Annotated in this window: 45 protein-coding genes, 10 tRNA genes and 6 rRNA genes (2 of these 61 cut by a window edge); 2 read left to right on the forward strand and 59 right to left on the reverse strand. The window is 40.6% G+C overall.

Translation table 11 applies throughout. The annotated features are described in order from the left end of the window. From ACZ5N5_RS04600 to spoIIE, 33 genes are all read right to left on the reverse strand, one after another. Nucleotides 1-491, reverse strand: partial view of a carbohydrate ABC transporter permease gene (locus ACZ5N5_RS04600; RefSeq protein WP_464373345.1) — the 5' portion only. Its footprint begins 400 nt before the window's first position; only the first 491 of its 891 coding nucleotides appear in the window; the start codon lies at nt 489-491; the stop codon falls past the left edge of the window. Nucleotides 492-508: 17 nt separating this feature from the next. Then, the gene (locus tag ACZ5N5_RS04605; protein ID WP_054861140.1) at nt 509-1,459 is read right to left on the reverse strand and encodes an ABC transporter permease; all 951 of its coding nucleotides are present in this window, start codon (nt 1,457-1,459) and stop codon (nt 509-511) included. A gap of 208 nt (nt 1,460-1,667) precedes the next feature. After that, nucleotides 1,668-2,780: a GntR family transcriptional regulator gene (locus tag ACZ5N5_RS04610; RefSeq protein WP_054787941.1), complete on the reverse strand. Its 1,113-nt coding sequence runs from the start codon at nt 2,778-2,780 to the stop codon at nt 1,668-1,670. 149 nt (nt 2,781-2,929) lie between these two features. Next, nucleotides 2,930-3,046 (reverse strand): 5S ribosomal RNA (gene rrf, locus ACZ5N5_RS04615). A 100-nt stretch (nt 3,047-3,146) separates the two neighbouring features. Further along, a 23S ribosomal RNA gene (locus ACZ5N5_RS04620) occupies nt 3,147-6,061 on the reverse strand. Nucleotides 6,062-6,332: 271 nt separating this feature from the next. Continuing rightward, nucleotides 6,333-7,894 (reverse strand): 16S ribosomal RNA (locus tag ACZ5N5_RS04625). Nucleotides 7,895-7,997: 103 nt separating this feature from the next. Further along, nucleotides 7,998-8,073: transfer RNA gene (locus ACZ5N5_RS04630), tRNA-Ala, on the reverse strand. A gap of 16 nt (nt 8,074-8,089) precedes the next feature. Then, nucleotides 8,090-8,166, reverse strand: a tRNA-Pro gene (locus ACZ5N5_RS04635). 4 nt (nt 8,167-8,170) lie between these two features. Next, nucleotides 8,171-8,247, reverse strand: a tRNA-Arg gene (locus ACZ5N5_RS04640). Nucleotides 8,248-8,251: 4 nt separating this feature from the next. Then, a tRNA-Leu gene (locus tag ACZ5N5_RS04645) sits at nt 8,252-8,340 on the reverse strand. A gap of 50 nt (nt 8,341-8,390) precedes the next feature. After that, nucleotides 8,391-8,465 (reverse strand) — tRNA-Gly (locus ACZ5N5_RS04650). A gap of 16 nt (nt 8,466-8,481) precedes the next feature. Next, nucleotides 8,482-8,566 (reverse strand) — tRNA-Leu (locus ACZ5N5_RS04655). 7 nt (nt 8,567-8,573) lie between these two features. Further along, a tRNA-Lys gene (locus ACZ5N5_RS04660) sits at nt 8,574-8,649 on the reverse strand. A gap of 4 nt (nt 8,650-8,653) precedes the next feature. Then, a tRNA-Thr gene (locus ACZ5N5_RS04665) sits at nt 8,654-8,729 on the reverse strand. A gap of 6 nt (nt 8,730-8,735) precedes the next feature. After that, nucleotides 8,736-8,811, reverse strand: a tRNA-Val gene (locus ACZ5N5_RS04670). A 7-nt stretch (nt 8,812-8,818) separates the two neighbouring features. Next, nucleotides 8,819-8,935 (reverse strand): 5S ribosomal RNA (rrf, locus tag ACZ5N5_RS04675). Nucleotides 8,936-9,060: 125 nt separating this feature from the next. After that, nucleotides 9,061-11,975, reverse strand: a 23S ribosomal RNA gene (locus ACZ5N5_RS04680). 486 nt (nt 11,976-12,461) lie between these two features. After that, nucleotides 12,462-14,023: ribosomal RNA gene (locus tag ACZ5N5_RS04685) — 16S ribosomal RNA — on the reverse strand. The 16S, 23S and 5S rRNA genes sit together here with 9 tRNA genes alongside, the layout of an rRNA operon. Nucleotides 14,024-14,417: 394 nt before the next feature. After that, nucleotides 14,418-15,899 (reverse strand): lysine--tRNA ligase, encoded by a 1,482-nt coding sequence (lysS, locus tag ACZ5N5_RS04690; protein WP_054789109.1) that lies wholly within the window; start codon nt 15,897-15,899, stop codon nt 14,418-14,420. A gap of 66 nt (nt 15,900-15,965) precedes the next feature. After that, entirely contained in the window at nt 15,966-16,172 is a 207-nt protein-coding gene (locus tag ACZ5N5_RS04695) for a helix-turn-helix domain-containing protein (protein WP_109984858.1), read from the reverse strand. After that, nucleotides 16,142-16,654: a 2-amino-4-hydroxy-6-hydroxymethyldihydropteridine diphosphokinase gene (folK, locus tag ACZ5N5_RS04700; protein WP_054789110.1), complete on the reverse strand. Its 513-nt coding sequence runs from the start codon at nt 16,652-16,654 to the stop codon at nt 16,142-16,144. Before folK ends, ACZ5N5_RS04695 begins: the two co-directional genes overlap by 31 nt. Then, complete coding sequence (gene folB, locus ACZ5N5_RS04705; RefSeq protein ID WP_054789111.1) at nt 16,651-17,016, reverse strand: dihydroneopterin aldolase; 366 nt, start codon at nt 17,014-17,016, stop codon at nt 16,651-16,653. Before folB ends, folK begins: the two co-directional genes overlap by 4 nt. Then, on the reverse strand, nt 17,009-17,845 hold the full coding sequence (gene folP, locus ACZ5N5_RS04710; RefSeq protein ID WP_109984860.1) for a dihydropteroate synthase: 837 nt from the start codon (nt 17,843-17,845) through the stop codon (nt 17,009-17,011). The genes folB and folP overlap by 8 nt, the downstream gene beginning before the upstream one ends. A 210-nt stretch (nt 17,846-18,055) precedes the next feature. After that, nucleotides 18,056-18,982, reverse strand: coding sequence for a cysteine synthase A (cysK, locus tag ACZ5N5_RS04715; protein ID WP_054861461.1), 927 nt, complete (start codon nt 18,980-18,982; stop codon nt 18,056-18,058). A gap of 117 nt (nt 18,983-19,099) precedes the next feature. Next, entirely contained in the window at nt 19,100-20,008 is a 909-nt protein-coding gene (locus ACZ5N5_RS04720) for a peptidylprolyl isomerase (protein WP_109984861.1), read from the reverse strand. A gap of 14 nt (nt 20,009-20,022) precedes the next feature. Further along, the gene (hslO, locus tag ACZ5N5_RS04725) at nt 20,023-20,898 is read right to left on the reverse strand and encodes an Hsp33 family molecular chaperone HslO (protein WP_054789113.1); all 876 of its coding nucleotides are present in this window, start codon (nt 20,896-20,898) and stop codon (nt 20,023-20,025) included. Nucleotides 20,899-20,911: 13 nt separating this feature from the next. Continuing rightward, nucleotides 20,912-21,691, reverse strand: coding sequence for a type III pantothenate kinase (locus ACZ5N5_RS04730; RefSeq protein ID WP_464373346.1), 780 nt, complete (start codon nt 21,689-21,691; stop codon nt 20,912-20,914). 273 nt (nt 21,692-21,964) lie between these two features. Continuing rightward, nucleotides 21,965-23,923: an ATP-dependent zinc metalloprotease FtsH gene (gene ftsH / locus ACZ5N5_RS04735; protein WP_109984863.1), complete on the reverse strand. Its 1,959-nt coding sequence runs from the start codon at nt 23,921-23,923 to the stop codon at nt 21,965-21,967. A 134-nt stretch (nt 23,924-24,057) separates the two neighbouring features. Continuing rightward, nucleotides 24,058-24,603 (reverse strand): hypoxanthine phosphoribosyltransferase, encoded by a 546-nt coding sequence (gene hpt, locus ACZ5N5_RS04740; protein WP_054789114.1) that lies wholly within the window; start codon nt 24,601-24,603, stop codon nt 24,058-24,060. Next, nucleotides 24,593-26,050, reverse strand: coding sequence for a tRNA lysidine(34) synthetase TilS (gene tilS / locus ACZ5N5_RS04745; RefSeq protein ID WP_464373347.1), 1,458 nt, complete (start codon nt 26,048-26,050; stop codon nt 24,593-24,595). Before tilS ends, hpt begins: the two co-directional genes overlap by 11 nt. 66 nt (nt 26,051-26,116) lie before the next feature. Then, a complete protein-coding gene (locus tag ACZ5N5_RS04750; protein WP_464373348.1) occupies nt 26,117-27,046 on the reverse strand; it encodes a serine/threonine protein kinase in 930 nt (309 codons plus the stop codon). Continuing rightward, on the reverse strand, nt 27,018-27,752 hold the full coding sequence (locus ACZ5N5_RS04755) for a vWA domain-containing protein (protein WP_109984866.1): 735 nt from the start codon (nt 27,750-27,752) through the stop codon (nt 27,018-27,020). Before ACZ5N5_RS04755 ends, ACZ5N5_RS04750 begins: the two co-directional genes overlap by 29 nt. A gap of 93 nt (nt 27,753-27,845) precedes the next feature. Then, complete coding sequence (gene spoIIE, locus ACZ5N5_RS04760; protein WP_464373349.1) at nt 27,846-30,305, reverse strand: stage II sporulation protein E; 2,460 nt, start codon at nt 30,303-30,305, stop codon at nt 27,846-27,848. Between the two features lie 264 nt (nt 30,306-30,569). On the opposite strand from spoIIE, the gene ACZ5N5_RS04765 reads away from it, so the two are divergent. Next, nucleotides 30,570-30,643 (forward strand) — tRNA-Met (locus ACZ5N5_RS04765). Nucleotides 30,644-30,800: 157 nt separating this feature from the next. On the opposite strand, the gene ACZ5N5_RS04770 is transcribed toward ACZ5N5_RS04765, so the two are convergent. From ACZ5N5_RS04770 to metG, 26 genes are all read right to left on the reverse strand, one after another. Continuing rightward, complete coding sequence (locus ACZ5N5_RS04770; RefSeq protein WP_054861456.1) at nt 30,801-31,205, reverse strand: S1 domain-containing RNA-binding protein; 405 nt, start codon at nt 31,203-31,205, stop codon at nt 30,801-30,803. Between the two features lie 75 nt (nt 31,206-31,280). After that, entirely contained in the window at nt 31,281-31,658 is a 378-nt protein-coding gene (locus ACZ5N5_RS04775; protein ID WP_054861455.1) for an FtsB family cell division protein, read from the reverse strand. A gap of 29 nt (nt 31,659-31,687) precedes the next feature. After that, nucleotides 31,688-32,251, reverse strand: coding sequence for a spore cortex biosynthesis protein YabQ (gene yabQ, locus ACZ5N5_RS04780; protein WP_277678492.1), 564 nt, complete (start codon nt 32,249-32,251; stop codon nt 31,688-31,690). Then, a complete protein-coding gene (gene yabP / locus ACZ5N5_RS04785) occupies nt 32,248-32,547 on the reverse strand; it encodes a sporulation protein YabP (protein WP_054789119.1) in 300 nt (99 codons plus the stop codon). Before yabP ends, yabQ begins: the two co-directional genes overlap by 4 nt. A 79-nt stretch (nt 32,548-32,626) precedes the next feature. Beyond that, on the reverse strand, nt 32,627-32,890 hold the full coding sequence (locus tag ACZ5N5_RS04790) for an RNA-binding S4 domain-containing protein (protein WP_109984869.1): 264 nt from the start codon (nt 32,888-32,890) through the stop codon (nt 32,627-32,629). A 28-nt stretch (nt 32,891-32,918) separates the two neighbouring features. Next, nucleotides 32,919-34,370 (reverse strand): bifunctional methyltransferase/pyrophosphohydrolase YabN, encoded by a 1,452-nt coding sequence (gene yabN / locus ACZ5N5_RS04795; protein ID WP_464373350.1) that lies wholly within the window; start codon nt 34,368-34,370, stop codon nt 32,919-32,921. Further along, nucleotides 34,354-35,943, reverse strand: a complete 1,590-nt coding sequence (locus tag ACZ5N5_RS04800; RefSeq protein ID WP_464373351.1) for a putative polysaccharide biosynthesis protein — start codon at nt 35,941-35,943, stop codon at nt 34,354-34,356. The genes yabN and ACZ5N5_RS04800 overlap by 17 nt, the downstream gene beginning before the upstream one ends. Before the next feature lie 178 nt (nt 35,944-36,121). After that, nucleotides 36,122-38,143 carry a glucose-specific PTS transporter subunit IIBC gene (gene ptsG, locus ACZ5N5_RS04805; RefSeq protein ID WP_464373352.1) on the reverse strand — a complete coding sequence of 674 codons (2,022 nt, stop codon included), beginning with the start codon at nt 38,141-38,143 and terminating at the stop codon, nt 36,122-36,124. Nucleotides 38,144-38,282: 139 nt separating this feature from the next. Next, the gene (gene glcT, locus ACZ5N5_RS04810) at nt 38,283-39,125 is read right to left on the reverse strand and encodes a glucose PTS transporter transcription antiterminator GlcT (protein ID WP_277678488.1); all 843 of its coding nucleotides are present in this window, start codon (nt 39,123-39,125) and stop codon (nt 38,283-38,285) included. 173 nt (nt 39,126-39,298) lie between these two features. Next, on the reverse strand, nt 39,299-39,835 hold the full coding sequence (gene spoVT / locus ACZ5N5_RS04815) for a stage V sporulation protein T (RefSeq protein WP_277678487.1): 537 nt from the start codon (nt 39,833-39,835) through the stop codon (nt 39,299-39,301). Between the two features lie 138 nt (nt 39,836-39,973). Beyond that, nucleotides 39,974-43,507, reverse strand: a complete 3,534-nt coding sequence (gene mfd / locus ACZ5N5_RS04820) for a transcription-repair coupling factor (protein WP_464373353.1) — start codon at nt 43,505-43,507, stop codon at nt 39,974-39,976. A 106-nt stretch (nt 43,508-43,613) separates the two neighbouring features. Continuing rightward, nucleotides 43,614-43,844: an anti-sigma-F factor Fin gene (locus ACZ5N5_RS04825; RefSeq protein WP_054789165.1), complete on the reverse strand. Its 231-nt coding sequence runs from the start codon at nt 43,842-43,844 to the stop codon at nt 43,614-43,616. A 99-nt stretch (nt 43,845-43,943) separates the two neighbouring features. Beyond that, a complete protein-coding gene (gene pth / locus ACZ5N5_RS04830) occupies nt 43,944-44,504 on the reverse strand; it encodes an aminoacyl-tRNA hydrolase (RefSeq protein WP_054789164.1) in 561 nt (186 codons plus the stop codon). Nucleotides 44,505-44,670: 166 nt separating this feature from the next. After that, the gene (locus tag ACZ5N5_RS04835; protein WP_054789163.1) at nt 44,671-45,297 is read right to left on the reverse strand and encodes a 50S ribosomal protein L25/general stress protein Ctc; all 627 of its coding nucleotides are present in this window, start codon (nt 45,295-45,297) and stop codon (nt 44,671-44,673) included. Nucleotides 45,298-45,589: 292 nt separating this feature from the next. After that, on the reverse strand, nt 45,590-46,540 hold the full coding sequence (locus tag ACZ5N5_RS04840; protein ID WP_109984877.1) for a ribose-phosphate diphosphokinase: 951 nt from the start codon (nt 46,538-46,540) through the stop codon (nt 45,590-45,592). 42 nt (nt 46,541-46,582) lie between these two features. Continuing rightward, entirely contained in the window at nt 46,583-47,947 is a 1,365-nt protein-coding gene (gene glmU, locus ACZ5N5_RS04845) for a bifunctional UDP-N-acetylglucosamine diphosphorylase/glucosamine-1-phosphate N-acetyltransferase GlmU (protein WP_109984878.1), read from the reverse strand. Between the two features lie 310 nt (nt 47,948-48,257). After that, complete coding sequence (spoVG, locus tag ACZ5N5_RS04850; protein ID WP_054789162.1) at nt 48,258-48,545, reverse strand: septation regulator SpoVG; 288 nt, start codon at nt 48,543-48,545, stop codon at nt 48,258-48,260. Between the two features lie 109 nt (nt 48,546-48,654). Further along, nucleotides 48,655-49,479, reverse strand: coding sequence for a pur operon repressor (gene purR / locus ACZ5N5_RS04855; protein ID WP_109984879.1), 825 nt, complete (start codon nt 49,477-49,479; stop codon nt 48,655-48,657). Between the two features lie 54 nt (nt 49,480-49,533). After that, complete coding sequence (gene ispE, locus ACZ5N5_RS04860) at nt 49,534-50,403, reverse strand: 4-(cytidine 5'-diphospho)-2-C-methyl-D-erythritol kinase (protein ID WP_109984880.1); 870 nt, start codon at nt 50,401-50,403, stop codon at nt 49,534-49,536. A gap of 92 nt (nt 50,404-50,495) precedes the next feature. Beyond that, the gene (locus tag ACZ5N5_RS04865; RefSeq protein ID WP_054789161.1) at nt 50,496-50,675 is read right to left on the reverse strand and encodes a small, acid-soluble spore protein, alpha/beta type; all 180 of its coding nucleotides are present in this window, start codon (nt 50,673-50,675) and stop codon (nt 50,496-50,498) included. Nucleotides 50,676-50,827: 152 nt separating this feature from the next. Further along, nucleotides 50,828-51,094, reverse strand: a complete 267-nt coding sequence (gene veg, locus ACZ5N5_RS04870; protein WP_054789160.1) for a biofilm formation stimulator Veg — start codon at nt 51,092-51,094, stop codon at nt 50,828-50,830. Nucleotides 51,095-51,334: 240 nt separating this feature from the next. Continuing rightward, entirely contained in the window at nt 51,335-52,210 is an 876-nt protein-coding gene (rsmA, locus tag ACZ5N5_RS04875) for a 16S rRNA (adenine(1518)-N(6)/adenine(1519)-N(6))-dimethyltransferase RsmA (protein WP_109984882.1), read from the reverse strand. Then, nucleotides 52,198-52,764, reverse strand: a complete 567-nt coding sequence (gene rnmV / locus ACZ5N5_RS04880) for a ribonuclease M5 (RefSeq protein WP_054861443.1) — start codon at nt 52,762-52,764, stop codon at nt 52,198-52,200. The genes rsmA and rnmV overlap by 13 nt, the downstream gene beginning before the upstream one ends. 123 nt (nt 52,765-52,887) lie before the next feature. Next, a complete protein-coding gene (locus ACZ5N5_RS04885; RefSeq protein ID WP_054861442.1) occupies nt 52,888-54,150 on the reverse strand; it encodes a G5 and 3D domain-containing protein in 1,263 nt (420 codons plus the stop codon). A 168-nt stretch (nt 54,151-54,318) separates the two neighbouring features. Beyond that, nucleotides 54,319-55,086 (reverse strand): TatD family hydrolase, encoded by a 768-nt coding sequence (locus tag ACZ5N5_RS04890; RefSeq protein ID WP_054861441.1) that lies wholly within the window; start codon nt 55,084-55,086, stop codon nt 54,319-54,321. Between the two features lie 108 nt (nt 55,087-55,194). Next, nucleotides 55,195-57,138: a methionine--tRNA ligase gene (metG, locus tag ACZ5N5_RS04895; protein ID WP_464367504.1), complete on the reverse strand. Its 1,944-nt coding sequence runs from the start codon at nt 57,136-57,138 to the stop codon at nt 55,195-55,197. Between the two features lie 290 nt (nt 57,139-57,428). Here metG and ACZ5N5_RS04900 point away from each other — a divergent pair, with 290 nt between their 5' ends. After that, nucleotides 57,429-57,671: the 5' portion of an AbrB/MazE/SpoVT family DNA-binding domain-containing protein gene (locus ACZ5N5_RS04900; RefSeq protein ID WP_054789157.1), read on the forward strand. It continues 33 nt past the right edge of the window; the window shows 243 of its 276 coding nt (coding positions 1-243); its start codon is at nt 57,429-57,431; its stop codon lies beyond the right edge, outside the window.

Genomic DNA, 57,671 nt, shown 5'->3' on the forward strand with positions numbered 1-57,671 from the left:
GAGCTCGGAAGCTGTTGAAAAAAGGTTCGCATAATAATGATATGGAAGAAACTAAACAAAAAGGGAAAAACAAAGACCCAAAAATTATTAATCAATCCTAATTCCCGATAAAGTATAAAGTTTGGTATCATTCCACCACTAAATATAGAAGGTATAAAAATAAAAAAGGTTAAAAAGGTTTTCCCAGGCAGATTCTTCCTTGTTAAAGCATAGGCAAATAGTGCTGATAAAACGACATGCAAGATCGTACCAATTACGGTCCGAAGTATTGTAATGACATATGCATTTAAAAATGTACTATCTTTAAATATCTGTATATAATTTTCAAATGTGAATCCTCTCGGCAGAAAATAAATAGGGTAATTCATTGCTTCAACGCCGTCACTTAAAGAATAAGCAAGGATATAAATAAACGGATATAAGGTTGTAAAAGCGAAGATGGCGAGAAACAAATAATTAAATACCGAAAAAATCGACCACTTTTTTTTCATTACGATATGAACCTCCTTTACCATAATGATGTTTCATTTACTTTCTTGCTAATGCTATTGGCTACTATAATTAGAATGACACCGATGATCCCTTGAAATAAACCTACTGCTGTGGCATAACTTAACCTCCCTTGCTCTAAGCCTGATTGGATTACATATACATCTAACACCGTTCCGATGGAAGCAGTTGATGGAGTATTTAATAGTAATAATTGTTCATATCCTACGGTCATGATACTTCCACATGCTAGCAAGAACATAATGACCATTACTGGACGTATCGAAGGGATCGTAATATGCCACATTTGTCTAAATCTATTAGCACCATCCATTTTAGCTGATTCATATAATTGTTGATCCACTCCTGAAATTGCAGCTAAATAGATAATGGCTCCAAAGCCTACTGTTTTCCAAATGTCCGAGAGTATAACGACTTGATAAAAATATTCAAGATTGCCTAGGAATTGAATTTTGTCGAAACCTAAAGAAGCTATCATTTCATTTATTGGGCCACCATATGGAGTAAGCATTCGTTGTAAAATAGTCACGACAACGACCCAAGATATAAAGTGAGGTAAATAGGAGATAGTCTGTACAGTCTTTTTAAATTTCATTAATTTTACTTCATTTAATAACAACGCAAGGATAATTGGCATTGGGAAACCTATCACTAACTTCATAACACTAATCGTTAATGTATTGCGAATAATTTCCCATGATTGATAAAAATTAAAAAATTCCTTAAAATATTTCAACCCAGCCCAAGGACTGCCTGTAATTCCGCCTATAAAATTAAAATCTTTAAAGGCTACCGTTAAACCGTACATAGGGATATACGAAAAAATAATAAACCAAATTATGCCTGGAAGCATGAACAGATAATATAAACGATGCTGCCATATTCTTCGCCATATACTTTTCTTCTTTTTTTTAGTTAGATTTGTCGTACTAATCCCGGCATTATTCATTACTCCCACTTCCCTTCCCTTTTAAATGAATAAACATGCCTTCTTTCCACAACATCATATGTATGCGCTTGCATTTAATATAATTGATAATATATTATATGTCAATATATTTTATTCGACAATTAATATAATAATATAATATATAAACGCTAATAAAAAAGCTGTTTCGATGGAATGTGTCCACAAAACAGCATGAGTTTTTCCTTTATTAAACATTCAAATGACCACTAGTCACATTGTTTTTTACTGTTGTATTTCCTTCTACCAAATGTGCTGATACACGAATATCATCTATGGAGAAGTTTCCATTATACATTTCTAACAAATTACTTAACGCTAGTTGACCAATCTCTTCTTCGTTTTGTTGTAAATGTGTGAAATTCCACTCTAAAGCATTCCTAGGTGGACTATCAAAACAGAGAATCGATATATCCTCTGGTATCTTTAAGCCCAACTGTTCCACTGCTTGTTTTGCTAATACAGCAATATTATATTCCAGTGCGAATAATGCTGTAATTTCTGGGTTGTTTTTAATATGATTTTTGATCACTTCTATATCCTTTTTCGTATCCTCATGGGTGGGGTATGGACTTTTTATCTCTGAACACCATAAATCATGATTTACAATCATTTTTCTATTTGCAATGGCTTCCACAATACCTTTAATACGATCTTCTACGGTTGTGGTACCATTATCCTTCGGTATTAAAATCCCTATATTTTCATGACCTAAATCTAATAAATGATTTATCCCCTTTTTAGCTGCTTGTTTATTATCTGTGGAAACTGAGGTTGTGGCTAATCCTTTAAAGGATCTATCAATTAAAACTAACGGAAATTGATTAACAACCATTTTAAGTATTTCAAGGCTGTAATGTTCGGCTTTTGCAGGAGATATGATAAGTCCGTCAATGCCGTATTCTAGTAATTCTTTGATGACCTTGTCTTCCCTATTTGGAATACTTAAAGAACGCCTTAAAATTATACAACAATTATCATGGGATGCTTCCTCAATGCTTGCAATTAGCTTATTTCCAAAGCTATCATCAAAAGTAGTGAGAACCAAACCAAACAAAGGTTTTTTCATTTTCACATTACCCATATCAAGCGTATTTTTTGATACGAATGTTCCTTTTCCTCGTTTACGGTAAACATAGCCCTCATTTGTTAACTTTTCCAATGCCTTTTTAGTTGTGATTGTGCTTACATTAAAATATTCCGATAACTCCTTTTCAGACGGGACCTGATCACCAACTTTATATTTTGCAGATACTATATCCTGCTTTATTGATTCGTATATTTGTTCATATAATGATTTCATATGCCACCACCTATATTTAATCAGTTAATATAACAATATATGATTTATGTTAAAAGTGCTAGTAAAAGACGTTATTTTCCTTGTTCTTGTGGTATATAAAAAAATCCAGTTATAAAGTTTTAAAAACTTTATAACTGGATTTTATAAGTGCCTGGCAGCGTCCTACTCTTGCAGGGGCGTGAGCCCCAACTACCATGGGCGCTGGAGAGCTTAACTACTGTGTTCGGTATGGGAACAGGTGTGACCTCTCCGCTATCGCCACCAGACTTGGTGGATATAAGCTAATCCTTATTAAGATGGGAGAAACTATACCATCAAAACTAGATAAGAAGTAGACAAACCATTGGTTTTTCATCCAAAGAACGTATAGATAAGTCCTCGATCGATTAGTATTCGTCAGCTCCACATGTCACCATGCTTCCACCTCGAACCTATCTACCTCATCGTCTCTGAGGGATCTTACTCACTTAAAGTGTGGGGAAGTCTCATCTTGAGGGGGGCTTCATGCTTAGATGCTTTCAGCACTTATCCCTTCCACACGTAGCTACCCAGCGATGCTCCTGGCGGAACAACTGGTGCACCAGCGGTGTGTCCATCCCGGTCCTCTCGTACTAAGGACAGCTCCTCTCAAACTTCCAGGCGCCCACGACGGATAGGGACCGAACTGTCTCACGACGTTCTGAACCCAGCTCGCGTACCGCTTTAATGGGCGAACAGCCCAACCCTTGGGACCGACTACAGCCCCAGGATGCGATGAGCCGACATCGAGGTGCCAAACCTCCCCGTCGATGTGGACTCTTGGGGGAGATAAGCCTGTTATCCCCGGGGTAGCTTTTATCCGTTGAGCGACGGCCCTTCCATTCGGTACCGCCGGATCACTAAGCCCGACTTTCGTCCCTGCTCGACTTGTAGGTCTCGCAGTCAAGCTCCCTTCTGCCTTTACACTCTTCGAATGATTTCCAACCATTCTGAGGGAACCTTTGGGCGCCTCCGTTACTCTTTAGGAGGCGACCGCCCCAGTCAAACTGCCCACCTGACACTGTCTCCGAACCGGATCACGGTTCTGGGTTAGAAGGTTCATACAGCCAGGGTGGTATCCCACCGGCGCCTCCACGTAAGCTAGCGCTCACGTTTCCAAGGCTCCCACCTATCCTGTACAAGCTGTACAAACATTCCATATCAGGCTACAGTAAAGCTCCACGGGGTCTTTCCGTCCTGTCGCGGGTAATGCGCATCTTCACGCATAGTATAATTTCACCGGGTCTCTCGTTGAGACAGTGCCCAAGTCGTTGCACCTTTCGTGCGGGTCGGAACTTACCCGACAAGGAATTTCGCTACCTTAGGACCGTTATAGTTACGGCCGCCGTTTACTGGGGCTTCAGTTCAACGCTTCGCTAATGCTAACGCATCCCCTTAACCTTCCAGCACCGGGCAGGTGTCAGCCCCTATACTTCGCCTTTCGGCTTCGCAGAGACCTGTGTTTTTGCTAAACAGTCGCTTGGGCCTTTTCACTGCGGCTTACTCGTAAGTAAGCACCCCTTCTCCCGAAGTTACGGGGTCATTTTGCCGAGTTCCTTAACGAGAGTTCTCCCGATCACCTTAGGATTCTCTCCTCGCCTACCTGTGTCGGTTTGCGGTACGGGCACCCTTTTCCTTGCTAGAGGCTTTTCTTGGCAGTGTGAAATCCGGAACTTCGGTACTCATTTTCCCTCCCGATCACAGCTTGTGATTGCCAGACGGATTTGCCTATCTGACTCACTCACTGCTTCGACGCACACGTCCAGTCGTGCGCTTTCCTTATCCTACTGCGTCCCCCCATCACTCAAACGGAATTGGGTGGTACAGGAATATCCACCTGTTGTCCATCGCCTACGCCTTTCGGCCTCGGCTTAGGCCCCGACTAACCCTGAGCGGACGAGCCTTCCTCAGGAAACCTTAGGCATTCGGTGTAGAAGATTCTCACTTCTATTTCGCTACTCATACCGGCATTCTCACTTCTAAGCGCTCCACCAGTCCTCACGGTCTGACTTCCCTGCACTTAGAACGCTCTCCTACCATTGTTCGTAGAACAATCCGTAGCTTCGGTGATACGTTTAGCCCCGGTACATTTTCGGCGCAGCGTCACTCGACCAGTGAGCTATTACGCACTCTTTAAATGATGGCTGCTTCTAAGCCAACATCCTGGTTGTCTAAGCAACGCCACATCCTTTTCCACTTAACGTATACTTGGGGACCTTAGCTGACGGTCTGGGCTGTTTCCCTTTCGACTATGAACCTTATCACCCATAGTCTGACTCCCAAGGTAATATGATTGGCATTCGGAGTTTGACTGAATTCGGTAACCCGGTGAGGGCCCCTAGTCCAATCAGTGCTCTACCTCCAACATACATCCCTTGAGGCTAGCCCTAAAGCTATTTCGGAGAGAACCAGCTATCTCCGTGTTCGATTGGCATTTCACCCCTACCCACACCTCATCCCCGCACTTTTCAACGTACGTGGGTTCGGGCCTCCAGTCAGTGTTACCTGACCTTCACCCTGGACATGGGTAGATCACACGGTTTCGGGTCTACGACCCCCTACTATCTCGCCCTATTCAGACTCGCTTTCGCTGCGGCTCCGTGTCTTCCACTTAACCTTGCAGGAGATCGTAACTCGCCGGTCCATTCTACAAAAGGTACGCCGTCACCCATAAAAGGGCTTCGACTACTTGTAGGCACACGGTTTCAGGTTCTCTTTCACTCCCCTCCCGGGGTGCTTTTCACCTTTCCCTCACGGTACTGGTTCACTATCGGTCACTAGGGAGTATTTAGCCTTGGGAGATGGTCCTCCCGGATTCCGACGGAATTTCACGTGTTCCGCCGTACTCAGGATCCACTCTGGAGGAAACACGCTTTCGACTACAGGGCTGTTACCCGCTGTGGCTGACCTTTCCAGATCGATTCGTCTAACGTATTTCTTGGTAACTCCGTATAGAGTGTCCTACAACCCCAAAAAGCAAGCTTTTTGGTTTGGGCTAATTCCGTTTCGCTCGCCGCTACTCGGGAAATCGCGTTTGCTTTCTCTTCCTCCGGGTAATGAGATGTTTCAGTTCCCCGGGTCTGCCTCCTCTATCCTATGGATTCAGATAGAGGTTCTACTCCATGACGAGTAGAGGGTTTCCCCATTCGGAAATTCTCGGATCAATGCTTACGTACAGCTCCCCGAGACATATCGGTGTTTGTCCCGTCCTTCTTCGGCTCCTAGTGCCAAGGCATCCACCGTGCGCCCTTTTTCACTTAACTATACTCATGCTTCAGATGAAAAAGTCGTTGGTTTTTATTTGATGTCTTGTCATCAGTTTCGTGTTGGCTTCTTTTGGTGCCTTCACGTCCTGATTTCTTCTTATCTAGTTTTCAAGGTACAGCTTCCACACGAGGTGGTGACTTCTGTGTTCGTCACAGGACGTGACGGGTTTTAACAGAAGATCCTCTGAGCATCAATCGCTCAAAACTGAACCAAACAACCAAGTACAATCTATGATTCACATCGTAAATCATTTCCTTATATCCTTAGAAAGGAGGTGATCCAGCCGCACCTTCCGATACGGCTACCTTGTTACGACTTCACCCCAATCATTGGCCCCACCTTCGGCGGCTGGCTCCAAAGGTTACCCCACCGACTTCGGGTGTTGCCAACTCTCGTGGTGTGACGGGCGGTGTGTACAAGGCCCGGGAACGTATTCACCGCGGCATGCTGATCCGCGATTACTAGCGATTCCGGCTTCATGTAGGCGAGTTGCAGCCTACAATCCGAACTGAGAATGGTTTTATGGGATTGGCTTCACCTCACGGCTTCGCTGCCCTTTGTACCATCCATTGTAGCACGTGTGTAGCCCAGGTCATAAGGGGCATGATGATTTGACGTCATCCCCACCTTCCTCCGGTTTGTCACCGGCAGTCACCTTAGAGTGCCCAACTCAATGCTGGCAACTAAGATCAAGGGTTGCGCTCGTTGCGGGACTTAACCCAACATCTCACGACACGAGCTGACGACAACCATGCACCACCTGTCATTCGGTCCCCGAAGGGAACTCCCTATCTCTAGGGACATCCGAAGATGTCAAGACCTGGTAAGGTTCTTCGCGTTGCTTCGAATTAAACCACATGCTCCACCGCTTGTGCGGGCCCCCGTCAATTCTTTTGAGTTTCAGCCTTGCGGCCGTACTCCCCAGGCGGAGTGCTTAATGCGTTAACTGCAGCACTAAGGGGCGGAAACCCCCTAACACCTAGCACTCATCGTTTACGGCGTGGACTACCAGGGTATCTAATCCTGTTCGCTCCCCACGCTTTCGCACCTCAGCGTCAGTTACAGACCAGAGAGCCGCCTTCGCCACTGGTGTTCCTCCACATCTCTACGCATTTCACCGCTACACGTGGAATTCCGCTCTCCTCTTCTGTACTCAAGTTCCCCAGTTTCCAATGACCGCTTGCGGTTGAGCCGCAAGATTTCACATCAGACTTAAGAAACCGCCTACGCGCGCTTTACGCCCAATAATTCCGGACAACGCTTGCCCCCTACGTATTACCGCGGCTGCTGGCACGTAGTTAGCCGGGGCTTCCTCGATAGGTACCGTCAAGGTACCGCCCTATTCGAACGGTACTTGTTCTTCCCTAACAACAGAACTTTACGATCCGAAAACCTTCTTCGTTCACGCGGCGTTGCTCCGTCAGACTTTCGTCCATTGCGGAAGATTCCCTACTGCTGCCTCCCGTAGGAGTCTGGGCCGTGTCTCAGTCCCAGTGTGGCCGATCACCCTCTCAGGTCGGCTATGCATCGTTGCCTTGGTGAGCCGTTACCTCACCAACTAGCTAATGCACCGCGGGCCCATCTGTAAGTGGTAGCTTGCGCCACCTTTCCACTTCGGTTCCTATGAACCAAAGTACTATCCGGTATTAGCCCCGGTTTCCCGGAGTTATCCCAGTCTTACAGGCAGGTTGCCCACGTGTTACTCACCCGTCCGCCGCTCGTTCCACTCACGTCCTCCCGAAGGATTCAGTCAGCTTCCCGCGCTCGACTTGCATGTATTAGGCACGCCGCCAGCGTTCGTCCTGAGCCAAGATCAAACTCTCCATAAAATAGATGCACCGAAGTGCTTGTGTTGATCAAGCTCGCTTAAAGCTAGCATGTTCTTACTTTTTGTACTGGTTGTTTTGTTCAGTTTTCAATGATCAATAAAAATGGTGGAGCCTAGCGGGATCGAACCGCTGACCTCCTGCGTGCAAAGCAGGCGCTCTCCCAGCTGAGCTAAGGCCCCACATAAAAAATGAAGATGGTCGGGAAGACAGGATTTGAACCTGCGACCCCTTGGTCCCAAACCAAGTGCTCTACCAAGCTGAGCTACTTCCCGGAAATGGCGCGCCCGAGAGGAGTCGAACCCCTAACCTTTTGATCCGTAGTCAAACGCTCTATCCAATTGAGCTACGGGCGCTAAGTGGTGCCGAGGGCCGGACTCGAACCGGCACGGTGGAAACCCACCGCAGGATTTTAAGTCCTGTGCGTCTGCCAATTCCGCCACCCCGGCATGGGATAATACCAATCTAATCATCTGGCAAACAAAATGATTAAATCTACTGGAGCGGAAGACGGGATTCGAACCCGCGACCCCCACCTTGGCAAGGTGGTGTTCTACCACTGAACTACTTCCGCAATATATTTATTAATATGGTGCGGGTGGAGGGACTTGAACCCCCACGTCGAGAGACACTAGATCCTAAGTCTAGCGCGTCTGCCAATTCCGCCACACCCGCATTAAAATGGTGAGCCATGGAGGATTCGAACCTCCGACCCTCTGATTAAAAGTCAGATGCTCTACCAACTGAGCTAATGGCTCTAAATGGTGCCGGCCAGAGGACTTGAACCCCCAACCTACTGATTACAAGTCAGTTGCTCTACCAATTGAGCTAGACCGGCATAACATGGTGGAGGATGCAGGGCTCGAACCTGCGACCCCTTGCTTGTAAGGCAAGTGCTCTCCCAGCTGAGCTAATCCTCCTATGTATGCCTGGCAGCGTCCTACTCTTGCAGGGGCGTGAGCCCCAACTACCATGGGCGCTGGAGAGCTTAACTACTGTGTTCGGTATGGGAACAGGTGTGACCTCTCCGCTATCGCCACCAGACTCGTTTTTTCAAGGACAAGATACATTATAACGCATTTCTCACAACAAATGCAAGAGTTTTTTAAAAATACCTTGAAAACTAGATAAGAAGTAGACAAACCATTGGTTTTTCATCCAAAGAACGTATAGATAAGTCCTCGATCGATTAGTATTCGTCAGCTCCACATGTCACCATGCTTCCACCTCGAACCTATCTACCTCATCGTCTCTGAGGGATCTTACTCACTTAAAGTGTGGGGAAGTCTCATCTTGAGGGGGGCTTCATGCTTAGATGCTTTCAGCACTTATCCCTTCCACACGTAGCTACCCAGCGATGCTCCTGGCGGAACAACTGGTGCACCAGCGGTGTGTCCATCCCGGTCCTCTCGTACTAAGGACAGCTCCTCTCAAACTTCCAGGCGCCCACGACGGATAGGGACCGAACTGTCTCACGACGTTCTGAACCCAGCTCGCGTACCGCTTTAATGGGCGAACAGCCCAACCCTTGGGACCGACTACAGCCCCAGGATGCGATGAGCCGACATCGAGGTGCCAAACCTCCCCGTCGATGTGGACTCTTGGGGGAGATAAGCCTGTTATCCCCGGGGTAGCTTTTATCCGTTGAGCGACGGCCCTTCCATTCGGTACCGCCGGATCACTAAGCCCGACTTTCGTCCCTGCTCGACTTGTAGGTCTCGCAGTCAAGCTCCCTTCTGCCTTTACACTCTTCGAATGATTTCCAACCATTCTGAGGGAACCTTTGGGCGCCTCCGTTACTCTTTAGGAGGCGACCGCCCCAGTCAAACTGCCCACCTGACACTGTCTCCGAACCGGATCACGGTTCTGGGTTAGAAGGTTCATACAGCCAGGGTGGTATCCCACCGGCGCCTCCACGTAAGCTAGCGCTCACGTTTCCAAGGCTCCCACCTATCCTGTACAAGCTGTACAAACATTCCATATCAGGCTACAGTAAAGCTCCACGGGGTCTTTCCGTCCTGTCGCGGGTAATGCGCATCTTCACGCATAGTATAATTTCACCGGGTCTCTCGTTGAGACAGTGCCCAAGTCGTTGCACCTTTCGTGCGGGTCGGAACTTACCCGACAAGGAATTTCGCTACCTTAGGACCGTTATAGTTACGGCCGCCGTTTACTGGGGCTTCAGTTCAACGCTTCGCTAATGCTAACGCATCCCCTTAACCTTCCAGCACCGGGCAGGTGTCAGCCCCTATACTTCGCCTTTCGGCTTCGCAGAGACCTGTGTTTTTGCTAAACAGTCGCTTGGGCCTTTTCACTGCGGCTTACTCGTAAGTAAGCACCCCTTCTCCCGAAGTTACGGGGTCATTTTGCCGAGTTCCTTAACGAGAGTTCTCCCGATCACCTTAGGATTCTCTCCTCGCCTACCTGTGTCGGTTTGCGGTACGGGCACCCTTTTCCTTGCTAGAGGCTTTTCTTGGCAGTGTGAAATCCGGAACTTCGGTACTCATTTTCCCTCCCGATCACAGCTTGTGATTGCCAGACGGATTTGCCTATCTGACTCACTCACTGCTTCGACGCACACGTCCAGTCGTGCGCTTTCCTTATCCTACTGCGTCCCCCCATCACTCAAACGGAATTGGGTGGTACAGGAATATCCACCTGTTGTCCATCGCCTACGCCTTTCGGCCTCGGCTTAGGCCCCGACTAACCCTGAGCGGACGAGCCTTCCTCAGGAAACCTTAGGCATTCGGTGTAGAAGATTCTCACTTCTATTTCGCTACTCATACCGGCATTCTCACTTCTAAGCGCTCCACCAGTCCTCACGGTCTGACTTCCCTGCACTTAGAACGCTCTCCTACCATTGTTCGTAGAACAATCCGTAGCTTCGGTGATACGTTTAGCCCCGGTACATTTTCGGCGCAGCGTCACTCGACCAGTGAGCTATTACGCACTCTTTAAATGATGGCTGCTTCTAAGCCAACATCCTGGTTGTCTAAGCAACGCCACATCCTTTTCCACTTAACGTATACTTGGGGACCTTAGCTGACGGTCTGGGCTGTTTCCCTTTCGACTATGAACCTTATCACCCATAGTCTGACTCCCAAGGTAATATGATTGGCATTCGGAGTTTGACTGAATTCGGTAACCCGGTGAGGGCCCCTAGTCCAATCAGTGCTCTACCTCCAACATACATCCCTTGAGGCTAGCCCTAAAGCTATTTCGGAGAGAACCAGCTATCTCCGTGTTCGATTGGCATTTCACCCCTACCCACACCTCATCCCCGCACTTTTCAACGTACGTGGGTTCGGGCCTCCAGTCAGTGTTACCTGACCTTCACCCTGGACATGGGTAGATCACACGGTTTCGGGTCTACGACCCCCTACTATCTCGCCCTATTCAGACTCGCTTTCGCTGCGGCTCCGTGTCTTCCACTTAACCTTGCAGGAGATCGTAACTCGCCGGTCCATTCTACAAAAGGTACGCCGTCACCCATAAAAGGGCTTCGACTACTTGTAGGCACACGGTTTCAGGTTCTCTTTCACTCCCCTCCCGGGGTGCTTTTCACCTTTCCCTCACGGTACTGGTTCACTATCGGTCACTAGGGAGTATTTAGCCTTGGGAGATGGTCCTCCCGGATTCCGACGGAATTTCACGTGTTCCGCCGTACTCAGGATCCACTCTGGAGGAAACACGCTTTCGACTACAGGGCTGTTACCCGCTGTGGCTGACCTTTCCAGATCGATTCGTCTAACGTATTTCTTGGTAACTCCGTATAGAGTGTCCTACAACCCCAAAAAGCAAGCTTTTTGGTTTGGGCTAATTCCGTTTCGCTCGCCGCTACTCGGGAAATCGCGTTTGCTTTCTCTTCCTCCGGGTAATGAGATGTTTCAGTTCCCCGGGTCTGCCTCCTCTATCCTATGGATTCAGATAGAGGTTCTACTCCATGACGAGTAGAGGGTTTCCCCATTCGGAAATTCTCGGATCAATGCTTACGTACAGCTCCCCGAGACATATCGGTGTTTGTCCCGTCCTTCTTCGGCTCCTAGTGCCAAGGCATCCACCGTGCGCCCTTTTTCACTTAACTATACTCATGCTTCAGATGAAAAAGTCGTTGGTTTTTATTTGATGTCTTGTCATCAGTTTCGTGTTGGCTTCTTTTGGTGCCTTCACGTCCTGATTTCTTCTTATCTAGTTTTCAAGGTACAGCTTCCACACGAGGTGGTAACTTCTGTATTCGTCACAAGACGTGACGGGTTTTGACAGAAGATCCTCTGAGCATCAATCGCTCAAAACTGAACCAAACAACCAAGTACAATCTATGATGATCTACGCTAATAGATCATTTCCTATTGTGTCTAGCTCCAGCACCCAGCGACTAGCACAACTTCCCTCACCTCCGTACGATAAGTCAACATCAAGTCGCTAAGCTCCTTGTGTTTCCTTTATCTCCTTCGGTAAGATTGATCGATTAAAACCACCACTTTGCGTGGTAACATCGATCCACCCATGTTGCATGGGCGCAGTTTGTACGTCGCTAACCGGGTGCTTCCGCCTTTCACTTTATCCTTAGAAAGGAGGTGATCCAGCCGCACCTTCCGATACGGCTACCTTGTTACGACTTCACCCCAATCATTGGCCCCACCTTCGGCGGCTGGCTCCAAAGGTTACCCCACCGACTTCGGGTGTTGCCAACTCTCGTGGTGTGACGGGCGGTGTGTACAAGGCCCGGGAACGTATTCACCGCGGCATGCTGATCCGCGATTACTAGCGATTCCGGCTTCATGTAGGCGAGTTGCAGCCTACAATCCGAACTGAGAATGGTTTTATGGGATTGGCTTCACCTCACGGCTTCGCTGCCCTTTGTACCATCCATTGTAGCACGTGTGTAGCCCAGGTCATAAGGGGCATGATGATTTGACGTCATCCCCACCTTCCTCCGGTTTGTCACCGGCAGTCACCTTAGAGTGCCCAACTCAATGCTGGCAACTAAGATCAAGGGTTGCGCTCGTTGCGGGACTTAACCCAACATCTCACGACACGAGCTGACGACAACCATGCACCACCTGTCATTCGGTCCCCGAAGGGAACTCCCTATCTCTAGGGACATCCGAAGATGTCAAGACCTGGTAAGGTTCTTCGCGTTGCTTCGAATTAAACCACATGCTCCACCGCTTGTGCGGGCCCCCGTCAATTCTTTTGAGTTTCAGCCTTGCGGCCGTACTCCCCAGGCGGAGTGCTTAATGCGTTAACTGCAGCACTAAGGGGCGGAAACCCCCTAACACCTAGCACTCATCGTTTACGGCGTGGACTACCAGGGTATCTAATCCTGTTCGCTCCCCACGCTTTCGCACCTCAGCGTCAGTTACAGACCAGAGAGCCGCCTTCGCCACTGGTGTTCCTCCACATCTCTACGCATTTCACCGCTACACGTGGAATTCCGCTCTCCTCTTCTGTACTCAAGTTCCCCAGTTTCCAATGACCGCTTGCGGTTGAGCCGCAAGATTTCACATCAGACTTAAGAAACCGCCTACGCGCGCTTTACGCCCAATAATTCCGGACAACGCTTGCCCCCTACGTATTACCGCGGCTGCTGGCACGTAGTTAGCCGGGGCTTCCTCGATAGGTACCGTCAAGGTACCGCCCTATTCGAACGGTACTTGTTCTTCCCTAACAACAGAACTTTACGATCCGAAAACCTTCTTCGTTCACGCGGCGTTGCTCCGTCAGACTTTCGTCCATTGCGGAAGATTCCCTACTGCTGCCTCCCGTAGGAGTCTGGGCCGTGTCTCAGTCCCAGTGTGGCCGATCACCCTCTCAGGTCGGCTATGCATCGTTGCCTTGGTGAGCCGTTACCTCACCAACTAGCTAATGCACCGCGGGCCCATCTGTAAGTGGTAGCTTGCGCCACCTTTCCACTTCGGTTCCTATGAACCAAAGTACTATCCGGTATTAGCCCCGGTTTCCCGGAGTTATCCCAGTCTTACAGGCAGGTTGCCCACGTGTTACTCACCCGTCCGCCGCTCGTTCCACTCACGTCCTCCCGAAGGATTCAGTCAGCTTCCCGCGCTCGACTTGCATGTATTAGGCACGCCGCCAGCGTTCGTCCTGAGCCAAGATCAAACTCTCCATAAAATAGATGCACCGAAGTGCTTGTGTTGATCAAGCTCGCTTAAAGCTAGCATGTTCTTACTTTTTTGTACTGGTTGTTTTGTTCAGTTTTCAATGATCAATGTTCGCCGTCTTTTTGCGACAGCTTTTATATCATATCACCATAAATCACAATTGTCAACAGCTTTTTTTAAGTTTGTAAATTGTTTAGTAGATTATATTAACTACCTTATTTAAAGCGACGCTAAACAATATATCACACCTCACTCAGAAGTGTCAATAGCTTTTTTAACTTTCCATGGATTGTTTTTCATGACTTGACAGTCTAAGTTTTCTTTTTTTGATTTTAAAGAAAGATAACCCCAAAAAGTTGAGCGGGAGGTCTAACTTTTCAGGGTTGTTGTATGGGTTCTTTCTATTACTTATTACGCATTTGCGGGAATAGCAGAACATCACGAATCGATGGTGAATTAGTTAGTAACATTACTAAACGATCAATCCCGATACCAAGACCGCCGGTTGGTGGCATACCATATTCTAAAGCTTCTAAGAAATCCTCATCCATTTCGTGAGCTTCGTCATTTCCTTGTTCTTTTTCCTTCACTTGGGCTTCAAAGCGTTCACGCTGATCAATAGGATCGTTTAACTCAGAGAACGCGTTGGCATGCTCTCTACCAACAATAAATAGTTCGAAGCGATTTGTAAAACGATCGTCATCCTTGTTTTTCTTTGCAAGTGGTGAAATTGCAACAGGGTGTCCGTACACAAAAGTCGGCTGAATTAATTTCTCCTCCACTCTCTGCTCAAAGAATTCATTTACAATATGCCCATAGGTCATATTATCTTCTATTTCTATTCCGTGCTCCTTCGCAAGAGCTTTCGCTTCATCATCACTCATTTGCTGCCAGAAATCTACTCCAGTGTATTCCTTAATTGCATCCACCATATGGAGTCTAGTCCATTTAGGTTGTAAATTAATTTTGTCTTCACCGTAAGAAATAGTTGTCGAACCAAGAACCTCTTTAGCTATATGTGCTACCATATTTTCAACTAGTTCCATTATATCGTGGTAATCCGCATATGCTTCATATAACTCAATCATCGTAAATTCAGGATTATGCCTAGTCGATACTCCTTCATTTCGAAAAACACGGCCAATCTCATAAACTTTTTCCATACCACCTACAATAAGTCGTTTTAGATGTAATTCAATCGCAATCCTCATATATAAAGGAATATCTAAAGCGTTATGATGAGTTTCAAAAGGTCGAGCAGATGCTCCTCCCGCTATTCCGTGCATCATCGGTGTTTCTACTTCCAAGAAACCTCGATCGTCTAGATATCTACGCATGGATTGAATGATTTTACTTCTTATAATAAATGTTTGCTTACTATCGATATTTGTAATCAAATCTAAGTAGCGTTGGCGATAGCGTTGTTCTACATCCTTTAATCCATGGAATTTCTCTGGCAACGGCCGTAACGCCTTTGTAAGTAGAATGAATTGCTCTGCTTTTACAGATAGCTCGCCTACATTTGTTTTAAAAACAGTCCCTGTAACGCCTACAATATCCCCAAGATCCGCTGTTTTGAAAATTTCGTACGCTTCCTCGCCTACTGTATCCTTTCTCACATACAACTGGATTTGACCACTTAGATCTTGAATATGAGAGAAGCCTGCTTTCCCCTTCCCTCTTTTTGTCATAATACGACCAGCAATTGTCGTCTCTATTTTTTTCTCTTCTAATTCCTCTTTAGAATATTGATCATAGTTAGCTCTTAATTCTTCTGCTAAATGTGTACGGGTAAACTTATCTCCAAAAGGGTCCATCCCTTTTTCGATATAGGATTCTAATTTTTCTAACCGGACACGCATGTGTTCACTTAATTCTTCACTCATTTTTATCACTCCATATTAAAAATTGTAGTTGGCTACGAGGTAATCCTATCCCTTATCCACCCTAGTTTATTTCTTAGGTTCTAATTCTTGGATAGAAATATCTAATTGCTCAGAGATTTTTTCTAGGGTTTCCAATGTTGGTACCCGTTTACCTCGTTCTATGTCTCCTAGCTGAGAAACTGACATTCCGAGCTCTTTTGCAAAACCTATTTGTGTATAGCCTTTTAATTTTCTATAAGCCTTTATTCTTTTCCCCCATCTATTTTGTTGCATTGAACTACCCCTTCTTTTTCTTTCAAAGACATTTCACTAATTAAAGTAGAAACATCCTTCTCTATATGTGATAAGTATAAATGATGATTTATGTCCATTAATGGCATTAATACAAATGCCCGCTCATGCATACTTGGATGTGGTAAAGTTAATCGTTCTGTTTCTATATTCTCTTGATTATATAACAAAATGTCAAGGTCTATCGTCCTCGGCCCCCACTTTATTTCACGTTTTCTGCCTAAGCTATGTTCAATTTCCTGACAAGTATCCAATAATTCAAGTGGGGACAAAGTTGTTTCGATACGAATAGCCATATTGAGAAAATCATTCTGATCCGTAAACCCAACCGGTGCTGTTTCGTAGATCCCTGAGACCTTCTTGATCTGAATGGATCGATGTTCTTTCAATCGTTGTATTGCAAGTTGTAAATATTCTAATCTTGGTTCAATATTAGATCCTAACGCTATATATGCTTGATTCATTTGTTCTTCTCCCGATAAATCTCAACTGCTACCGAACGATAATGTCCAGGGATTGGTGGATCTGGCTTATAAACCTTGACGGTGCATGTCTGGAGTAAAGGAAGACTCGTTAACAGTTTATCGGCAACAGATTGTGCTACAGCTTCGACTAAGTTCTTTGCTTCCCCTTCCACTATCTCTTTGGTTAATTGATAAACAAGTCCATAATCGATCGAATCTTCCATGTTGTCAGACTTACCTGCCTTACGCAAATCCAATTCAAGTATAAGGTCGACTGAAAAGCGTTGGCCTAGCTTTCTCTCTTCTGGAAACAAACCATGATAACCATAAAATTGCATCTCATGAACATAGATCTTATCCATCTATCTCACTACCTTTACCTATCATTTGATCCATCATGCTGGTCATCCGCGCAATCATTTCTACATTGTGCACTCGAACGATCTCTACCCCTTTTGTGATTCCGTAGCATACCGTTGCTCCTGTCCCTTCATCTCGTTGACCAACAGGTAAATTCAATGCATGTCCGATCATAGATTTCCTAGAGGTACCTAACAAAACAGGGTATCCTAATGTTTTAATTCGTTCGAGTTCTCGCATTACTTGCATGTTTTCCTCAAAGGACTTTGCAAAACCAATTCCAGGATCAAGTATAATATTTTCTTCTTTTACACCTCTCGCAAGGGCAATTTGTATACTTTCCTCAAGATCTGACAATACATCATTCATTAAAGACTGATAGTGACGATCTTCACGATTATGCATGAGGATAATCGGAGCTTGATATTCTGCAGCAACCTTGGCAATCTCAGGTTCCTTCTTTGCCCCCCAAACATCATTAATAATCGAAGCACCTGCTTGAACAGCTGCTTTTGCTACCTTGGACTTGTACGTATCTACTGATATGGGTATCGTTATTTCCTGGGCAATAGCCTCAACAACTGGTACCACACGGTTTAATTCTTCTTGTTCAGATACAGGCTTGTGCCCGGGTCTAGTGGATTCACCACCAACATCAATGAGATGGGCACCTTGCTCTTCCATTTTTTTCGCTTGTGCAATCGCCTGATCGATTGTGTGATAGCTCCCACCATCTGAAAAGGAATCTGGAGTAACATTCAAGATACCCATCACCAACGTTTGATCAGAATAGCGAAAATCTTTCACCTTCGTCTTTAGCCAATCGTTCATCTAAATCCGTCCTTCATTCTTCTATTTCATTCCTATCATAGGATATAATAGGTATTATTATACAAAAGTCAATTATAGCATAATTTTAACCCTTTTTTGTCAAAAATGCACGATCTTATTAGAGAAACTGATGTGTTAGTTTAACCTTCGTCGCATGACCCTGCCAAACATTAAAAAAGACTACCTATAAAATAGATAGTCTCACCAATCTTATTCTTCATCAAATTGATATAAAGGTGTTGATAAATAACGTTCTCCATTACTTGGTAATACCGCTAGAACCTTTTTGCCTTTTCCAAGCTTTTTCGCTACTTGCTTCGCCGCATAAATAGCAGCGCCAGAGGATACTCCACCGAGGACTCCATCTTTTTTAGCAGCTTCTCTTGCTGTTTCATAAGCTTGATCATTTGTGACAGTAATAACTTCATCATAAACCTTTGTATTTAATACACCTGGAACAAAACCTGCACCTAAACCTTGTATCTTATGAGGTCCTGGCTTTCCTCCGGATAATATTGCAGAATCTGCTGGTTCTACAGCATAAATTTTTATATCCTTGAAGTGCTCCTTTAAAACTTTACCGGCACCAGTAATCGTTCCACCTGTACCAATACCTGAAACAAATGCATCTAATTGATCTCCCATTTGCTCCACAATTTCTTTACCTGTTGTCCGCGCATGTACATCTGGATTAGCTTGGTTGTTAAATTGTTGTGGCATGAAGTATCCATGCTTTTCTTGAAGCTCACTTGCTTTTTTGATGGCACCTTTCATACCCTCTGCACCTGGTGTTAGTAATAATTCAGCACCATATGCACGTAATAAATTACGCCTTTCCATACTCATTGTATCTGGCATGACAAGAATAGCTCTATATCCTTTCACTGCTGCTACGAGTGCTAAACCGATACCTGTATTACCGCTTGTTGGTTCAATGATTGTATCTCCAGACTTTAATACACCTTCTTGTTCCGCTGCTTCAATCATCGCTAATCCAATACGATCCTTCACAGAGCTTCCCGGGTTCATGAATTCTAGCTTTAAGTAGATTTCCGCAGCTTCTGGATCAGCAGTACGATTTAACTTAACAATAGGAGTATTGCCAATCAATTCTGCGATATTTTGAGCAACTTTCATTTAACTTCCTCCTCAATCCCAAGTAATATAATTGGTTTTATATACAATGTACATGAAAAAGGTATCATTTGTCAACCCATAACTTGGAAAAGTCCTATATCCTTTTGACCTTGCTCCTTAGTCATTTTTATCTAGCACTGTTGTGACTTCTAGTTCTTCCCACAACAATTTAGGATCTAAATTCTGGTCCATTTGATCTAGTGCTAAATCCTGCTTTACTTCTTGATAGGCTTCTTCATAGCTTACATTAACTGCAGGAATATGATGATGTAGAAACACAATACTAAAGCCTTGATCTGTTCGGATAGGCTGACTAAATGTCCCCTCGTCCATCGCTAACGTTTCATGAAAATATTCAGGAGGAATAAAGCTATTAGTCTCTGTATAATAACCGAGATATCCGCCTTCAGAAGCTGTCTCCTCATCCATAGAATATTCTTGCGCTACATCCGTAAAAGAAGCTCCTGACTCTAACTTTTGGTAAGCCTCATCCGCTTCCGCTTCGCTGGATACAACAATATGAGATAGTTGAACAACCTCTTCAAATTGATACTGGTTCTCGTAGGTTTGAAAATACTGCTTCACTTCAGAGTCTGACACTTCGACATCACGCGTTAATAAAGCCTTCATGTAATAACGATATTTAATTTGTTCTGTCCATTTCTCTTGAAGGGATTTCCTTTCCTCTTCCGTTAGGACACCTTGCATGATTAATAGCCTTGCTATTTCACGCTCTACAATCTTTGAATCGATTTCTAACTTCTCTTGCTCCGCGAGTTGAAAAACCACCTCTTGATTAACCATTTCGGTTAACACCTTTTCACCATAGCCTCTAGTTAATAAATCCAGCCATTCCTCATACTTTATCTTTTCATTTTCGATAGTGGCTAATGGTTTTTTTTGATTGATAACAGATTCATCATCTAATGCAATTTCCGTATTTCCTTTGGAGAAAAGCAGTGTTGTTATATTCGTGATGAGCAAAATAAAAATAATGACCCACAAAGACAGCTTCGACAATCTCACAACACTTTTCCTCCTTAAGAAGATTTTAATGCACGTAATTCATCAATGGAGAAGGTATAAACCTCATTACAAAAATGACAGGTAGCTGTCGCCCCGTGATCCTCTTTAATCATTGCATCGATTTCCTCATTCCCAAGTCCACTAATCGCAGTCGACAACCTCTCCTTCGAACAAGGACAAGAGAATTGAACTGGCATATTTTCTAGTATATTAAGCTTGCCTTCCTCTCCTACTAAAAGGGTAAGGACTTCTTCTGGTGTTTTTCCTTCCTGTATAAGCTGAGAGATAGGAGCAATCTCTTCAATTTGTTTTTCTACCTTTGCAATTGTCTCATCAGAAGCTCCTGGTAGCATTTGAATAATAAAACCACCTGCTGCCAAGATAGAATGGTCGGGATTCACAAGGACACCAGCTCCTACAGCAGATGGAATTTGCTCTGAATTTGCCAAATAATAGGTGAAGTCCTCACTTACTTCTCCTGATACGATCGGGACTTGTCCTGTAAAATGATTTCGCAGTCCAAGATCCTTGACCACACTTAAGGTTCCTTCTGTCCCCACTGCTCGACGGACATCCAATTTGCCTTGAGCATTGGACTCAAAATCTACATGAGGATTGATAACATAGCCTCGTACCTCTCCTTTATCATTGGCATCTGCAATCACAGCACCAATCGGGCCATTCCCTTCAAGTTTCACGGTCAATTTTGCATTATCCTTTAACATCACACCAAGCATTGCCGTGATCGTAATCGTTCTTCCTAAAGCAGCAGAAGCAGTCGCCCAAGTATCCTGTCTTTCTCTTGCTTCCTCCACTGTATTGGTAGATTTGATCGCATATGCCCTCACTTCACCATCAAAGGCTGTTGCCTTTAAAACATAATCCTTCATCTATAACACCCTTTCACTCAAAGGTTTTTTCGTTTTTTTGATAAATTTCATACAACCCTTTTAAGGTTAAAAATGGATCGACAATATCGATTGTCGCAGAATCCTCTACTAGGAGTGTTGCGAATCCTCCAGTTGCAATAACTTGAGCAGAGGTGCCTGTTTCCCCTTTAATTCGGCTAACTACTTCATCTACTTGTCCTACGTAGCCGTAGTAAACACCTGATTGCATCGCCTCCACCGTAGAAGAACCTATGACCTTATCGGTTCTTTTCAGTTCAATTTTCGGAAGCTTTGCAGCATTGGTATACAGTGCATCCAATGAAATATTAATACCTGGTGTAATCGCACCACCAACATATTCCTCCTTTTCATTAATATAACAATAAGTCGTTGCCGTCCCAAAATCAATGATAATACTAGGAGCACCATATTCTTTGATCGTTCCAACTGCATTCACAATTCGATCTGCGCCTATCTCCTTCGGGTTAGGGTAGGCCATTTTTAAATGAGGATTAACCATTTCTTCGCCAATCACCATTGGTCTACAGTGAAAGTATTTATCTGCCATCCTCTGTAATGCGAACAAAATAGGGGGCACAACAGAAGAGATAATAATCCCGTCAACATCTGAAAAGCTTATGTCCTCGTGAGCGAACAATGATTTAAAGAACATTCCGAATTCATCTTCTGTTTTGTTCTTATCTGTTTGCATACGCCACTGATACTTTAGTTTGCCCTGATCGAAGACCCCTAATACAGTATTTGTGTTACCAACATCTAATACAAATATCATTTCCCACACCGCTTTTCTTTTTTATAGATCATTTTCATATTGTATAGGTAATAATTAATAATTAGCAAGTGAATTGAATTAGATTTGACCTGAAAGCATGATCGATTCAAATCCCTTTTGAGAAACTCACATTCGCTCGTCCTTTAGTGGAAGTATTAGCTTTACTTATACTTTGGACTTCAAAATTTTCGCTACTTCCTGCAAAAATTTTATGCTTTCCTAACGTAAAACAAAAAGCAGCCTCCCTAATTTAGAGAGGCTGCATTTCTAATGTTATTCTTTATCTTGATTGTCTTCAGAAACTTCCTCATTGTTTTCTTTGGATTGGATGTTTACTCGAACATCCTGAGATTGATCATCAGCCTTTTCCTCTGAATGCTTCTCTCCATCTTGTTCTGACACTACTGGGTCTGGTAAAACACCATCCTCAAACAATGATTTAATTTGACTTGCATCTAACGTTTCTACCTCAAGTAAGGTTTTAGCAACTAATTCTAGCTTACTACGGTTTTCTGTAAGAATCTGTTTCGCACGATTATAACAAGTTTGAATGAAGTGCTGGATTTCTTGGTCAATTTCATAAGCAATCGCATCACTATAGTTCTGGTCAGATTGCATATCACGACCTAAGAAAACTTGACCATTACTATTGCCAAATTGAAGTGGGCCAATTTTTTCACTCATACCATATTCCATTACCATCTTACGCGCAATTCCTGTAGCACGTTGGAAATCATTGTGTGCACCTGTACTTACTTCGCCAAAAATAATCTCTTCTGCTACACGTCCACCTAATAGACCCGTAATCTTATCCAATAATTCTGGCTTAGTCATAAAGTAACGATCTTCACGAGGAAGCATAACTGCATATCCACCAGCTTGACCTCGAGGAACAATAGTAACTTTATGTACCATGTCAGCATCATCTAAAACCATACCTATAATGGTATGTCCACTTTCATGATAGGCTACAATATTTCTTTCCTTATCAGAAATTACACGGCTTTTCTTCGCTGGACCTGCAATGACACGATCAATCGCCTCATCTACATCGTCCATTTCGATCTTTTGCTTATCGGATCTTGCTGCAACTAATGCCGCTTCATTTAACAAGTTCTCTAAGTCAGCCCCAGAAAAACCTGGTGTACGCATCGCAATAGTCTTAAGCGAGACATCGTCCGATAATGGTTTATTACGAGCATGTACTTTTAATACATCCTCACGTCCTCTTAGATCTGGTCGGTCTACTGTAATTTGACGATCAAATCGACCAGGTCGTAATAAGGCAGGGTCTAAAATATCTGGACGGTTTGTTGCAGCGATAATTATAATTCCTTCGTTTTCACCAAACCCATCCATTTCAACGAGTAATTGGTTTAAGGTTTGCTCCCGTTCATCATGTCCACCACCAACACCAGCTCCACGTTGGCGACCCACTGCATCAATCTCATCAATAAAGATAATACATGGTGCATTTTTCTTCGCATTTTCAAATAAATCTCGGACACGAGACGCACCGACACCGACGAACATCTCAACGAAATCAGAACCACTGATAGAGAAGAAAGGAACACCCGCTTCCCCTGCAACAGCACGAGCTAATAACGTCTTACCAGTACCTGGAGGTCCTACAAGAAGTACCCCTTTTGGAATCTTAGCTCCAATAGCGGAGAATTTACGTGGATCCTTTAAGAAATCCACCACCTCAACTAATTCCTGCTTCTCCTCATCTGCACCAGCAACATCTCGGAAACGAACTTTTTTCTTTTCTTCATTGTACATCTTCGCCTTGCTCTTACCGAAGTTCATCACACGACTTCCGCCACCCTGTGCTTGATTGAGCAAGAAGAAAAACAGAATAAATATGATAACAAATGGAATCATGGTGGTTAAAAAGGTTACCCATCCACTTGGTTGTTCTTCCTCTTTGACCGTTAGGATTTGTTGTTCCTCAGCCGTTTCGGTAACTTGGCTTACAATCGTTGTATTGTCAGGAATATTCGTTACAAAGTTCTTATCCTCACCTGACTCTAATTCACCAACAATTCTCATGACACCATTTGATGGGCGCATTTCCATTTCTTTTATTTCATTATTTTCCAATGCTTCCATGAATTCATTTACTTTAAATTCTTGTGCTTGGTTGTTTTGATTAATAAAAACATTGATGATCCCTATCACTACAAGAAATATAAATAGATATAGGATCACATTACGTATTATCCGATTCATTGCCTACCTCCTCCCGTAACGAGAAAACTATAGTAAATAGTACCATATTAAAATAGTTTATTACAACTAATTACCACTATAAAATTTGCATATGTATGTTTCCATATACATTGCACTAAGACTTTAATTTAAACTTATTCTTCTCCACCGTAAACCTCTGGCTTTAATACACCGATATACGGTAAATTTCTAAATTTTTCTTGATAATCCAGTCCATAACCTACGACAAACTCATTTGGGACTTCAAATCCTACCAGGTCTGCTTTAATATTAGCTGTACGACCTTCTGGTTTATCTAGAAGGGTTACAATTTTAATCGATTTCGCTTTTCGATATTTAAATAAATCCACTAAATAACTTAAGGTTAAACCACTGTCTATAATATCCTCTATGATAAGTATGTCTCTTCCTTCTACTTTTGTATCCAAATCTTTGACAATTTTCACTTCACCGGAGGAGCGCATTTCATTACCGTAACTTGACACATCCATAAAATCCATTTCAATATGTGTATGGATATTACGTAATATATCAGACATAAATGGTAGAGCACCTTTCAAAATTCCAACTGCTAGAGGGAATTTTCCGTCATATTCTTCGGTTAATTGCTCACCTAACTCCTTACATTTTTGTTGTATGGATTCTGCTGAAATCAACACTTCTTTTATTTCATCGTGCATCATGGTGCCTCCTACTTATATTTTGCTCAGTACTTTCCGCTTTCTTCGCAGCACTTTTATAGTGTAACGATATAAAGGTATCCATTTTTTCTAAAAGAATCTCTGCCTTCGTTAAGCCTATAATCCATAAAATCGTACCATTATTTCCTACTAGCAATGGCCAGCTATCCCTTTTTTCGATAGGAATTTTTTTATCGATAAAAATATCTTTGACTTTTTTACTGCCATTTAACCCTCTTATTTTCATTCGATCTCCTGCTTGCCTTGTTCTTACTATTAGGGGAAATAACGATTCGTCATTTGGAAGGTACATCGAATGATGACTTTCCTGCTTAGTGAAGGTACTAATGCTGGACTCTATGACAAAACCATTCCATAATGCTTGCACACCTGGGATATGTAATTTTTGCGCCACGGATTTCTTGGGCTGCTTTATTTGAAAATGAAAGGAAATTTCCTGATAGCTTTTCGTTATATGTAGCGATTTAGGTAAATCGATCGTTACATTAGCTCTAGATTGTTGTAGCAATGTGAGGAAATCTTCTTCATGCTTCATCGAAATCTTATCAGGGATTTGATGATTGTATAGATAATTTAATATTAGATGAAAGGCTCGTCTTTGTAAAGCAATCGGGTATTGTAAAAAGGAAGGAATGGAAAAAGAAGCCGTCTTCCCTGCAGATGGAAATTGTACTATTTCGGATACCATCTCCTCTGCTTTCTGGGTTAGATACTTATCGTCTTCTCTAATTCTTTCAGTTAATCGCTGAACTTGCCTATGTATGTTTTGATTTTTCTCCTTGAGAAATGGCAGAACATTTAATCGATAAAAATTTCTAGTGTAATCAACAGATTGGTTTGACGGATCCTCTCTTGGCATCAGCTGATGCTGATCACAATAATGATAGATCGCTTCCTTCGTTGTACATAAAAAAGGGCGAATAATCTCTCCTGTACTAAATTTACGTTTAACTGGTATACCTGCTAATAAGGACGGATTACTATGTTGTGTGAGACGCATCAGGACAGTTTCTAATTGGTCATCCCCATGGTGGGCCAATGCTAGATAATCTGCGTCAAATTGTTCCATCACCTTCTCAAACACCCTGTATCTGAGCTTTCTAGCTACCAATTGTGTTCCTTCCTGTAGCTTATTTTTTTCCTTCTTTACATCTACTTTTTCCTTAACAAAGGGCACTTGCCATAAAGCACACAATTGCTCTACGAACTTCACATCTTCTGCTGATTGCCTTCCTCTTAATCCATGATCCACTGAAACGGCAGCAATATGTAGTTTCCACTTATCTCTTAATGTACAAAGATAGTGTAGTAATGCTATCGAATCGGCTCCACCCGAAACGCCAACAACAATGGTAGCCTCTTCTTTCAATAGCTGATGCGTTTTAATAAACACCATAACGGTTTGCTCAAATGATTGATTTGACATCCACCACCACCCCACAAAAACTCTTTTAGACTATTTTAACATATTATGAAATAGCATTTCGATTTATCACATAAATAATGTCATATATAAATAACATCCACCACTTACTGTTAATATACTTAAGATCTCTAATAAAGGGTAGTAATGCTTGTCATTCTTCTTGGTGGCCCCCCGACGCTTCCTCTTTTCCCTTGTGAAATAATGGACTAGAAAATCCTTTACTTGATTCGCCTCAGTAATTTCTCCACTAATCATCTTTAACAGCAATTGTTTAATAGAAGGAGAGGATATCGCCAAATTTATTTTTTGTTGGAGGATTTTTTTAGGATTAGACCCCTTCGTAAAACCATTTGGGTAATAGATTCTTAACACTACCATCGCTAAAGCGAATAGGTCATAGCTTGGCTCCGCTCTTCTCGTCCCCATTTGCCAATAGGCTCTATCATAGAATTCGGTATATTCCTTGATCGATCTTCCAATTAACGTCGTCCCTCCTACATCCACCCAACGAAGACGAACTGGATTCCTGGAAACAATCAAATTATCCAACTTCAGATCCCCAAACACATAGCCTTGTCGGTGCAGCATGTCTAAATCCTTCACAAATCCCATCAACAAGGTAAACAAACGATCCTGACCATTTCTCCGTATGAAATCTGGTAAGGAGTCACCCGAAATATATTCCATAACATAAAAGGCATAAACATGACCATTTGGCGCAATAAAATCATCTACATCGATTAAAGAAGGCCCAAGGTGATGGCCTTGAACCTTCTTAAATCCTTTCAATACATTTACTTCTGAGCTGATCGAGGTACTTTGTTTACTCACCTTTAGCGCAACTTGTTGGTTGCGGTGTACACATAAATATACCGTACCAATCGCCCCGCTCCCAAGCTTGCGAATCACATAATAGCTATGAAGGTGCCATTTTCCTTTAATCGTCTGTCCTTTTATTAAATTGACATTAGGCTTCTTCGATGTTTCCGTATTCATTAGGCAAGAATCTCCTTCTTAAGCTCTTCTTTCCAAATTGGTGCATCGCTTCTTTCAGAGCTGGTCCTGTGGGTGTAACACCACCACTTGCTAATTTGGAAAAAATAGCAGTAATCGAGTCTAATTTCCCTGTCCAATCTACTAATTGATGAATGGCCTTCTTTCTTCCCGGAAATTGATAGACACTGAATCTACTTCGTCCAATTCGTGCATTCATACTGATCGACAAATCGATTAATGCTTCTTGTACAGTTGGAAGCTTATTCGCCATACTAGCACTCGTATCTACTAATACCAAAACCTCCAGATCACAAGTTTCTCCTAATTCATCCACTACCTCCATTACTTCGCCTCTTTGTTCAGGCGGTAGCTCTTCCATTGTCTGCTGATTGCCTAATATTTGTTTGAGTTCTTGATTGACCACACCTTGTAATGTCTCCGTCATCGCTTGCTTAGTGACAGCCTGGACCGTCTGAGATAAGATTTGCTTATAGACAATTTGACTGACCCCTTGACCACAACTGGCAATCTCTTCTACTTCTAATAGACCTGTAGGTTCCTCTGTATCATCATCTTCTAAAATACCAATTACGTTGACTGTAATACCCTGCTCTGCGATGATGGTTGCTACTTGTGCCGGGTCCTCCCCTTGGTTCGAGCAACCATCTGTTATTAATAGAATCTGCTTTAACGTTCCTGTCTTCATCTAATACTCCTCCTATTTCTAGCCTTTTTCTACATCTTCACCAAAAAAAGCTAGAAATATACTTCCATGCTAACCGGTTTTTCAGTAAAAAAACTATTGCCAGCTATAAGCAGGGTAAAAAGAAGCATCTGTGCGAATCGGTGCCCATTTAGGGTGATTTTTATCAATTTGAGCTACTAATACAGTCATATCATCTTCAATCATTCCACCTTGTGAACGAATCACTTCCTCTAGTAACAAATCGGCTATTTCTTGAGGTTCCTTCGTCTCCATTTCTCTTAGCTTTCGCTTTAGCCACATATCTACATTCTCGATTTCCTTTGGCCCTTCAAAAATTCCGTCACTCATCATAATAAGGTAGTCGCCTGGTTTAAGTTCAGCTGTTACGACCTCGACATCGAATTCTTGTATAATGCCAATGGGTAGATTACTCGCTTCAATTCGTTCAATGGCATCACTTCGCATCACATAGCTAGGGGACGAGCCTATCTTCAAAAATCTTACCGATGCGTGGTGGAGATCAATCATCGCCAAATCTAAAGTGGCATATATTTCTTCATTTGTCCTTAAAGAGAGGATGGAATTAATCGATTTTATCGCAACTTGTTCATGAAGCCCTGATTCTAGGATTTGCTGTAATAATCGCAATGTTTCCATACTTTCTTCATGTGCCCTGTCTCCGTTCCCCATGCCATCACTTATAGCTAAGGCATAATGACCTGCGCCAAGTTCCATTGCTTTATAGGAGTCACCTGATACTAAGCCACCACCTTTTGCTGCATGAGCCATTCCAGTAGATACGACATAACGCCGAGCAGATCCAAAGGTAAAGAAGCTATGACCTTTCGCCATCGGAGAAACATCCTCTGTTACCACAATAATCGTTTCATCTAATATATCAGATAGAATTGGTGCGATGAGCTTAGCAGCTTCTCCATGATACTGCTGGAAGAGAATCACCATTTCGATATCAATATTTCCTTTTTCTAGACTGTATACATCTAATTTTTCTAATTCAATTCCTACATGCTTTAATGCGGCTACTATCTCTAATTCTTGTTGCTCATGATTTTCCTTTTCCTTTAAAATCTCTTTCGCAAAGTTTTCCATTACATCGGAAACACCGCTAAGCTGATCTGCTACAAACCTTCTGCTTTCTAGTACTTGCTTCTTTAATTGTTGATTCGCCTGAAAAAAAGAAAGCTCCTGTTGCATTGCATCTATCACTCTTCTTGACTTGATACAATGATTCTCAAATTGATGCTTCGTTACCTTGCTTAAGCCAGAAGGTGTTTCTAATTCTGATTTAACCCCTTTCATTAGATCATAGGTTTGATCAAACTGCTTAACCCAGCATGTTTCTTTCTTAAAGCATGTTTGGCATGTTTTCTCTGCTACATTGCTCAGATAATAATCCACCTCAATATCTTCGTCTTTTAATTGATTGGAATCTATTTGAAAACTTCGTGACAATGCCTTAAACACACTGGAAAAACGCTCGACTCGATGTGCTGTTACATCACGAACTTTTTGTAAATACTGCTCTTGTTCTTTTGTATGCTCTACCGTCCCTGGGATATATCTAGCTATTTTGGAAATGAGCGCATTTGGTGTAAGCACAAATAAAAATACAGCAAAGCTTGATTCAATTAATGCCGCACCAATATAATCAAAGGAATCTCCATATAAGCTTAACAATACCGTACTGACAAACAAACCTACACTTACAGCGAGTTTTTTCCCTTCTTTTAATAGACCGCCCAGTAGTCCAGCGAAGGCTAGTAGACTCATCTGATAGAGATTCCCAACATTAGCTAGACTAAGAATGAGACCAGCTACCACACCTACCGTCGAACCGATAGAAGCTCCGCCGATGAGAGCAAGTAATAGCACGAGATATCTTGCTAATATTTGTTCAAATTGGGCACCGTACCACTCGATTCCCGTTAAGCCTGTTAGTACTGAGGCAAGTAAAATGATCAAACAAACAATTTCTTCATTTTTTAATGTAGGTTTATATCTTTTTGGTGATAATAAAGGGAGGCTTTGCATAAATATTAGAAGTAAGACGGCAGCAAGCACTCCCTCGACTAAGGCAAGCATCCACTGAACATAGGTTAGTGGGCCTTCCCATGCATACAAGCATAAGCGGGGTAAGAATGTGGATATTAAAGCAATAAGCGGAAGTAATTTCTCGATGTGTTTGACATGAAAAAAAATGATATTGAGTAAGAGCATCGTCGCAATGGCTAATACGAGATAGACACCGTGCATTATTGAATATGTACATGCCCCTATTAGCGAAAAACAAATCAAAGCGACAACTTTGTCTCTCCGCAAATACCATACTGAAACGATAAACGCCAAGGCAAATGGGGATAAAGTAGACAAAATAACTGCACGTCCTAACAGTAAACCTAATAGACAAAGTAGAAAACCTTTCTCAATCATGAAATGATGCCACCATCTCATGAGGTTCTTTTGTGAAAAGAACATGGAAAAACGAGCCTTTAATTCGATAGATTTTGGTTTATTCTCCGTAATAGTATTCATCTACATCACTCCTTGTCCTCTATTAAAACACATTCTTTTTTTCTTTTTTGTCAAAACAAGGAAGTAGAATTGGAGAAATGTTCGACTCTTTTTCTAACTAAAAAGCTAATTCAATCGTTAAGCGACACAATCTGGATGAAAACATGTCAGTTTTCATCTTTTTTATGTCGATGATGTCTGATAGCGTTTTTTTATCTTCTCTCTTTTTTTGAGTTGACAGAAAAATAAAGCTGTTGTATTATATTCTTTGTGTCTTTACATTAAGGCGGTGTAGCTCAGCTGGCTAGAGCGTACGGTTCATACCCGTGAGGTCGGGGGTTCGATCCCCTCCGCCGCTATATATGGAAAAAGAGTTGTGAAAAAAATTCACAGCTCTTTTTTATTTCGTTTCTACACATGTAAAAAAGCTACCAATCTAGATAGGTAGCTTTTTGATCTATTGTTCACGAGTCACATCCGTCTTTGTCTTCTATATCCTACATAGACAGCAAGTGTTTAGCCTTTTCTCGCTCCTCGTCCTCCGCGTTTTGATTCTGTATGTTTCTTTAATGTTGCTAAACGATCCTCAGAATCTTTTAAGAAACGATTCATTTTTTGTTCAAATGATTCGCCTCTCTCGCGGTTATTTTTTTGATTGCCTTGATTTCTTCGACGGTTAGGTGGGTTATCCTTTGCTTTTTTGATGGATAAACCAATTTTACCATCGTCCTCTACATTAAGAACTTTAACAGTGACTTCATCACCGACTGTTAAATGCTCGTTAATGTCCTTTACATAATTATCGGCAACCTCACTAATGTGGACGAGACCTGTTTTTCCATCAGGTAACTCAATAAAAGCTCCAAAATTAGTGATACCTGTTACCTTTCCCTGCAACTTGCTGCCTACTTCGATTGACATAAAGAAATTGCTCCTCCTTAAAATTTTTAAAGAATCGTACTCATACTATATTATAGCGAAGCAATAAAAACGGTGTCAATAAGATGACTCCTCTTCTGGTAATTTAAACACAATTTCGCCTTCTTCTGTGAAGAAATAGTTGGTTTTCGCAATTTGTAGTAAGTATTCTTCATCATTCAATAGCTTGATTTCTTGTGTCAGCTTCTTTTCCTCTTTTTCCAGTGATGCTAATTGATCAGATTTCTCTGTATATTCTGCTTGCAATTCATTATATTTTACCCGTTGCTTAATGTGATAGGTAGTAACACAAACTATTGTAATCATGACAACTAGGCCGAACAAAGCAAGTCGTCGAAATAATCGCTTTTTTCTTTGCTTTTGTCTTCTTATGTAAGCATCATGTTGTTCAATATAAGCTTCGTTTATTCTAGATACATTACTAGATTTTGCCATGATTAATTCTACCTCCTTAAAGGGTTCTATTACTTTTTCTTTTTTATTTTACTAAATAAACGAAAAAATTGGTAGAGATAATTTTTCTCCATTTTCGGCATAAAACGTTTCACGTAATTCCATAATAAGATAAATGGATAGAAAAGTATACGGAAAATGAAAGAAAATAAACGAAAGAATAGCTGGTAAAGCCATGAAAGGCAAACAACAACAAACGTGAAAAGTAAAGTGATAGGCTTTATTAGTACCCAATGAATGATGGCATAAACCATCCGGAGAATATGTGAAATAATCCGGATGGCAAGTTCTAACCCTTTACTGTAGGCTTGCTCCAACAGAGCCTTGAACATTGCATAGCCACAAAACACAGCTAAAAATATATAGAAGCGCAGTATTCCTTCATTTACCTGATACAATACATAGAAAAAGACGAAGGCTTGTACGATCCAAAAAAGGAATTCTAGAAGGTATCTTCGTATAATACCATCTGCCCACCACTTTTCGATTCGCTTAAACGTATAGTATGCTGCTCCAATATATACCCCCATTGCCACCATTGTAAACATTGTGAGGAACTGCGTGTTTAACGTCATTTGAAGAGCTTGCTAAAAAGACCTTTAGCTTTATCTCCATGCTGCTCGTCTAGATAAGAGAGCTCATAAACCTTACCCTTTATCGATACATGACCGGACTCTACATCTAAATTTTTCATTTGGAGATTGTCCCCACGAATGACAAGATAGCCCATGACGGTCTGTAGCAGAAATTCCTCACTATCAAAGCTATCTACTTCCTTCACTCCGTCTATTTCTAGTAAACGTCTATTTGTCATTTTCACATGGTGATCCATTTGTGATGTTGTCATTGGTTTTTTATCATAATAGTTCATTGCAAATCCCTCCCTTTTATCCATAACTACTTTATGAAAAGAGGGACAAGTTTAGAACTATTTTTATAGAAATGGCGCTTTACTCGTTCTCTCGATATTCTTCACTCTTTATCGTATATAGTGTACTAGCTTCTTCTTTTCTTACTGTTTCTTTTAATTGGTCTACTTGAATCGTTAACAGCTTTTGGCCAAATTGAATCTTCAGTTCATCACCAACGGCAATGGTGGTTGCAGCCTTCGCTGTTTGATCGTTTACGATAATTCTGCCTTGATCGGCTATTTCTTTAGCCAAGGTTCGTCGTTTAATCAATCGTGAAACCTTTAGAAATTTATCTAATCGCATAATTATTCCCTTCCTGATAGAGGTTTGTCTACTCTTTTTGTTTTGCCTTCTCCCAAAATATATCTAATTCAGCTAGAGTAAAATCCGTCCAATCCTTGCCACTATTCGCTACTTCTTTTTCGACAAATTGAAAACGATTCATAAACTTGTTATTTGTTCGCATTAATGCTATTTCTGGATTAATTTTATAATATCTTGCAAGATTAATCATTGCAAATAGAATATCTCCAAATTCTTTTTCTTTCTCGATTTGATTTTCTTCCGCTAACGCTTCCCTCCATTCTACTATTTCCTCCTCCACCTTCTTCCTGATGTCTTCTGAATTATCCCAATCAAAGCCTACCTTCGCCGCCTTTTTTTGTAGATCTTCTGCTAATAGAGTTGCTGGCAATCCTTTGGTTATACCGTCCAATACCGAGGAGTGCTTGTCTTTTTTCTCTCTTTTCTTTATTTCCTGCCAGTTTCGTATAACATCCTCTTCCCCATCTACATGTACATTGCCAAAAACATGAGGATGTCTTCGAATCATTTTTTCCGTGATACTATATATTACGTCATCGATGGTAAAATATCCTGCTTCTTCCGCAATTTCACTATGAAGCATTACTTGTAATAGAACATCACCTAGCTCCTCTGCAATTGCCTCATCATCTTCCCGATCTATCGCTTCTAACACCTCATAGACCTCTTCAATCAAGTACTTTTTTAATGATTCGTGGGTTTGCTTTTTATCCCATGGACATCCATCTGGCCCTCGCAAAATATGGACAACCTCTCTCAATTGGGAAAATTGGTGATGGAGCTTTTCTTTAGTAATCGGTGGTATGTAGACACTTGTTAAGTTACTTAAATCTACTTGCTGATCCAATGCCACTAGTGGAATATGCTTGATTACCTCATTCTCACTGCCTACTGCCTCCGCTATGAAAATCATATGATCTGCAGGAAGATCCTCCAACAAGGTTAATTTTACCTCGGAGGCAACAAAAGAATCATAAACCTGACAAAATACAAGGTGTTGCTCATATTGTAGCTGATGTCTTAAAAAGCTTGTCGCATCTACCATTTGAAAGCCTTCAATTGGGTCAAAGCCAAATGCCCGAAACAGATCATCCAAAAAGCTCTGACCACCTGATATTTTCAATTCAATTTGATTATGTTCCCGTAAGAGCTGTACCGTACGTTCTGCTAACATGGGATGGCCCGGTACCGCATAGAGAATTCGGTTCTTTTTTAATGCTTGGTTGATTAAGCGATCGACAATCTCCTGATAAACGGCTTCAAACTGATCGTGCTTTTCATAAACCGTATCAAAGCTCTCGAATACAACCCCTTCTTCCTCTAATGATGAAATTACTGGATGATCGATCGTGCGCACATAGCAAATATCCTTTGTGTCTATTAATTTTCGGTACAAGCCTAATGGTAATTGATGTATATCTCCACCACCAAGACCTATTACTTCAATGATTGGTTTCATCTCTATTGACTCCTTTATAGTTCCATTTTTTCGGCATAGGAAGCTGGTTCCACTCTTCTTTTGTTAATATATTTAACCATCGTAGACTAAATAGAAAAACTAAGAAACCAAGAACCACACTAAATAAGACAAATACGACTAATTCTAGTCGAGTTACTAGATGTAGAAGGTTATTGTTTAGAAATTTCAAAAGACATTCTATCGCGATCAGAAGTCCTGTTGCTAGAATAAGACGTAAAAGCGGGAGGTGAAGTAGCCTTTGTTTGATGACCCTTTTTCTTAATAGCCAGTAATTGATAACAAAGATAACCACAATCGTACACACGGTGGCAAGAGCATTACCACTAATTCCAAATGAAGGAACAAACCATTTATTTAATAAAATTTTTACCCATAATCCAAAAAAGATAAGAAAGGCTGTCCATTTCATATAGCCAAAACCTTGTAGTAAAGAAGCAACGACTAAAGTAAGTGGACTGACTAAAAGAGTAAGTGCTAAAATACGCAAACTATTCGAACCAAGCCTATCGGTGAAAAATAATTGATTAATCTCTGGCATTAGGATCCATAAACCTGCTGTTGCACCAACAGACAACAATAAACAAAATTTTAACGATGACTGGATTTGGTTGAATGCTTGCTTTTTGTTAGCATGCCAATTCTGCTTCGTTATTTCTGGCATTAACGCCATCGCAAAGGAAGACCCAACAACCGTCACAAGCTGAAGTAATGGCTGACCGCGATCGATAACTCCCTTCGCCTTCATCGCTTCTGTTGTAGAAAGTCCATATTCCACTAGCCCTGGCACTACCGTAACAGAATCTGCAAATTGCATTAATAACAATAGCATATGGTTTAAGCTAATCACGATTCCACCAAAGATGATCGTACTCCATAGACTACTGAATCCAAATACCCTTTCTTCCATTCCATCACACAAAGGCCCTTTCTTTCGATGAAAAAGTAAATATAAGGTAGAGGCAAGGAATGCTACAGTTGTAGCCAATACTGCGCCATCTGCAATCCGATAAACAGAAAGATAGCCTAAAGAGATGAAAGCAGCTGTACCAATAATGATACAAGCACGAATTAGTTGTTCGATTAACTGAGAATTTGCTGTAAGGTACATCCTTTTTTCTGATTGTTGTATTCCCCTGAGTAAGGACAAGATGGGAACAAAAAGAAATATCCACGCCACTAGTTTTAATGCCTCTACTAGGTCCTCATCCCCCATCCATAAAGCTATCTGTGAACGGAAACAATAGATAAGCAAGAAGAGAAACACATGGAAAAGAAGCAGGACCCCTGTTATATTTTTCGATAGCGGTTTTGATGCTTTTGCTTTATTTTCAGCTAAAAATTTAGCGATCGCGGAAGGAAATCCATAAAGGGCTATGGTGATAGCAATCCCAATAATTGGATAGATTTGCTGATAAATATAAAAACCGATATCACCGGTTAGGTTCTGTAATGGTATGCGATAAAAGGCACTAATAACCTTACCTATTATGCCAGCAAATACTAGTGCAAAGGCACCTTTATATATTTGCTTATTTTTAGTTGAATGATTCATCTATTTCTTCCTTCAATGATGTTTTTTTTATTATAGCATAGATGTGAATCGTACAAATGGCTGCTTAGGAATGTATAACCCAGTGAGTGCCATAGGGGCTATAGTGAGATTTTGATCATAGTGAGGCATTAAAAAGCTCTCTCCCTAGCCAACTGACCAGGAAGAGAGCTCCAAGCATTTATTGTATTTGTATAATATTTTGGTCTTCTTTATTTACTTTACCAGAGGCTTTCACACTAACTTCTTGGTCTTCTTGTAAATTAGTGAAGATAACTGGCGTTACTGTAGAAGGGGCATTATGTTCGATAAAGGCTAAATCCACTTCCATTAGGACTTGGCCTTGCTTTACCTCATCGCCTTCTTCTATTTTGGCCGTAAAACCTTCTCCTTTTAAATTAACCGTATCGATACCGATATGGATTAGAATTTCTGTTCCATTGTCCGCTAAAATACCGATAGCGTGCTTTGTTGGGAAGATATTGATGATTTTACCATTCACTGGTGAAACTATTTCACCTTGAGATGGTTTAATCGCAAATCCATCCCCCATCATTTTTTGTGAAAAGACTTGATCTGGCACCTCTGATAATGGCATGATTTCACCTGTCATCGGGCTAGTGAAATCTAGATCGCCTTCTATATTAGCTGACGCAGCTACTGTCTCTTCTTTATTATCAGTAGCTTTTTTCGTTGGTGTTTTACCATCCATAATATCTTGCATTTGACCTCTTAATGTATCTGAAACAGGTCCATAAATTGCTTGAATATTATTTCCTACTTCCATTACTCCAGAAGCACCAAGCTTTTTCAAACGTCCTTTATCCACTTTGTTTTTATCATCTACACTAACACGGAGACGGGTAATACATGCATCCAGGTTCGTAATATTATCCTTGCCACCCATTGCTTCCAAGATCTCATAAGGACGATCATCTACTTCGCCTTCATCATCGCTATCTTCTGCCTCATCTTCACGGCCCGGTGTCGCTAGGTTGAATTTTTGAATGGCAAATCGGAAACCAAAGTAATAAATAACCGAGAAGACCAATCCAACAATAATTACCCACCACCAGTCTGTACGGTTAGGCATAACACCGAATAGAAGGAAGTCAATCAGACCACCTGAGAATGTCATACCAATTTTAACATCTAGTAAATACATCGTCATAAACGATAAACCAGCAAAAATTGCATGAATTCCAAATAATAATGGTGCAACGAATAAGAATGAGAATTCAAGTGGTTCTGTAATCCCTGTTAAGAAAGAAGTTAATGCAGCAGAGAACATAATCCCTCCAACTACCTTTTTTCTTTCCGGTTTTGCTGTATGATAAATAGCTAATGCCGCAGCAGGAAGTCCAAACATCATGAACGGGAATTTACCTGTCATGAAATTACCTGCCGTAAAGTCTACCCCATCCTTCAATTGCTCGAAGAAAATACTTTGGTCACCACGAATGATTTCTCCAGCAGCATTCGTATATTGTCCAAATTCGAACCAGAATGGAGAATAGAAAATGTGATGTAACCCAAATGGAATTAACCCTCTTTCAATCACACCAAATACAAATGTTGATATCGTGCGGTTTGTTTCTAGCATAAAATGAGAAACCGCATTAAGCCCTTCTTGTGCAAATGGCCATACTAAAAACATGATAATACCTAATATTAAGGATGAAAAGGCTGTAATAATAGGAACAAAACGCTTTCCCGCAAAGAATCCTAAAAATTGTGGAAGCTCTATATTGAAATACCGATTGTACATAAAGGCTGCTAATATACCGACAATGATCCCGCCAAACACTCCTGTTTGCAATGTCGGAATCCCTAGGACACTTGCGTAGGCTGGATTTGAAGTCATTTCTGCTGTGATATCTCCAAATACACCCATCGTGACATTCATGATTAAGTAACCGATGATAGCCGCAAGTCCAGCAACCCCATCACCTTTTGCTAAACCGATTGCAACACCGACAGCAAATAGTAATGGTAGGTTATCAAATACGATTCCACCTGCTTCTGACATTACTTCTAATATTTTTTGTACGGTTGCATTACCGAACCACGGGAATTGTTCGACCCATTGATCCTGTGCAAAGCTTGTACCAAATGCAAGCAGTATACCTGCAGCCGGTAATAAAGCAACCGGTAGCATTAAAGCTTTACCGACTTTTTGCAATGTACCAAATATGTTGGACATGTTAATTTTCCTCCTTCTTGTTTGTATTGCAACAAAAAAGGCATGAGTAAAATGCATTTAGATCCTATGGTATATACTTCTCCCCATAGAATAACCTAAAACATCCATTTTACTCATGCCTGATCGTATCAGTAACACGTTATGATGATTGCGTTAATCGTTGTAGGTGAATGGTCAGATAAAGTACTTCTGACTCATCTACACGTGTATGCAGTTGTTGTTGCATTACTTTAATTAATTTCCAAGCAAGATTATAGCATATGGGATAAGTCGATTTCAACACTTTTGCTAAATTCGTTTCTTGCCCTAATGTTTCCCCTTCGTATACCCTTTCAATCGCACGATGCAAATGCTGAATTAAGCGGTTATAATTAATGCCTTGGCGATCGAGTTGAATGCCTAGATTTTCTTCAATAATTTCTACAAGCTTGGCAATCAATTGATGATGCCGATTCATATCTCGTAATGATTTATCTGTCACTGCACTGTGAATATGCAGCGCTATAAATCCAACTTCCCCTGGGGGAAATGCGACACCTATTTTCTCCTGCAAGACTTGGACAACCTCTTGTGCTACTTGGAATTCCTTTGGGTATAAGGATTCAATCTCAAACAAAAAAGGATTAGAAAATTGTACATTTTGATTGGCACGATTTATTGCAAATGATAAGTGATCGGTTAAAGCAACATGAATGTGTTCATATAATGTCTCACCCATCCGCTTCTCAATTAGTACCATCACATCATTTAATAGCTCGAGCAAATCTTGATCTACATAGGATATGAGTTGTCTGTATTGTTCCTGTTCCTGCTCATCCTTTAATAAAAACGTTTTCTCTGCTTGATCCTCTGGTACAACATCTCCCTTTTTCTTGCCGAAGCCGATCCCTTTACCAATAAGGATAACTTCTTTATAAAGAGGATGAGAAGCTATGAGTACATTATTGTTTAGTGCTTTTTTGACGATTATTTTCTCCTCCACCAGTTTCACCTCACTTACCATCTTCTATCTTACTAAAAACGACAGAGATAGCCAAACCGAAAAGCTTTTTCTTATACTTTGGGCATCAACATTTTCGCATCTTCGCTTTCCTAGTGTACAATAAAAAACTAGTGCATGAGATTTCTCAGGCACTAGTTTTCCTATCGGTCTTTTTAATCCATCTGTTTAGCTAAAAATTGACTAGCGGTATGGGCGGCCTTTTCTTCTACCTTGCCGAATTCTTTCTTTTCTCTTGTAAAAATGACCAAGCAGCCAATGGGATCACCATTTGCTACAATGGGATATAAAAGATGTGCTTCCAATTCCTCTTCCTTATTCTCGACTAGCTCTACATTTGCTGCTTCTTTTTGCATCACTAGCTTACGACCATCCATTGCTTCATCTATTTTCTTGGAAATATGCTTACCTAAATATTCCTTCTTAGACTCTCCGGCAACTGCAATAATATCGTCACGATCACTAATTAATACAGATAAACCTAAGGATTCATATAATGCCTCCGCATATTCTGTTGCAAAATCACCTAATTCACTGATTGGTGAGTATTTTTTTAGAATCACTTCCCCATCTCGATCTACAAAGATCTCCAAAGGATCTCCTTCACGAATTCGCAATGTTCTACGAATTTCCTTAGGGATTACAACCCTTCCTAAATCATCAATGCGTCGTACAATTCCTGTAGCCTTCATAATTAAATCATGACCTCTCTTTCCATTTTTAACATATAAACAATTATTTCTCCAACTGATGAAATAATTATGTTGTAAGGTTAGTATGATTTAATTATTAGAAAACTATACAAAATTACCATATATTTTCTAACTTAATTACCCGACAGGGGTCTGTTTCATCTCCTTTAATGCTTGAATGAAGGACTCTAACACTTCATAGCGTTTAAGCTTCGGTTCTCTACTAAAGCGGAATTTAACCTTTAATTGGCGATTTTCGGTTCCTAGCTGAATCATTCTCCCGTATTGATTAGCAAATTCAAACAGCTTTGCTCCATCTATTTCTTGACTTCTATCTTCCTCTACTAATAGCTCCATTTGGTGATTTTTTTCGGTAATGGACTCAATTCTCTCTTTCTTTGCCTGCATCTTTAAAGTGGTGACAAGGAATAGGTTCTCTACCTCTTCTGGATAGTCGCCAAATCGATCGATCAATTCATCTCTTAAATCGTGGATATCCTCTTGTGTCATAATAGCTTGGAATCTTTTATACATGTCAATTTTTTGTTTTTCATCTTCAATGTAATTATCAGGAATATAGGCATCTATCTTCAAATCAAGCTCGACCTCAAATGGCTTCACTTCTTCCAAGGATTTACCCTGCTTCTTCGCCTGTACTGCTTCATTTAACATTTGGGAATACATATCAAACCCAACCGAATCAATAAACCCATGCTGCTGTGCTCCTAGAATATTCCCTGCACCACGAATCGATAAATCGCGCATAGCTATTTTAAAGCCTGATCCAAGCTCCGTAAATTCCTTGATTGCCTGCAACCTTTTTTCAGACACTTCTGTTAAAATCTTATCTTGTTGATAGGTGAAATAAGCATAAGCAACACGATTAGAGCGACCAACCCGACCTCTTAATTGGTACAATTGGCTAAGTCCCATATGATCAGCATTATATACAATAAGTGTATTGACATTTGGTATGTCGACACCTGTTTCGATAATCGTTGTACTAACTAAGACATCGGCTTCTCCTTCTAGGAAAGAGAACATCACATTCTCTAGCTCCGTTTCTTTCATTTGCCCATGTGCAACGACCACACGCGCATCTTCCACTAATGCTTGGATATCCTGCGCTACTTTCTCTATCGATTCTACTCGATTGTATAAGAAAAACACCTGCCCACCACGAGCTAATTCTCTTTCGATTGCTTCCCTGACGAGCGGCCCATTATATTCCATTACATATGTCTGGATAGGAAAACGATTTTCAGGAGGTGTTTCAATGACAGACAGGTCTCTCACGCCGAGCATAGACATATGCAAGGTTCTCGGAATTGGTGTTGCTGTTAGTGTGAGTACATCTACATTTGTTTTTAATTGTTTTATTTTTTCCTTGTGCTTTACACCAAACCGTTGTTCTTCATCGACAATTAATAGCCCTAACTCCTTATAGGTAACATCTTTGGATAGTAAACGGTGTGTGCCTATCACAAGATCAACCATGCCATTTTTTAGTCCTTTAAGTGTCTCTGTTTGTTGCTTCCTTGTTCTAAAACGACTCAATAAGCTTACATTGACCGGATAATCTTGAAATCTCTCCATAACGGTTTCATAGTGTTGCTGTGCAAGGATCGTCGTCGGTACTAGTATCGCAACTTGTTTACCATCTGCAATGGCCTTAAAGGCGGCGCGAATCGCTACTTCTGTCTTTCCATAGCCAACATCCCCGCATAATAATCGATCCATTGGGCGTTCCTTTTCCATATCCTGTTTGATTTCTTCAATACAGCGAAGTTGATCGTCCGTTTCTTGATAAGGAAAGGCCGCCTCAAATTCTCTTTGCATCTCGGTATCCTCCGAAAATGCATAACCCTTTGCCGCTTCACGCTCTGCATACAGCTTGATTAAGTCATCGGCAATATCTTCTACCTTAGACTGGACCTTACTTTTTACTTTCTTCCAATCATTACCACCTAGTTTGTATAACTTCGGTTCTTTCCCTTCTGATCCCACATATTTTTGGACAAGATCAATTTGGTCGATTGGAACAAAAAGCTTATCATCACCGGAATACTTTAACAGCATAAAATCCTTGTGTAGTCCATTGACTTCTAATGTCTCTATTCCTACATATCTACCGATCCCGTGATTCGTATGAACCACGTAATCCCCAATTTGTAGCTCTTGGTAGCTTTTAATTCTTTCCGCATTGGAGATTTTTTGCTTTCTTTTTGTTCGTACTGTCTGTTGCTTAAATAGCTCACTATCTGTTAAAACAGCTAGCTTATGCAGCGGAATTTCAAAGCCACCGCTTATATTTCCTGTCGTTATACATGGTGTCTGTACAGGTAAGGAAGGAATGGTTTCCAGAACACTCGCTGTCATCTGATAATCTTCAAGGACGGAATGAATCTTTTCGACCCGTTTTTTATTTGGCGCCAGAATAATGACAGAGTATCCGGCCTTTTGCCATCTTTCCATTTCATTTTGCAACAAGTTCATTTGACCGTGAAATTGCTGCATTCCTCTACTAGATAAATTGACAATATTAGCAGGATTCGTATTCGGAATATGTCGCAAAAAGACAGACATGTACAGACGTTGTCTATCCATTTTGGCCCAAGTATCTGGCCAATCAAAGGATAAATGCATATCACTTACCGCCTGATTCCTGCTTAAATGATCTTTTAACCATTCTCCTTCTTCCTCATCTAGGTGGAGAGCCGTTTCTTGAATTCTGCTCATCTCATCTAAAATGATCAGACCATCCTTCGGTAAATAATCTAACAAACTAGTTTGCACTGGATAAAAGTAAGAAATATATCTTTTCATTTCTTGAAAGCGCTCGCATTGGTTCAGACGTTCAATGTCTGCTGTAATTGCTTTTTCTAGAGCTTGTTGATCGGCTTTATTTTTTGTTTTCTTTAATGTCTGCTGAAGTGCGTGCTCTATTCGTTGTGCTGCCGTAACTAAGTCCTCATCAGTAGCTAAAAGCTCTGTTGCTGGACCGATTGTTACTTGGTCGAGCTTTTTCAAGGATCGTTGAGTTTCGGCATCGAAAAAACGGATCGAGTCAACTTCATCATCAAATAATTCAATTCGGATAGGATCCTCGTCTGTGATTGGATAAACATCTAGTATCCCACCGCGCAAACTGAATTCGCCAGGACTACTCGTCATTTCTTGCCTTACATAACCCATTTCTATTAGCTTTTGTAGCACTTCCTCTATATCTAATGTTTTTGTCAATTCTACCTTAATCTGATACTTATTCCAATACTCAGGTGGAGGTAACATGCGTTTCAAACCAGCAACTGGTGCGATTAATATCCCTTTATCTGCTTGAATCCAGGCATTTAATGCATCCATTCGTTGGCTTAATAGTTCTGGGCTTGCTATCGCCAATTCAGATGCTAATAATTCATTGACTGGATAAAGGAATACATCCTTTGCCTCTGAAAATTCTAAAAGATCCTCATACAGCTGCTGTGCATGATTTAGTTGATGTGTCACAATAAGTACCTTTTTCTGTACAGCCTCATGAATAAGTGCAGAGAACAAGCTCCTGCTTGAGCCTGATAGACCTGAGATTAGTTGTTCTGATAATCCTGAATGTATACCTTCAATAACAGAGTATACATCTTCCTTTTTTTGTAAATACTGTTTTAATTGCTGCATAGTGCTCCCCCTACCATTACTTTAACCAAACACGTATCCCGTTCATAACTGCAAAAATGCTTTGGTTAGAACCAAAGCGGATGTCTTACTAATATCGATTAATCTATTATTGAATGAAATAGTCTAACTCATGATAATTCGGATTATCTTCTAAAAGACGTTGACAATTTTCACATATGGATTGAATCATCACTTGCTGATCTGGCTTTAGTTTCATCAATTGCGATTTTTCTTCAGGTGAAAGGTGTTCCCAGCCGATCTTATTTAAGTCCACCATTTCTGATGGTAATCTTCCTACCTCATTACCACAATGCTTGCATTTATAGACAAGTGTCATTTTTTACCCTCCGTATTACTCTTGTATTATTCTTATCATTTCCCGAGCAATAAATATTTATACGAAGGGTTTATTAAACAGGTGGTGTTCATTTCATTTTTATTGATTATAATCATTCATTACTTTTGGAAAGGGCTCTGTCATCCATGCTTCTAGTGCATGCACCGCATGGTCTATGGCCTGTTCTAAAGTGGTCTGCTCCTCTTTTTGAAATTTCCCCAATACGTAATCAATTACTGGAATCGGTGTAACAGGTCTGCCAATACCAAAGCGGATACGATTAAATTTCTTTGTTCCTAAATGATCAATGATCGACCGCACACCATTATGCCCACCATGTCCACCTGTTTGTCTTAAACGAATTTTGCCGAGCGGAAGATCTAAATCATCATAAATGACCACAACATCCTCTGGTGCCAAATCATAAAAATCCATCAAAGGCTTTAAGGATTCTCCTGATAAATTCATATATGTTTGGGGCTCTAAGATCAAAACCTTTTCATTATGTAATGTTTCCATCGTATAATGACCATTAAATTTATTCTTCGATAAAGTCCAATTATTACGCTTCAAAAGCTCATCTACGACAATAAAGCCAATATTATGACGAGTGGAACGGTATTTTAATCCTGGATTTCCCAAACCTACGATACATTTCATTTGTCTTAACTTCCTTTATCAATATTATTCTATTATTCATCTTAACATATTATTTCTGTTTAATATATCAAATAATTTCCACTTTCCTTCGTTCTTCCTTTAGAAAGCCTGCTAAAAAATTCCTGACGTAGAAAAGGGCGCAACTTCATTCGTTGCGCCTCTGTTTTTATTCTTCTGATTCTTTTTCATTCATCACTTCTGGTTCGGCCTGTTCTTCCGCTTCCTCTGTCTCTTCTACTGGTTCCTTGTCTGGCACAAGAATGGTAACAATCGTCGTTGCTTCGTCTTCAAGTATTTCATAGTTTTTCCCATCCTTCAGGTCAGAAACCAATATGCTGTCCCCTACCTCTAATTCGGATATGTCAACAGTGATTTGCTCTGGAATGTCGTTAGGCTTTGCTCTTACTCCTAGCTCATAAAGTGGCTGCTGTAAGACGCCACCTTCTTTCACACCTCTCGCTTCTCCTTCTAGAACAAGCGGAACCTCGACATCCATTTCCTCTGACATATTGACGACATAAAAATCCGCATGAACTAACTCATCCTTTAATGGATCAATCTGATATTCATGGAGCATGACTTGAAATGTTTCCCCATCCACCTTCAAGGAGATAATCGCATTTTTCCCCTCATCACGAACGGTTTTTAATAGTTCTATACTATCAACAGCAACTGTTTTAGGTTGCACATTATAGCCATATATAACTGCCGGTACACCACCAGCTAATCGCACTTCCTTTGTCTTAGATTTCGTTAGATCCTCTCGTTTATTTGCTTGTAAAACTACTGCCATGGTTTCATCACCCTCCAATTATTTTAACAATAGTAATTATATATTTCCCGCTTTTCGACTACGTTAAACATGTATTACTATTAGAAAATCTCGTATTTGCTCGTCCTTTAGCAAATATGTCAGCTTTTCTTATACTAAGGACTTCAAAATTTTCGCTTCGTTACATTACTTCCTACAAAAAATCCCTACTTTCCTAACGTATAAAAAATTCAGCATTCAGGTATGAAGTTCATAGATGAAAATCTCAAACTTTCTCAATCATGACTTAATTTTCAGCAAAAATGGACTGATCTTAATCGAATAATATACTTACAGATTGTCTTTCATGGACACGGATAATCGCCTCACTGATCAATGGTGCAACAGAAAGCTGTGTAATCTTATCAATTAGTTTTTCCTCTTTCAAAGGAATACTATTTGTCACCACTAATTCTTTGATTTGCGAATTTGCGATTCTCTCAATGGCTGGCCCTGATAATACAGGATGTGTACAGCAAGCATAGACACCTGTTGCGCCACTTTCGATTAGCGCATTAGCGCCGATCGTAATTGTTCCAGCGGTATCAATGATATCATCAATTAATATGGCTGTTTTTCCTTCGATATTACCGACAATATTCATTACCTCTGCCACATTAGGACGTGGTCTTCTCTTATCGATAATAGCAATTGGTGCCTTTAGTCGATCTGCTAGATTACGTGCACGTGTTACTCCACCATGATCAGGTGAAACAACGACAATATCATCAAGACCTTTTTTGCTCCAATAGCTAGATAAGATTGGTACACCAACTAATTGATCGACTGGGATATCGAAAAATCCTTGAATTTGTGGAGCATGGAGGTCCAGTGTAATCACCCTTGAAGCCCCTGCAGTTTGTAATAAATCTGCAACAAGTTTAGCAGTAATCGGCTCTCTTGCTCTTGCCTTGCGATCCTGTCTTGCATATCCATAATATGGCATAACAATATTGATCGATTTCGCTGATGCTCGTTTTAATGCATCAATCATAATTAAAAGCTCCATGATATGTTGGTTGCCTGGTTCACAGGTTGATTGAACAACATAAACGTCACAACCACGGATACTTTCTTCAATATTAATTTGAATTTCGCCATCACTAAACTTTGTTACCGAACTCTTTCCTAATTCGACACCAATATTTGCTGCAATCTCTTCTGCTAGTTTTGGATTCGAATTTAATGTAAAAACCTTCAAAGATGAATCCTTGTATTCGGACATCTTGTTTGATACCTCCATCAGCTTATTTGTTCCCAATCATGCTTATTTGTATTTTTTGGCATATTCTTCTTTGTTCACTTGTTGTGCTCTTCCAATGGATAAGGCATCACCTGGTACATCATTCGTAATTGTCGAACCAGCTGCTATTAAGGCCCCTTTTCCAATGGTTACTGGCGCAACTAGATTTGCATTACATCCAATAAAAGCATCGTCTTCTATTCTCGTTAAAAACTTGTTTTTCCCGTCATAGTTTACTGTGATCGTACCACAGCCAACATTGACGTTACTACCTATTTCCGCATCCCCAATATAACTTAAATGAGATACTTTACTTTTATTATCTATTTTTGTTTTTTTAATTTCAACAAAATTACCAATCTTCACATCATTGCCAATTGTAGCATCAGGACGAATATGTGCAAATGGTCCGATTTGAACACGCTCTCCGATATAGCTAGAGGTGGCTACACTGTGCTTCACTTTGGATTCCTTCCCAATATGGCAGTTCACAATCTCTGAGTTTGGGCCGATCTCTACCTCATCCTCGATGATCGTTTCCCCTTTAATCACACTGCCTGGATGAATGACTACATCCACCCCAATTTTTACATCTGCACCGATGTACGTATTGGCAGGATCGATAATGGTAACTCCTTCTCGCATGTGATTTTCATTAATTCTTTTTTTCATGAAGGCTTCTGCCTGAGATAATGCAACACGATCGTTTACACCAATTGTTTCATTAAACTCATCTGTCTGGTAAGCAGCCACCTTTTGTTGCTGTTCTTGAGCTATTTGAATAACATCTGGTAAGTAGTATTCCCCTTGGGCATTATCATTAGACACTTGCTTTAAGGCAGCAAATAATAGCTCATTATCAAAGCAATAAGTACCTGTATTGATTTCTTGAATGGCTTTTTCTGTTTCTGTCGCATCCTTTTGTTCAACAATTTTCTCCACCTGATTGTCCGCATTACGAACAATTCTTCCATAACCAGTCGGATCCTGGGCATGTGCGGTTAGAATCGTTACTTTTGCTTCTTCCTGCTCATGAAATTCTAATACTGCTTGTAATGTCTCTGCTTTCAGTAATGGTGTATCTCCACATACTACAAGTGTTGTACCTTTTTTGCCTTCCAAGTATTTTCCGGCTTGGATGACCGCATGACCAGTCCCTAATTGTTCCTCTTGTACGACATATTCAGAAGCATCACCCAGTTGTTCCTGAACTTTTTCCGCTCCAAAACCTACAACTGTTGTAATGTTCGCTAATTTTAATGTTTTTAATTGGTCGACTACATGCTGTACCATTGGTTTACCTAGTACAGGGTGTAAAACCTTATATAGCTTTGATTTCATTCTAGTACCTTTTCCAGCTGCTAAAACGACTGCATAACGATTCGGCAAGACTTTCCCTCCGTCCTATTTTAAAAAAATGATTTGATTTAAAAATTTACATTACTTGATTAAGTTGTACAAGTTTCCCCTTATGAATATATATGAAATACAGAGTTTTTTCAATGAAAGTTTCTTTACAATAAAGAAAACAGAGGAGAAAAGTGAAAATAGCTCGGAGCACAACCAACAGGTGGTAGGAAATAATTGTTTTGTATACAGAGAAAAGGCCTAATCACGGGAAACGATTAGGCCTTTTTATACGATTAAATAATTGGTTGATAATACATTTAAGAGCAATTACATTTAAAAAAGGAGCTAATTATGAAGCCCCTGCTTCTTCAAATTCTTGCACCTCACCAGCACGATGGTATTCTTCTAAAACCGCATCTTGAATTTTTGATCGAGTGGTTGAGTTGATTGGATGTGCAATATCTCTAAATTCTCCATCAGGAGTTCTTTTAGAAGGCATTGCAACAAACATTCCGTTATTCCCATCGATCACACGAATATCATGTACGACAAATTCATGATCTAACGTAATGGATGCGATCGCTCGCATTCTTCCATCGGTATTCACGCGGCGTAATCTCACGTCTGTTACTTCCATTATGTATCACCACCTTTTCCCTAATTAAGAGCATATTATCTTAATTCAACAAATGTTCTTAAATTCCTGCTAATCTTTTAAAAATTTTTATCTTTTTTTGGAAAAAGTATTAGTGATTGGAAGTTTGGAAGTAGTTTCCTTTTACAACTTCTATCTCTTTGTTATTCGCATCTACGTTCTTAATCTGTAATAATGAGATATAATCATCCACTACACGCTCTTCTTCTTCATCCTCTGCTTCTGCTAGGACTCCAATTGCGCATACATTTGCATTGAATTCCTGGAGTAAGCTTTTCATTCCATTAATCGTTCCTCCAGCCTTCATAAAATCATCAATGATACAAACGTTTTCTCCCAAATCTAGACTTCTTTTTGAAAGAACCATTGTCTGTATTTTCTTAGATGAACCGGATACGTAATTAATACTGACTGTGGAACCTTCCGTCACTTTGGGATCTCTACGAACAATGATAACCGGTACATTTAGAAAAGAAGCAACAGCATATGCTATCGGTATTCCTTTTGTCGCCACTGTAACAATCGAATCAATATCCAAATCAGCAAACTTAGAAGCGAACAGTCGGCCAATATTACGTACAATGCTAGGGTTTCCTAATACATCACTCATAAATAAATAGCCACCAGGTAAGATTCGGCTTGGATCCTCTAAATCCTCACACAATCGCTCAATAAATGATTGACTATGTTCCGGCCCAACCCTCGGGATATATTTCACCCCTCCAGCAGCACCAGATATGGAAGCTAGATAGCCAATGCCATCCTCTTGAAATCTACGGTTGATAATAGTTAAATCCTCACTAATCGAGGATTTAGCGGCACCATACGTATCCGAAAAAAATGGAAGAGAAATTAATTCCATAGGATGTTCTATTAAATAATTTGTCATTGCTACTAAGCGATCACTTCTTTTCATTACTACACCTCAAAAACCGAATATTTTGTCGTAAATATAACATTTTATACGTGTTTAATCAAGTGTTTGATGAGATCCGAGCATCCTAACAATGTAGACCTCTTCACAAAACCCTCTTAGGCTATTATAGATTCTAACCGCCCTACTTTCGTGTTTGACTAAACCAAATACGGTTGGACCACTTCCACTCATTAATACTGCATCTGCACCTGATTGTAGCATTTGTTGTTTTATTTGTTGTACCTGTGGATGCTTAGGTAATGTCACAAGCTCTAGTACATTTTTTAACCGTGAACAGATCCCATCATAATCGGAATTCTTTAGTGCCTCGACCATTCCTATCGTATCCGGATGCTCGACTTTATCTAATGGTAAGGATTGATAAACTGATTGGGTAGATACCCCTTGCGATGGTTTTGCCAATACGACCCAGCATGATGGTGGGGCTGGTAATTCTGTGATGATCTCTCCTCTTCCTTTTGCTAATGCTGTCGAGTTATATACACAAAAAGATACATCTGATCCAATTTCTGCACCTAACGCAGCTAATTGCTCAGTACTAATACCCAGTTGCCATAAACGATTTAGGCCTCTTAGCGTAGCAGCAGCGTCACTACTTCCTCCAGCAAGGCCTGCAGCAACCGGAATTTGTTTTTCGATAATGATTTTCACACCTGCTGATATTTTAAAGCGCTCCTTTAGCAGTTTTGCTGCACGAAAGGCTAAATTTCGCTCATCATTTGGAATAAAACGATTTTCAGATTGTATCATAATTTCATCACGATCGAGTAAATATAATTCAATACGATCAGCTAAATCCACTGTGGTCATCACCATTTCCACTTCATGAAAATCGTCTGATCTTTTATATAGGACATCCAACGTAAGGTTTATTTTCGCTGGAGCCTTCTCAGAAGTATACATTTCTGTTGTCACCTACTTTACTTAGCTGTGTACTAACGGAGATACACTTTATGTAAAGATACCATAAATAGATTAATGGGACAAAGCCATATCTAGGCTTTGTCCCTTTTCATACTCTCTTCCGCTATTTGCACAGCTCTTTTCACCATGCTTCCAGCTTCTCGAGCTGTTATTTCTCCCCAACCGTGTTGTGACACCTTGTCGTAAAAACCTAATTCTTTAGCAAGCTCTTCCTTAAAACGTTCAGACATGATTCCTCGTCTTCTGCCCATAGAAGATACTCCCCCTCTGTCGTTTCATACGACAGTTATAGCTTATGCCTAATCCGATGGTTTATCCTTTAATAATAATGGTATGTAAGTGAAATTCGGGGAGATGATCGAATCACTTTTTAAGCAAAGAAAAAAAGCAGCAAACATATTGTTTACCGCTCTCCTACCGCTGCTTTTTCTAATTCGTCCATAAAATTTAATTCAACTGTTTCCGTTAGAACATCTGCATAACTATAAGAAACACGCTCGAACGCATTTTCCTCCTGGTCTAACTCTACAATAAATACAGAAGGAAAAGTTTCAGCTAATGTTCCATAGCGCTCAATGGTCTTTTTCCTTCCACCATTAGCTCTAATCTTAAGTCGTTTGCCAACATTACCATCTAGGCCTTGTTTGATTTCAACCAATGTTTTTGCCAATGCACTCCACCTCACTACATATAGTATACTACATTCTTGTCCAACAGTCAATTAAAAATATTCTATTATAACAATATTAATTGAAAGCTGTCAATAAGAAAATCTCAATTATTCGAAAAATAAGTTAGCCACCTAGTAGCTCACACTTCTGCTACAAGTAGTTTGTCTTACTTTATGAAAATTATGTATACGATAAGGAATTCTTTCTAAATTGGTAAATGCTTCGGTGCTTAAGGACGGTTAGCGTTGGTTGTAAAATGTATTAGCTAATAGGGCAAATTCCTCCATTGTTAGTGATTCAGCCCTTCTCGTGCCATCAATTCCCGTCTCTTGTAGAGTTTTTTCAATCATTGGTTTGTCAAGATTCGCAAAATGTCTTGATAAATTATTTCTCAATGTTTTTCTTCTCTGTTGGAAGCATGCTTGTACGAATAAAAAGAAAAAGTCCTCATCCATCACATCTACAGGTGGCTTTTTTCGCATTTGCAAGTGCAACACGGCGGAATCTACGCGAGGCTGTGGCATAAAAACAGTTTTCGGGACAATCATTTCGACACTTGCTTCTGTATAATATTGAATAGCAATGGACAATGAACCATATTCTTTTGTATTTTCGGTAGCTGCCATTCTATCTGCTACTTCTTTTTGGATCATTACCGTGATACTGGATATAGGTAGTTTAGCCATTAGCAAGTGCATTAAAATTGGTGTGGTAATGTAGTAGGGTAAATTGGCAACTATTTTTATTTCTTTTTCATCATAAAAATTTTGTTGTAATAGGCTCTGTATGTCGGCCTTTAAAATATCTTGATTGACAATATTCACATTATCATAAGGACTTAACGTATCCTCTAATATTGGTACTAAACGCTGATCAATCTCAAATGCCACCACTTTGTTCGCATAGATGGCAAGCTGTTCTGTCAATGCCCCTATTCCTGGTCCAACTTCAATCGCATTTGTTTCCTTCGTAATATCGGCAACATTCAGAATATTTTTAAGAATATTAACATCAATGAGAAAATTTTGTCCTAAGCTTTTCTTGAAAGCAAATCCATACTTTTTCAGTATTTCTTTTGTCCTGTTTGGTGTTGCGATTGCTTTTATGTTTGCCATTTGCCTTCCTCCTGCAAAATCTGCTCCATCGCCTGCTTCAATTCATTTTGATCTATATGAAACATTTGAAGTCTTTTTAATAATTGCTTGCCATTTACATAGCCAATTCTTAAGGAGATACCTAATTGTTTTCTTCTTTCCTTTGCACCTTGGCCACCTATAAGTCCATATTTTAATAAATCAGCTCTTGTCAGTGTATTCACACCATCTTCTGTGACTTCATAGACCGCTTTTAGTGCTTGGCGAATAACAGGGATGGATGCATGCTCAATTCCTAACCCTTTGCCATTTTTAGCTACCGCTTCTTCCTTTGTCAAAAAAGCATGCTTACAGCCAGGAACGTGCTCATCAATAATTTTACGAATTCGTTGTCCAGGATAGTCAGGATCAGTGAATATGATCACTCCTCGTTTCTGCTTAGCATGGGCTATTTGATCTAATGTTTGCTTATTTATTGCGGAACCATTTGTCTCAATGGTATCTACATCAAGTGCTTGTTTTAGCTTTGCTGTGTCGTCTTTCCCTTCCACTACTATTATTTCTTTTACCTTCAAGGAATATCCTCCATTTCATCATCTCCACTTATTATACCACGGAAAAAGAAGCAATGTCGCTAGCAAATAGCATAGAAAAATCCGAGCTCATTCATCAATGAACTCGGATTTATTGACTGATAGCTATTCTAATATTTTTACCTTTACTCGTTTACTCCCAAAGCTCATAGCCTGCTTTTGGGTTGGCATATGAACATCGATACGGTTCCCTTTAATAGAACCACCAGTATCTCTTGCGACAGCATACCCATAGCCTTCTACCCAAACCTTTGTGCCAAGAGGAATTACACTTGGATCGACTGCCACGACGCCATTCGGGTTCGCCTTCAAGTCATAGCCTGTCGAAGTCAAACCACGACCATCACAGGAAGGACAATCCCAATTGTAAGCAGTAGCATGCATATAAATGGTTTTACTACTACTTTCACTTCCTCTAGATACCGTCGTTCTAACCGTATTTTTTTCGGCTGTTGCTACTGTTTTCGTATCAGTAGAGCTAGGCGTTGGTTGCTGCGTTTCTTGTACCTCTTTTGTGCCAACAGCAACTACCTTATCCTGGCTTTCTTTTTTTACTTCTTCTTTGATTAGTTCACGTGAAACTTCTTCCCCATTTTCCAAAACGACTTCATAATGTTTTGCAATGACGCCATTTTCTCCTTCAGAAACCACTTCCTCTGTTCCCTTCGTCAAAGAGGCATCGCTTTGCTTTACGGTCGCGAATTCCTTCGGTTCTTCAACTACGTCTGTTACTTTTTCTACTCTTGTTATATTAATCACAGACGCATCCTTAATCTTTGCACTTTGCTTAGGTTCAACTCGATCTAATTCAGACAATGTCGTATCCGTTTTGGCTAGTAACTCTTCAACTGTAGCCCCAATTGTCCAGACTTTTTCCTTTTGACCTGCATCATTAATCGTGACCTGGAATGCTTTTAAGATATCGACAATCATTCCATCTTTGATCTTGTTATCCATGGCTACAGACAATTGATCATGCTCTCGGAGATTCAAGTCCACCTCTCCAACAAAATCCTCTACTCGGTCTGCAGTCGTATAATAGACTTTTTCTTCTCCATTTTGTCGAACGATTACCTGATCTGCAACCGTGTGTTCGATTTTCATTTCTGAGGAAACTATGTCATTTAACTTATGTGATAATTTATCATGTTCTGCTACATGTATGTTTAATTGTTTGAGCACTTCTTCTACAGTATTCGCGTGGGTACGAACTGTAGTCGCTTCGCCTTCTTGAACAACGGTGACCTCTGCCTTAGAAATTTCATAAAATAAAAAACTAATAGTTCCTATAATAGCAAATAGTGTAACAGCATAGACAAAGTCTTTGTTGTTCAATAGGTTTCGCAAGCTGAAAAGACGTTTTAACATTCTCTCACCCTCCTTATGCTCGCCGTTGTATTATATATAGTTAAAAAAAAGCTGTCAAACAGGCGTTTACACAAAAAGAAACAGAAAAACCCTTGATTTCTAAGGACTCTTCTGTTTCTTTCATTTAAATATTTCAAATTCATTACATTATCGTAACAGGCAGTAATACTATTGGATGCCAAAAAAGCGTTTAGCATTTTCTGTCGTTATCTTACAAATGCTGTCATAATCAACACCGCGAAGTTCGGCAATTTTCTCAGCAACAAGTCGGACATATGCCGGTTCATTTCTTTTCCCTCGATTTGGATGTGGTGCTAAAAAGGGACAATCGGTTTCAATTAATAAGCGATCCTCCGGAACCGCAATCGCCACCTCTTTCGGTAGCTTAGCATTTTTAAACGTAACTGGACCACCTAAAGAAATATAAAAGTTCATAGCAAGACAGGCATCCAGGTAATCAGTAGAATCATTGTAGCAATGCATAATCCCACCAACCTCATTTGCCTTTTCCTCTTGTAGGATCTTAATTATATCCTTTGTCGCCTCCCGATTATGGATAATAATCGGCAATTGAACCTTTTTGGCTAATCGAATTTGTTTTCGAAATACTTCTTTTTGTACATCCTTAGGAGACTTATCCCAATGATAATCAAGACCCATTTCTCCTATTGCGACAACCTTTGGATGGTTTGCTAATTGTTCTATGCGTAAAAGGTCTTCTTCTGTCATATCAATCGCATCAACAGGGTGCCAGCCAACCGCTGCATAGATAAAATCATGCTCCTCGGCAAGCTCGATCGCTTTCGGTATTGTCTCATTATCAAAGCCGACGATGACCATATGCTCTATCCCTGCATCCCTCGCTCTTTTTATGACTTCCTCTCTATCTTCTTCAAATTGTGCGACATTGAGATGAACATGTGTATCAAATAACATGTTTATGCCTCCTTCGTTCCAATATAGTAAAACTAATAATCACAACATATAAAATAGATATACCTCCGTTTCACTTTAAAGGAAATGGAGGTATATTAGAATGATGCATTATTTTACGACAGAACCATTCGGTAAATCTGATTCAACAGTAGCTAAGGATAGCTTACCATCCTTGTCTTCACCTGAGAGGATCATACCCTCTGATAGCTCCCCGCGCAGTTTAACTGGTTTTAAATTAGTTACACAAATAACCTTTTTACCTACCATTTCTTCAGGTGTATAGAATTTGGCAATACCGGAAATGACTTGACGCTTTTCTTCCCCTAAGTCTAATTGAAGGCGGAGCAGTTTATCTGCATTTTCCATTTTTTCTGCTCGAACCACTTCTGCTACCTTTAAATCTAGCTTCATAAAGTCGTCGTAGGTTACTTCATTTGTTTTAGCGGTGTTTTTCTTCTCAGGCTCTGGCTGCTTCATCATATCTTTAATAATTTTCACTTCTTTTTCGACGTCTAAACGTGGAAAAATTGGATCTTTTTTGACGATAGAAGTGCCTTCTGCTATCACACCAAACGCTCGTGCACTATTCCACTCCTGATCTTTTTGCTCTGTCACCCCGATTTGCTCAAATATTCGGGCTGGAGTTTCCGTTAAGAATGGGCGTAGTAAGATTGCAATACGACGCAAACTATCTGTTAAATGGGCCATAACATTCCCGAGGCGAGCTTTTTTATTGTCGTCCTTTGCTAATACCCATGGCTCTGTTTCATCGATATATTTATTTGTTCTACTAACATATTTCCAAATACTGGTTAAGGCAACCGAGAATTCCATTTCATCAAGTGCTTTTTCTACATTTTCGATCGTTTCTTGACCAAGCTTCTCTAGTGATTGATCAAATTCGTCCTCTGATGCATTAAAAGCAGGAATTTTTCCATCAAAATATTTTTGAATCATCGCAACCGTACGATTAAGTAAATTTCCTAAGTCATTCGCTAAATCATAATTGGTTCGATCCACAAATCCTTCTGGTGTGAAAACACCATCAGAACCAAATGGTACTTCACGTAATAAGTAATAACGCAGTGCATCAAGGCCATAACGATCGATTAAATCGATCGGGCTGACAACATTCCCCTTGGATTTAGACATCTTGCCATCCTTCATCAAGATCCAACCATGGGCAAATACTTTTTTCGGTAATGGTAAATCAAGAGCCATTAGCATAATAGGCCAATAAATCGTATGGAAACGAACAATTTCCTTACTCATTAAATGTACATCTGCCGGCCAATATTTTTGGTATAGGGAATCATCATCTGAACCATATCCAAGTGCTGTAATATAATTCGTTAATGCATCAATCCATACATAGATAACATGCTTCGGATCACCAGGTACCTTAATTCCCCAATCAAAGGTCGTTCTCGAAACAGCTAAATCCTCAAGACCTGGCTTAATGAAGTTGTTGATCATTTCATTTTTACGGCTTTCTGGCTGAATGAATTGCGGATTTTCTTCATAAAAAGCTAATAAACGATCTACATATTTCCCCATTTTAAAGAAATATGATTCTTCTTTTACTTGTTCCACTGGTCCACCACAATCTGGGCATCGACCATTCTCTAGCTGACGCTCTGTAAAAAAGGATTCACAGGAAGTACAATAGCTTCCCTCATATTCATCTAAATAAATATCCCCTTGATCTACTAATTTCGCAAAAATCTTTTCGACAACTTTTTTATGTCTTTCTTCTGTTGTTCGAATAAAATCATCGTTAGAAATATCAAGTTTTTGCCACAATTCCTTGATGCCACTTACAATATTATCGACATACTGCTGTGGCGTAACGCCTGCTTCATCCGCTTTTTTTTGAATTTTTTGTCCATGTTCATCCGTTCCCGTTAGATAACGAACATCATAGCCACGCAAACGTTTATATCTTGCCATGGCATCCCCTGCAACTGTACTATAGGCATGACCAATATGTAAATTACCACTTGGGTAATAAATTGGTGTAGTTATATAAAAAGTTTTGCTATTTTCTGACATCGGGCAATCCTCCTTTTATTTTTTCCATCTCAAAATCAGTCTGCTTATATTGTAGCGATTTTTCGTTTACTTTTCCATTATTATTGCATATTCAGCCAATTTCATAAGAAAAAGGTTGAAAAAATACATTTTTTAAAGAAAAATGTCGAATCTCAGTAATACTTCCATTTCCTTAAAATTTCTTGAAAAAATCTCAAAATTCGTTTGACATTAATGGCAACTAATGGTATTATAACGCTATAGATGTCGAATCTTGCCGAATTTTTATTTATTGAAGGGGAGAATAAATAATGAAATCAACTGGTATTGTACGTAAGGTAGACGAATTAGGTCGTGTCGTTATCCCGATTGAACTTCGTCGTACACTAGGAATTAACGAAAAGGACGCGCTTGAAATTTACGTGGATGATGAAAGAATTATCCTACAGAAGTACAAGCCAAACATGACATGCGCTATTACAGGTGACATCTCTGATGACAACCTATCACTTGCGGATGGCAAGTTAATTCTCAGCCAAGAAGGCGCAAAACAG

It is taken from the genome of Gracilibacillus sp. JCM 18966 (assembly GCF_055392695.1).

Bases quoted from the DNA above. Each gene is read 5' to 3' on its own strand.
- ACZ5N5_RS04605 (WP_054861140.1), bottom strand. From the start codon at position 1,459: ATGAATAATGCCGGGATTAGTACGACAAATCTAACTAAAAAAAAGAAG.
- ACZ5N5_RS04610 (WP_054787941.1), bottom strand. From the start codon at position 2,780: ATGAAATCATTATATGAACAAATATACGAATCAATAAAGCAGGATATA.
- lysS (WP_054789109.1), bottom strand. From the start codon at position 15,899: ATGAGTGAAGAATTAAGTGAACACATGCGTGTCCGGTTAGAAAAATTA.
- ACZ5N5_RS04695 (WP_109984858.1), bottom strand. From the start codon at position 16,172: ATGCAACAAAATAGATGGGGGAAAAGAATAAAGGCTTATAGAAAATTA.
- folK (WP_054789110.1), bottom strand. From the start codon at position 16,654: ATGAATCAAGCATATATAGCGTTAGGATCTAATATTGAACCAAGATTA.
- folB (WP_054789111.1), bottom strand. From the start codon at position 17,016: ATGGATAAGATCTATGTTCATGAGATGCAATTTTATGGTTATCATGGT.
- folP (WP_109984860.1), bottom strand. From the start codon at position 17,845: ATGAACGATTGGCTAAAGACGAAGGTGAAAGATTTTCGCTATTCTGAT.
- cysK (WP_054861461.1), bottom strand. From the start codon at position 18,982: ATGAAAGTTGCTCAAAATATCGCAGAATTGATTGGCAATACTCCTATT.
- hslO (WP_054789113.1), bottom strand. From the start codon at position 20,898: ATGAAGGATTATGTTTTAAAGGCAACAGCCTTTGATGGTGAAGTGAGG.
- ACZ5N5_RS04730 (WP_464373346.1), bottom strand. From the start codon at position 21,691: ATGATATTTGTATTAGATGTTGGTAACACAAATACTGTATTAGGGGTC.
- ftsH (WP_109984863.1), bottom strand. From the start codon at position 23,923: ATGAATCGGATAATACGTAATGTGATCCTATATCTATTTATATTTCTT.
- hpt (WP_054789114.1), bottom strand. From the start codon at position 24,603: ATGCACGATGAAATAAAAGAAGTGTTGATTTCAGCAGAATCCATACAA.
- tilS (WP_464373347.1), bottom strand. From the start codon at position 26,050: ATGTCAAATCAATCATTTGAGCAAACCGTTATGGTGTTTATTAAAACG.
- ACZ5N5_RS04750 (WP_464373348.1), bottom strand. From the start codon at position 27,046: ATGAATACGGAAACATCGAAGAAGCCTAATGTCAATTTAATAAAAGGA.
- ACZ5N5_RS04755 (WP_109984866.1), bottom strand. From the start codon at position 27,752: ATGAAGACAGGAACGTTAAAGCAGATTCTATTAATAACAGATGGTTGC.
- spoIIE (WP_464373349.1), bottom strand. From the start codon at position 30,305: ATGAATACTATTACGGAGAATAAACCAAAATCTATCGAATTAAAGGCT.
- ACZ5N5_RS04770 (WP_054861456.1), bottom strand. From the start codon at position 31,205: ATGTCAATCGAAGTAGGCAGCAAGTTGCAGGGAAAGGTAACAGGTATC.
- ACZ5N5_RS04775 (WP_054861455.1), bottom strand. From the start codon at position 31,658: ATGGCAAAATCTAGTAATGTATCTAGAATAAACGAAGCTTATATTGAA.
- yabQ (WP_277678492.1), bottom strand. From the start codon at position 32,251: ATGACGTTAAACACGCAGTTCCTCACAATGTTTACAATGGTGGCAATG.
- yabP (WP_054789119.1), bottom strand. From the start codon at position 32,547: ATGAACTATTATGATAAAAAACCAATGACAACATCACAAATGGATCAC.
- ACZ5N5_RS04790 (WP_109984869.1), bottom strand. From the start codon at position 32,890: ATGCGATTAGATAAATTTCTAAAGGTTTCACGATTGATTAAACGACGA.
- yabN (WP_464373350.1), bottom strand. From the start codon at position 34,370: ATGAAACCAATCATTGAAGTAATAGGTCTTGGTGGTGGAGATATACAT.
- ACZ5N5_RS04800 (WP_464373351.1), bottom strand. From the start codon at position 35,943: ATGAATCATTCAACTAAAAATAAGCAAATATATAAAGGTGCCTTTGCA.
- ptsG (WP_464373352.1), bottom strand. From the start codon at position 38,143: ATGTCCAACATATTTGGTACATTGCAAAAAGTCGGTAAAGCTTTAATG.
- spoVT (WP_277678487.1), bottom strand. From the start codon at position 39,835: ATGAAGGCTACAGGAATTGTACGACGCATTGATGATTTAGGAAGGGTT.
- mfd (WP_464373353.1), bottom strand. From the start codon at position 43,507: ATGCAGCAATTAAAACAGTATTTACAAAAAAAGGAAGATGTATACTCT.
- ACZ5N5_RS04825 (WP_054789165.1), bottom strand. From the start codon at position 43,844: ATGACACTTGTCTATAAATGCAAGCATTGTGGTAATGAGGTAGGAAGA.
- pth (WP_054789164.1), bottom strand. From the start codon at position 44,504: ATGAAATGTATCGTAGGTTTGGGAAATCCAGGATTAAAATACCGTTCC.
- ACZ5N5_RS04835 (WP_054789163.1), bottom strand. From the start codon at position 45,297: ATGGCAGTAGTTTTACAAGCAAATAAACGAGAGGATCTAACGAAATCT.
- ACZ5N5_RS04840 (WP_109984877.1), bottom strand. From the start codon at position 46,540: ATGTCCGAATACAAGGATTCATCTTTGAAGGTTTTTACATTAAATTCG.
- spoVG (WP_054789162.1), bottom strand. From the start codon at position 48,545: ATGGAAGTAACAGACGTGAGATTACGCCGCGTGAATACCGATGGAAGA.
- purR (WP_109984879.1), bottom strand. From the start codon at position 49,479: ATGAAAAGAAGTGATCGCTTAGTAGCAATGACAAATTATTTAATAGAA.
- ispE (WP_109984880.1), bottom strand. From the start codon at position 50,403: ATGTATACTTCTGAGAAGGCTCCAGCGAAAATAAACCTTACGTTGGAT.
- ACZ5N5_RS04865 (WP_054789161.1), bottom strand. From the start codon at position 50,675: ATGGGCAGAAGACGAGGAATCATGTCTGAACGTTTTAAGGAAGAGCTT.
- rsmA (WP_109984882.1), bottom strand. From the start codon at position 52,210: ATGGCAAACATAAAAGCAATCGCAACACCAAACAGGACAAAAGAAATA.
- ACZ5N5_RS04885 (WP_054861442.1), bottom strand. From the start codon at position 54,150: ATGTTAAAACGTCTTTTCAGCTTGCGAAACCTATTGAACAACAAAGAC.
- ACZ5N5_RS04890 (WP_054861441.1), bottom strand. From the start codon at position 55,086: ATGTTATTTGATACACATGTTCATCTCAATGTCGCACAATTTGAAGAA.
- metG (WP_464367504.1), bottom strand. From the start codon at position 57,138: ATGTCAGAAAATAGCAAAACTTTTTATATAACTACACCAATTTATTAC.